Below are 53,938 nucleotides of genomic sequence, written 5' to 3' on the forward strand. Positions count from 1 at the left end.
AAACAAAACAACAAAACCCGCCCTTTTTTTAACCGTGAGTGGATTTGGGATTGAGGTTATCGGTTAGGTTCAATACGGGGGAAGGGCGGGTTTTGTATGACATTTATTAATTTGCCCGTCAATTGAGTTCCTCAACCCGCCTGCAAGAAGGGAGGGCGGGTTTTGTATGACATTTATTGATTTACCCATCAATTGAGTTCCTAAACCCGCCTGCAAGAAGGAAGGGCGGGTTTTGTATGACATTTATTGATTTGCCCGTCAATTGAGTTCCTAAACCCGCCCCTACTTACGTTCCAATCAGGTCTAGCTGACAACATTGGATTTTCTCTACCGTTAGAGAGTTGCTGCTATGAGCGAATTGGCATATTATAGGAATGCTGTAATACAAGTAATACGCTAGTATAACACAATAATGGCTTTGAGCGAGAGAGGCAAAAGGATTGAATTTGTCAGTTCTGTCTAGTACCGCTACCTTAAAGCTACAGAGGCGACTAGGTTCTGTACAAAAGTCAAAAGTGCTGAACTATCAAGCTTTCCGGTGAATGCGACAGGTGGGAAACGTTCGCCGTGAAGGTTGAGTGAATGCTGTTCAGACGTTTGGCAAAACCATACTTATTCAATAAAAACACCTTTTGTAAGTTTTACCCTCAAACTATTTCAATCGTTTATGGATTGAATCTATTGGGTGCATCGCTAATTGGGGTTGAACGGCATAAAAAAAGGATTAACTTCTGCTTTAAAAATGTAGGGTTTATGTCCTTAACTTTAGCGATCTCCAAGGGACTCTCATGTCAATGCGATCTCTCAAGCGCCTAATTGACAAAAATTTAACGAATGTGCCTCTACGAACAGTATTCGTAGTTCCCTTTCTGGTGCAAATTTTTGCCACAGTCGGCGTAATTGGCTGGTTATCCTTTCGCCACGGAAAGCGGGCGGTGAATGAGGTAGCGACTCAATTACAAGATGAAATTACAGTTCATATTAAGGATCGTTTGGAGCGATATTTAGCGATTCCCCATCAGATTAATCAGAGTAATCAAGATGCGATTCGCTTAGGAAACTTGACGCTAGACAACTTGCAACCCTGGGAACAGCATTTGTGGCGACAAGTGCAACGATTTGATGCTGTGAGTTATATTGGTGTGGCGAATGAACAGCGAGGACTGATTGCGGCGGGGCGACGAAATCGGGATCAATTGGTGATTATCCAAGCGAATCCTGGGACAGATTTTGATTTCTATACTTATAGCACCCACAGTGAAGGCGATCGCAAAACCCTGATCGAGAGTACCACAAATTACGACCCCCGCCTGCGCCCTTGGTATAAAGCCGCCTTGCAAGCGGGTCAACCCACCTGGAGTGATATTTTCCCCCTTTTTGGCGAAGGCGATCGCACGTTGCTAATCAGCGCTATTCAACCTGTCTACGACAGCAATCAGCAGGTTCAGGGCGTCTTAAACACAACCCTACGTCTCTCCACGATTAGTGATTTCCTGCAAACGCTAAAAATCGGTAAATCGGGACGCCTGTTTATTATGGAACGTTCAGGTTTATTAGTCGCCACATCCACCCCAGAACCGCCCTTTCAACATAACCAAAATCAAATTACTCGGTTAAAAGCCAGCCAAAGTCGTGATCCGTTAATTCAAGCCAGCGCCAACTATTTAACGCAACAGTTTGGCGACTTCAATGGGATTCAAGCGTCCCAACACCTAGACTTTAAACGTCAGGGACAGCGGCAATTTTTACAAGTCATGCCCTTACGAGATAGCCACGGCTTAGACTGGTTAATTGTCGTGGTTGTCCCTGAAGCTGACTTCATGCACCACATTCATGATAATACGCAAGTCACAATCCTACTCTGTTTAGTTGCCCTGATCATCGCCACGGGAGTTGGTATTAGTACCGCCCACTGGATCATTCAACCCATCCAGCGCTTAAATCAAGCCGCCAACGCCATTGCCAATGGGGAATGGGAGCAAAAAATTGAGGTTCATCGTAACGCTGAACTAGGTAGTCTCAGCGCCGCCTTTAATCAAATGGCGGATCAATTAAACCAATCCTTTGCCACTCTCAAAGACCAGAATCATCAGATGAACCGCTTAAATGAGGCATTGGCGAAAAGTGAGAAACAGTTAGCTCAAATTTTAGAAACCGTACCTGTTGGTATCGTGGTGGTTGATGCTCAGGGAAAATTTTATTATACCAACGATAAGGCACAACGGTTTATGGGACAAACCTTCAGCCCCGACGCGATCGCGGATAATTTTTGTGCCGTTCATCACTGGTATATCGCCGGAACTGATCAATTTTATCCGACTGAAAACTTACCGATTGTTCGCGCTTTGCAGGGACAACGGTCTATTGTCCATGATATTGAAATTCACCAAGACGACCAGATTATTCCGATTGAGACGTGGAGCAAACCTATCCTGGATGAACAGGGTGAAATTATCTATGCCATTGCCGTTCTCAACGACATCACAGAGCGCAAAAAAGCCGAAGCCGAACGGATGCGTTTTACCCAAGAACTGGAAGTCAAAGAGTATCAAAATGCCGCTTGGCAGCGCCTAGACAAGCTCAAAGATGAATTTCTGGCAAATACATCCCACCAACTTCGTACTCCTCTCCATGGCATTGTCGGCATTGCTGAATCCTTAATCGATGGTGCTACCGGAGAGTTACCCTTACAAACTCGGATCAATTTAGGTACAATTATCGCCACGGGGCGACGTTTATCCAACTTAGTTAATGACATTCTCGATTTTGCCAGACTCAGACACCAAGACATTCAACTCCAGCAACAGCCCGTGGGGGTACGAGAAATAGCGGAGGTGGTTCTCCGACTTAGTTATCCGCTGATTGGTGGTCAAGAGTTACAACTAATTAATGCCATTTCTCCGGACTTACCTATCGCTTATGCCGATGAAAATCGGGTGCAGCAGATTTTGCAAAACCTAGTGGATAATGCGATTAAGTTTACTGATAGAGGAACGGTCAAAATTTCGGCTCAATTGGTGAGTTCAAGGCAGATGTTAGAGGGTAGAGGTGCCCAGGTGCAGTGGGGCAATGGCAACATGGAGACGTTAACTCAAAACTATGTCCTGGAACGAAGGGAAGGCTCAGTCAGCATGGTTTTGGAACCAACGTTATCGTCAACCCCTGGCGCGAATTCCCTAAACCCGCCTCTACCAAATCGTTTCCCGATAAGCGAAGTGAAGGGTCAAAACCATGCCATCGAGGGTTGCGAAGGGTCAACATTCAAAATGCTAGCCATTACCGTATCTGACACAGGAATTGGCATCCCCAAGTCTCAAGTCAACCGTATTTTTGAATCCTTTGAACAAGGCGAGGCTTCTCTCGGGCGTAAGTATGGCGGCACCGGGTTAGGGTTAGCCCTGACGAAAAAGCTGGTGGAGTTGCATGGGGGAACCATTGAGGTGCAATCAACCTTAGGCGTCGGCTCTCAGTTTACGTTTACGTTGCCAATTTTTGACGGACAAATTCCAGACATTAAGCCCGATCCGGTTGAGTCAATCGTGGCAATGTCTAAGACAGTTTACAGTGCCAATTACTCTGTAATTCAACCTCCTAGTGTCGGTGATTATTGTCCCCTGTTGCTGACAGTTTCTCAACCCGCCTTAACGCTAAAACAACACCACAATCTCCAGGATGACGAACCCTTAATCAACCCGTTCAAAATTTTAATCGTCGATGATGATACAGTGAATCGTCAGATACTCGTCAACTATTTATCCTTAGAAAATTATCAACTTGCCCAAGCCTCCCATGGTCAGGAAGCTTTAGATATCCTTAAAGAGGGTTTTCAGCCTGACCTGGTTTTACTCGATGCGATGATGCCACGCATGACGGGGTATGATGTTTGTAAAAAACTGCGTGAATCCTATCCCCCTACTGAACTGCCCGTGTTGATGTTGACGGCAAACGAGCAAGTGAATGACTTAGTGGCAGGATTTAGTGTGGGCGTGAATGATTATTTGACCAAACCGATTGCCAAACACAAACTTTTGGTCAGGATTAAAACTCATCTGCGTTTATCCACAATTGCCAAAGAAAATGCTCAACTTTACGCAGTGGTGCGTGAAAGTGAGCGGAGATTGATGCAATTTTTAGACGCCGTACCTGTGGGGATTTTTATCCTCGATGCCCACGGCAAACCCTACTATGCTAATGAAGCGGCTAAACAGATTTTGGGCAAAGGCATTGTAGACGCTGTTACCGTTGAAGAATTAGCTGAGGCGTATCAAGCTTATCGCACAGGAACGGATCAACTCTATCCCACCCAGCAAATGCCTATTTTTCTGGCGTTGCAGGGAAAAACTTCCACCGTTGATGATGTGGAAATTCACCGAGGGGATCAGGTTATCCCGATTGAGGTGTGGGGGACTCCCATCTATGAGGAACAGGGAAAGGTAGCTTATGGGATGGTTGCCTTTCAAGATATCCGCGATCGCAAAAAAGCGGAAGCACAACGGGAAGCCTTTACCCGTGACCTGTTTCAACTCAATCAAGCCTATCAACGGTTTGTTCCTAGTCAATTTCTCCAGTTTTTGCAGAAAAAAAGTATTGTGGATGTGCAACTGGGGGATCACGTTCAACAGGAAATGTCTGTTCTCTTTGCCGATATTCGTAACTTTACGGCGCTGTCGGAACAGATGAGTCCCCGTGAAAATTTTAATTTTATCAATGCCTTCTTAAGTCGCATGGAACCAGCCATTCGGGAAAATAATGGCTTTGTCGATAAATATATTGGCGATGAAATTATGGCATTGTTTAGTGGCAATGCGGATCAAGCAGTGCAGGCGGGAATTGCCATGTTTGAGCGGCTAGCTTTATATAACCAACATCGGGCTAATTATGACTATGCAGCCATCGAGATTGGTATAGGAATCAATACCGGGGAATTAATGCTGGGAACCGTGGGGGGATTTTCCCGTATGGATAGCACGGTGATTAGTGATGCGGTGAATTTAGCTGCCCGCCTGGAAGAATTAACGAAAATCTATCAAGTACGGCTATTAATCTCGCACCATACATTCTTGAAGTTGTCGAATCCCGGTGACTATGGGATGCGTCTCGTGGATAAGGTGAATGTGAAAGGGAAAGCCAAAAAAGTAACTGTCTATGAAGTCTTTGACGCTGATCCGCCCCAGATGCGAAAAGCAAAGCTGGTAACGAAAACGGCATTCGAGGAAGGGTTACTCTTATATTATCGCGATCGCCTCTCAGACGCGGCTCAACGGTTTAGTGAATGTTTGCAGGTTCATCCAGGGGATAAGGTAGCGCAACATTACCTCAAACGCTGTCAACATCGGATGCGATGATGATATGGGTCTTCCGTAGTTAGTTTGCTAAATTATTAGTTTGATTTGCCGCAATATTGGACAGCAATAGCTTTAAACATTTTTACCCGGATTTCAAGAGAGTTTTAAGACGGTGAAAAGCTACAGCTCCTGTGTGGTAAGCTTCTTGGCTCATTAAAACTGATAGTTTAGCACACTAAGTCCGGAAGACCCGATTTAATCGGATAATTTAGCCTCGTTTCCTCCCATTTGTGGGCTTGAGGTATGATCAAGCCCGATTAACTTCAAACCTTAATTCAGTTGCATCATGCATAAAATAGCTTTTTTGTCAAATTTACCGGGGAATGGGTCGAGAAAATTAGCGCGTGCAATATAGTTGTATTATTTCAATTTTGCCGAGGTGAAGGAGGAAAAAATAACGTAGTATCAAGGCATTTAAGGATTATTGGTTTAAAATTGCCTACAAATAATACACAATACAGTATTACGATAACATCATACTACAACCTCAAACCCAGGTCAAATCAGGATTTACCCATGAGTTTTTCTGCCCGTCCTCAATCCGACTATGTTTAGACTATTAAAACTTAAACATCAAATTGAAAAGTTTTCTTTATCTAACTGGGCTTGATCAGCAAGAAGCTTGTCCTTTGTTATTTGATATCACCTGAATCAGCAATATCTCTAACCACCTGCAAAAAGTTTTGCTGAGTTGGATGGAAATGATTTTGTCGCCACGCGATCGCTAACCCAATCATCGCCGCCGAGGGTTAGACTGGGCGATAGACGACCCCCTCGCGATGAAAACGTCGGATGGAACGGGGCAATAGGGCAACTCCCATCCCTGTCTTGTTATTGGTCATAAAAGTGGGCTAAAAACTCGGCGACTTGTGCAGGATATTGTCCAATGGCGATTTCATCAGAAAGCACAATTCCATCAAATCCAGCCTGTTGAATATCGTATAAATGCACAACTTCACTCCGGGTAGGTTGGGGAAAATGGGTCATATATTCTAAGACTTGACCCGCGAGAAACTTAGGGCTGGATAATTGAGGAAACTGGGCAATAAACGCGGCTTGTAATTGTCCTAACGCCTTTAATCCCGCCTGCGCCCCCAAATCCCCGCGACAGAACCACAATTCATCAAACCCTTGATCCAGTTGGCTGAGATGGTGCATGGCTTCAGGGCGTTCAATTTTGGCGATTAAATAGCGATCGCCTATTTGCTGGCGAATCGCTGAAACTTCCTTACCGTCTAAGACAAAGGAACAGGCAAATTGAACAAAGGGATAGGTTAACCCCAACTCAACCGCCTTCTGATCGTGTTGGTTTAATTGGCTAAAAGGGATAGGATGATTCACCCGATTAATCCCTTTGTAGGCACTTAACCCGCCATTGGTTAAAACTTTAGCCGTTGCACTCTTATCCTGAATCGCGATAACTTCGAGTTGAATTCGGGCATCATTGAGCGAAAGAATATCACCAACTTTTAATTCCTTGAATACGTTTTTGTCGGGAATCGGCACTTGTGTGATATCATCAGAGGATTGACCGAAAAATAATCTGACTTTTTCAGGAAGATAGTCACAACTGGGATAGCTGCCAACTCGCATTTTCGCGCCTTGTAAATCTAAAACCAGGGGTAAGGTTTTACCTTGTTCGGTGAAGATTTCGGTTAAGCGTTCTAACCAGGTTTTTAAGCCGTCTGCTGTAATATGGGCTACATTCAGCCGAAAGCGATCGGCGGTTTGGGACAACTGAGTAATCAGGCGTTTGTTTTCACTAGCGGGTCCTAACGTAAATACTGTTTTCATCTATACTCTATGTAGTTCTGAAATATTGATTAAATAATCTATTTCCCCGTTAACATCGGTGGGTTACGGCGGATACGGCATTAAATGGTTATCGCTTCGATTTAAATTCCGCCTAACCCACCCTACTGGCTGTTCATTGTTCATTGCTATGAACGAGCTATCGGTGTGGAGGGCGGGTTTTGTTGTTCATTGATTGGTGACAAGTTGTTTGAGTGGCTAAACCCGCCCCTACATTTATTGATTTTTCCATCATTAGACTATTAGACATCGGCAAAAAATTGGTTGATTGATACCTCAATGGTGGGAAATGCTAAGGGGAAAATAGTGCCTTGAGTGATCACGAATGTTTCCAAGTATTCCCCTTGCTGAGGATGTCGAAAGACGTGGATCTGATTTGCCTTGAGATTCACCACCCAGTATTCTGGAATATCTGCCAAGGCATAGGTTGTCTTTTTCTCATTGAGATCATAGTCCAAAGTAGACTGAGAGATTTCAATCAGCAAAAAAATGTCCTGAGGATAGGGATGATGCTGGAGATATCGTTGTCGCGATGGTTGGACAATGGCGACATCAGGTTGGGGTTCGGAATCAGCCAGGGTAATTGGATGAGCTTCTCGCACCACCGCCAATCCCCTTAACAGTGAACGTAGATAGTGAACACCCCCTTCGGTTGCATAGCTATGAATCGGTTCTTCTGGAGGCATTTCTACGACTTCTCCTTGCAAAAGTTCAACCCGACGGTGGTTGAGAATACCAGTCTCAATGAGGCGATGATAGTCGGCGACTGTCCATTTGACTAGAGTTGTCATGAGTTGTGTCAATTCAGTAACAATAGACCCTTCCGCTTCCATAGTACGATCGCCGAATCATGGGGATGCGGTACGATAGGGCATTGGCTTGTTAAAATTTTTGTTAATTCTCGTTTTTAGAGTGTCATGGCTGATACCGTTCTCGACGTTCGCAACCTGCAAGTCAAATTTAAAACCGATGAAAAGGAAGTCCTCGCTGTTGATGGGATTAGTTTTCAAGTGAAACGGGGGCAAACCCTGGGTATTGTGGGTGAGTCGGGTTCGGGAAAGTCAGTCACCTCACTGGCGGTGATGGGGTTAGTGCCAATGCCCGGTAAGATTACCCAGGGGGAGATATATTTTAAACCTCAAGCCGATCGCGCTCAACCTATTGAGTTGTTGACGCTGAGTGAGGAACGAAAACGCTTGTTTCGGGGGGGTCAAATTTCGATGATCTTCCAGGAACCAATGAGTTCTCTCAACCCCGTCTACACGATTGGGTTTCAGCTTATCGAGGCGATTTTACAGCATCAGGACATATCCCAAGGCGAAGCACGGCGTCAGGCGATCGCACGGCTGCAAGAAGTGCGGCTGATTCCCAGTGATCAGGAACTTAAGCTGGAGTATGAGCAAGAAAATCCTGACGACGCCGCCACAGATCGCGTGATCAGTCAGTACCTGAATCAGCGCAAACAGGAAATGCTCAAACGCTATCCCCATGAACTATCCGGGGGTCAATTGCAACGGGTGATGATTGCCATGGCAATTGCCTGTGATCCGGAGATTCTGATTGCGGATGAACCCAGCACCGCCCTTGATGTTACCGTACAGGCGGCAATTCTGGACTTGCTGCGGGAGTTGCGGGATCAGCGAGGAATGTCGATGATTTTCATCACCCATGACTTAGGCGTGATTGCCGAAATTGCCGACAGTGTAGCGGTGATGTATCGGGGAAATATTGTTGAAAGTAGCGATGTCTGGCAGATTTTCTCTCATCCCCAGCATCCTTATACCAAAGGATTATTAGCCTGTCGTCCGACATTAGAAAAACAGTTAAAATACTTACCCACTGTGGCTGACTTCATGGAGGAGGTGACAACAGAGGAAGGTAAGGTAGAAATTCGCGAAAAATCTCCGACGATTGATCAGGCAAATGGGGCAAAGGTGCAGCGAGATAATCTTGCCGTTGCTGACGCCTCAGCCTCTCCCCTACTTGCCGTTAAAAATCTGCGGGTGGGGTTTCCTGTATCCAACGTATTTGGCAAAACCAAACGCTATATTATGGCGGTTAATGATGTGTCCTTTGAGGTGTACAAAGGCGAAACAGTGGGACTCGTGGGGGAATCCGGCTGCGGTAAATCCACCCTTGCCCGAACGTTATTGCGTTTAATTGAACCGATGGAGGGTAAGGTAACATTTGACAATGAAAATATCACCCATTTTAAAGGCAAGCGCTTGCGGCAAATTCGACAAGACATGCAAATTATTTTCCAGAATCCCTTTAGTTCTCTTGATCCTCGGATGAAGATTGGGGATGCGGTGATGGAACCATTGGTGATTCATAAATGGGGAGATAATGCCAAAGCGCGTCGCGATCACGCCGCTTATTTGTTGGAACGGGTGGGGTTAAACCCAGATTCGATGAACCGCTATCCCCACGAGTTTTCGGGGGGACAACGCCAACGGGTTTGTATTGCTAGGGCGCTAGCACTTGAACCTAAGTTTATTATCTGCGATGAATCAGTTTCTGCCTTAGATGTGTCGGTACAGGCGCAGGTGCTGAATCTGCTTAAAGAGTTACAGAGTGACTTTGATCTCACCTATATCTTTATCTCCCATGACTTGAGTGTGGTCAAATTTATGAGCGATCGCATAATGGTGATGAATAAGGGCAAAATCGAGGAAATCGATGCGGCGGAGAGTATCTATCGGGAACCCCAAACCGAGTACACGCGCCAGCTTATTGAATCGATTCCCACGGGAAGCTTGGATCGGATTCAGCAACAACAAGCAGGGCGAGGATTGATTCCTTGGTCTGATATTAGCGACTTGTCGGATGGAAACAAACCCTCTGCGACACTCCAGTATCAGCTTTTTGGCATGGTTCAGGGAGATTGGCAAGTGGCGAAGCGATTATTGAATCAGGTGAAAAGCAATAATCCGGGACATTCCGAGGATTGGTATTGGCAAAAAGTTATCCGTGATTTGGAACGCGATCGGCAATAGATTCGGGGTGGGTTTCATACAGTTGATCACGCGATCAGGGCGGGTTTAGTTACATTGGGGTCAAACCCAAAGGATAGTTGTAAAACCCGCCCCTACAGGTGGTTAGAATTGGTTTTGAATCAAGGTGATTATCATGGCAACTGCTGAATTTCATTTTCTGGCAGAATTGAATTATTTTTTGCCTCCAAACAAGCGTCATGTTCGTTTTCCTCATGAGTTTAAAGGGCGAACCTCGATTAAGGATATGATCGAATCCTTGGGAGTACCTCACCCGGAAGTAGATGCGATTTTGGTGAATGGAGACTCGGTTGATTTTTCCTATATTGTCCACGATCGCGATCGCGTCACGGTTTGTCCAATTTCAGTGTTAGATGAAATCAATCCTAGCATTCGCGTGAGTCCCCCGGAACCCCAAGAGTATCGATTTGTTCTAGATATTCATTTAGGTAAATTAGCGAATGCGTTGCGGTTGTTGGGGTTTGATACGCTGTATCGCAATGACTACGCTGATCCAGAGTTAGCCCAAGTTTCTGCGGATGAGCAACGGATTCTGTTAACTCGCGATACCCGATTACTGATGCGTTCTATCGTGAGGTATGGGTATTATGTGCGCTCCAAAAACCCCGATCAACAAATCGTTGAAGTTTTGCGCCGCTTCAATTTATTTGATGCTATTTTACCCTTTCATCGGTGTATCCGCTGTAATGGGATATTAGTACCTGTTGAAAAAGACGCGATCGCAGATCAGTTACCGGAGCAAACGCGACAATCCATTGATGAATTTCATCGCTGTCAAACCTGTGATCAGATTTATTGGCAAGGGTCACATTTTGAGCGGATGCAACAGTTTATTGAACAGGTTATGGTGGCAAAAGAGTAAGGAAGCCTGATCAATTAGGAATCAGCAACAATCTCTTGAACGATCAGTCAAAAGCCAGTAATCTCGATACAGATTAATTTCCACAGTTTGCCGTTAACAGGGGAGCCGATCCATTTAACGTGACGAATCATGAAGGGAGCGAAAATCCGGATAATCACGAACTGAGCCAGGTGATTACCACCCCAAAAGGGCAAAGACTAACAACCCATGCGCGAGAGAGTCTTCTCCGTCACGGTTTTAGCCAACCCTTCGACTTAGTAGACGATATCATTGAAAACTATACTCGCAAGACTACCCAAAAAGACGGAGCGACAGTGTATATCCAGCGAACTCGCTCAAGACGAAGACTGTACAATGTAGTAATTGTAGGAGACGCAGGAATTGTTACGGGTTTGCGGAATATTAGACCCCAAGAACTAGAAAGACTTGGACTAAGGTACGGTTTTAACCCCCATCCCGCTAACTGATGTTTCATCCATCCCCGAAAACAAGCGTATACAACAGACAAAAAATGAGCAACCAATCTCTTCTTAAAACTGATGGATATCAAGTTCTATTCAATCTCACACATCTAGAGCATACTAAAGACTATCTTGATGCCATTTTTGAATTTAGGCTAGATCCCCAACTGGCTAACGTTTCTGTTAAATCTCCTCAAACTTTTATCAGTATCAAGGATTTACAGGAATTAATTGCCTATTTTGAAAATCACATTACCCGTTTACAAAATAATCCCGATAGCCAATCAGAACCCTTCGTTACCTGGGAACTTGGTTTTCAAGTACAAGCATTATCCGGAGAAATTCGTTCACCACAGGATGGTGAGTTTGACATTCTATTTATGGTAAATGTAGGTCAGGGTAATGGGGAGGTGGGTTCAACCTATGTTGGCGGTGAATCAGCCGTTACGCTTGAGAATATTCAACGCTTTATTTCATCAGTGCGGACAGCACTAGATTGGGGAAGGGAACGCCTTGAAAAGTAACCCCCTTTTGCCACGGCGATTAAAATCGCTGCTACACAAACGAAGTCCGCCTACGCGGACTGGGTTATAACGGGGGTAGCTAACCCGGATTTGGTATGACGTGTTTTGTATAGCTCAAACCAGGTGCGTTACGCTTCGCTAACGCACCCTACGTGGGTTGAAAAATTGAATGACGCCCCATTGTCCATTGGTTAACCATTGTGGATCATCTTGATTGAGTCTATCAATTTGATCCGGTTGTAATCCGGCGGCGAGTTCAGCTTTAAAGGTGCGTAGGGCGGCTAATGGTGCAGGAAAATAGCAGACAATATCCTGCCATGGCGTCGTATAATCCCATTGGCGATCGCCCAGTAAACGGCGATAATTGGCATCCCCTTTAATCATCACGAATTGGGATTGATTTAATTCACTGCGCCATGATTCTGGCATATCCCAAAAGGCGAGGGGGGCTGTCCAATAGGAATCCTCACAGCAGATTATGTTACCGTTGTCAATATAATTCTGGAGGCGTTTTCCTAAAGATTGGACATCCTGATGGCTATGGTGACAGAGAACCTTAATGGTGTGGTCAACATCCTTAATCATGGCATCAGACACCAATACCGGGTGAGGCTTCAGATGTAAGTAAACAGGTTGAGCAATTCCACTGTTGACGAAAAAGTCAGCTACACATAAATCACAGAACAACTCAAACCCAGCATTATCCACAATTAAATCAATGCGAACTCCCTTAAGGTGAGCAATGTGATCAGCAATTTGGGGTGTATGATCAACTAAAAGATTTGCCTGTTCACGATAGGCTTCAATATTCATCCGCTGACTCTCTCCCGCGTCAGTGGGAAATAAGCTTAAGTCAATGCGATTCCCCCAAAGGGCAAAATAAAAGAGGGCGATTAAATCGATGTGCTTCCATTGTCCTTGGGAATCGACAAAGGTGTTAATTTTCCCACTCATTGTCTCAATCGCGGACATTACCTTTGCCAAACTGCTGTGTTTTTGCGGTTCAAAGGGATCGACTCGGTGCCATTTTCCCGGTTGAAAGTAGTGGGTGGCTTCTAAGATGCGACGATAGAGGTAAACTTCTGCGGGATACCAGGGGATATCAATCCAGCGTTTTCCCTGGTAGGGTGACATATAGGTATTCCACGCCTCTAAATCCGGTTGGGTTTCACAGTTGAGCGATCGCACGATTCCGTAAGGCAATTCCTGACGTAGATTCTCCAGATTCTGGGTAATCGAGGCGGGATAGTTGTTGGAGGCGATCGCCCGTTGGATAATTGTGGGCCACCGTTGCGTCAGTGTCTGGTGGGCAAATGAACCCTCCTCTGACATCATCAGAGGTGGTGGGATGGGGATACAGGGTTTAGTGGGGGACATGATTCTGCGATCGCGCGTCTTTGTCACGGATGAAGAAAACTAGATTGGGCAACTAATAATTTTCGAGTAAACCCAAAAGGAACCGATTCTCGATTATATAGCGGTTCTTATTTGAAAGCACTACACCCCACACCCCACACCCTGTCTCTACCAAGATGTATTGTACCCAATCGAGAAGTGCGATAAACCCTAGCAATGCACCCTCCACCATCTCAGCCGCCGCCTGTGACGCTTGCGTCACTCCTATCCCTGAATCCAGCTAAGGCTTTGGTATTCTCTGTGCTTGGAGTAGTTCTTTTCTTGTCCGGAAACCTTTACTATAGAATTCAATCCATTATCTCCCGTGGGATATATCTGTATGAGTCAAGCCAATTATCCCCCTGATAATACCCAGCCAGAACAGGTTGAATTACTCCAGCGTCTTTTAATGGAGTATCAACGAACGGGAGAATATGCCACGGGAGAAAATCTTGAACAGTACACAACGATTTTAGAACAGCTTGGTGTCGCGTATTTGCATCAGGGAAAACCGGAAGCCGCCAGGGAGTATTTAGAGCAAGCACTGAAATTGAAGCCGGATGATTTAGCCTTTCATGTCAAGGTGCTTAAGCATTTAGGTCAGACGTATCAGCAGCAACGCCAATTTGATGCGGTAATTCAGTGTTATGAGCAATCTTTAACCTTTTCCCAGACATTGGCGGATCGGCAGAGTGAAGCGACGGTATTATTTGATTTGGGTACGATTTACCTGAAATTGAGACAATTTCAACAGGCAGAAGCATTTTATCAGCAATGCTTAGAGATTGCTCAACAGATTGATGATCGCGACAATCAAGCATCCACCTATCACCAGTTAGGAAACATTGCTGTCAAGTTACGGGAGTATGAGCAGGCAAAGCGCTACTATCAGCAGGCTTTGGATATTTACAATGAATTTAGCGCTCACTACAATCAAGCATCTACCTATCACCAGTTAGGAAACATTGCTGTCAAGTTATGGGAATATGAGCAGGCAAAGCGCTACTATCAGCAGGCTCTAGATATTTACCTGGAATTTAGCGATCGCGACAATCAAGTATCCACCTATCATCAGTTAGGAAACGTTACGGTAAAGTTACGGGAGTATGAGCAGGCAAAGCGCTATTATCAGCAGGCTTTGGATATTTACAATGAATTTAGCGATCGCTACTCTCAAGCTAGCATTTATCACAACTTAGGAAACGTTACAGTAAAGTTACGGGAGTATGAGCAGGCAAAGCGCTATTATCAGCAGGCTTTGGATATTTACAATGAATTTAGCGATCGCTACTCTCAAGCTAGCACCTATCATAACTTAGGAAACGTTGCTGTAAGGTTACGGGAATATGAGCAGGCAAAGCGCTATTATCAGCAGGCTTTGGATATTTACAATGAATTTAGCGATCGCTACTCTCAAGCTAGCACCTATCATAACTTAGGAGTGGTTGCCGAAGAGTTACGGGAGTATGAGCGGGCAAAGCGCTATTATCAGCAGGCTGTTGATATTCAGATAGGATTTAGCGATCGCTACAATCAAGCTAGCATTTATCACAACTTAGGAAACGTTGCTGTAAGGTTACGGGAGTATGACCAGGCAAAGTGCTATTATCAGTCGGCTTTGAATATTTACCTGGCATTTAGCGATCGCGACAATCAAGCTAGCATTTATCACAACTTAGGAAACGTTGCTGTAAAGTTACGGGAGTATAACTGGGCAAAGCACTACTATCAGCAGGCTTTGGATATTTACAATGAATTTAGCGATTGCTACTCTCAAGCTAGCACCTATCATAACTTAGGAGTGGTTGTTGAAGAGTTGGGGGAGTATAACTGGGCAAAGCGCTACTATCAGCAGGCTTTGGATATTTACAATGAATTTAGCGATCGCTACAATCAAGCATCCACCTATCATCAGTTAGGAAACGTGGCTGTAAAGTTAGGGGAGTATGACCGGGCAAAACGCTACTATCAGCAGGCTTTGGATATTCAGAATGAATTTAGTGATCGCTACTCTCAAGCTAGCACCTATCACAACTTAGGAGTGGTTGCTGAAGAGTTGCGGGAATATGAGCAGGCAAAGTCCTACTATCAGCAGGCTCTGGATATTCAGAATGAATTTAGCGATCGCTACAATCAAGCTAGCACCTATCACCAGTTAGGAAACATTGCTGTAAAGTTACGGGAGTATGACCAGGCAAAACGCTACTATCAGCAAGCTTTGGATATTAAGATTGAATTTAGCGATCGCTATTCTCAAGCTAGCACCTATCACAACTTAGGATTATTGGCACAAGCACAGGAAAACTACACCGAGGCTAGGGTTAATTTACAGACAGCCTTAGAGATATTTTCCGAATTACGAACACATCTAGACTGGATTTAGAAGTCGGGGTACGTCTCTACATGTGGTGAACAGCGCAACGGTGAGTCGGCGCTAAAGCGCAACTACAAGCTGAAAGCGCAACGACAAACCTGATTTTGAGGTAAGGTTAGAAATCAGATGGCAACGGGAGAGCAATAGGCAAAGGACGTTCTGATGAAGCGCATACATTCGGTAACTTTGGCATTCCTATCGTTAAGTACGGTCGTCTTTTCGGCTATCCTATTGTCTGTTGGCGTTATCCAGCCTCAATCCATCGCCCAAGATGCGCTAGTATCTCAAGCGCTTTCTGATTCTGAGGAAGAAGAGTTGGAACAGTTGCGGGAGGAACAGCGTATCCAAGAACAGGTGCAGGCGGAAGCTAATCGCGCCTTTAGTCGCACCACCACCCTGTTTAATGTCCTCTTGGCGGTTTTGGCGCTGCTGTTAATTGCGGCGATTGTTGGCTTATTCCTGTTGCGACGGGCGGTAATTCGTGAGGTGGCGGATTTGGTGCGGGCGCATCTGAATGAATTAACTGACTTGGAAGGGAAGATTAATCAGGCGAATCAACAGGTACAAGCGATTCTGGAACGTACCGAAGATTTAGCTAATGATTTGAATCGAGAAGCCGATGACTTCTATGAAGATATTGGCATGAAGCAGAAGGAGTCATCCCAGCTTCTGAGTGAACTCTCGGACTCTCAACAACAAGCCCTGCGGGACTTAAATACCCATATTAAAGATGCCCAAAAAGCCCTTGCCCAAGTTGATAACGAGTTTTCTGATCATTTATCCCAACTGCGTTCTCAGGTGGAATCGGAACAAACAGATACTCTGGAGAACCTGAAACAATTAAGCGCCCAGTTTACGCCGGAACTGGCAAAATTGCAACAGGATACCCACGCCGAAAAAGATCGGGTGGTGGAAAACCTGAAAAATTCAGAAACCGCGTTTAGTAATCAACTGGCGGAACTGTTTAACCAAGCCCAAAGCCAACGGGATGCAATTCTCCAAAGTTTAGAACAACTGAGTCGCGAATTTGCCCCAGAACTCTCGAAACTGAAACAGGCGGCTGAAACGGAAAAAGCCGCAATTATCCAGCGCTTGCAAAAAACAGAAACCCAGTTTGGCAAGCAACTAACCCAACTGCAAAACGAGGCACAAAAACAACGGGATAGGATTCTCCAGAACTTAGAAAAACTCCAGACGGAGTTTACCCCCCAGCTTGACCAAGTGAAAGGGTCACTGGACGACCAAAAAGCGGCGATTTTACAGAATTTGCAACAGGCGGAAACCGAGTTTAAACAGCAATTAACCCAACTGCAAACCACCACGAAACAAGAACGGGAGAGCATTCTAGAGAATCTGCAACGCCTCGCCTCAGAGTTCTCACCCCAATTGACGGAGATTAAAACTGAAGCCGAACAACAGGCGCAACAACAGCAAGCGACAGCCTTTGAGGATGTGGAACGGTTACGCCAAGAGGTGACACGCCAACTGGAACAATCGCAATCACAAATTCAAGGAGAAATTGATCAAACCTTGGGCAATTTGAAGAAATTGGAACAGGAGGTAACCAATCAGCTTTCAACGACGCAATCAGGGGTACAAGAAAACCGCGACCAAACCCTGCAACGTTTGAGTCAAATCCAAACCGAGTTTACCAGCCAATTTTCCCAATTCCAGTCAGCCATTCAAGAACGCAAAGATCAGGCATTCCAAAGCCTGGAAAAATTGGAATCTATGTTAACCGAGGAGTTGACAGATATCCAATCTGATGCTAAACAGCAAAAAGAGGAAATCCTGCAAAAATTGGCAGAGATTACGCCAACAGAAATTGCCGAATCCGCCTTATCTGATGTCCTGCAACAAATCCAACCCCTGACGGAACAATTGGAACGATTGAATGAGAATCATCCAGAGTTTTTCTTGAATGTTAAGGATTATATTAATCAGGGGGATAATTTATTTGCCCAAGGTGACTATGAAGAGGCGATCGCACGATATGATCAAGCCCTAGAACTACAACCCGATAACTCGAATCTCTGGCATCAGCGCGGTGTCGCCTTGTGGGAATTACAACGCTATCAAGACGCGATCGCATCCTTGGATCGGGGACTAGAATTCGCCCCAGAAGCACCGGATAGCTGGTATTATCGCGGATTAGCTTTGCGAGAATTACAGCGCTATGAAGGGGCGTTAGTGGCGTTTAATAAAGTGATTCAAATCCAGCCAGAGGATTATAAAGCCTGGTTGAATCGGGGAATGATGCTAGGGCGATTGAAACGCCGGGATGATGCGATCGCCTCCTTTGATCGGGCGTTGGAACTCAACCCAGAGTACCATGAAGCCTGGGTGAATCGGGGTGTGGTACTCGGCGCACTGCAACAACACGAACAAGCCTATAATTCCTTTGACAAAGCCGTACAAGTGCAACCCGATGATGGCGTCGCCTGGTTTAATCGCGGCTTAGCCTTGGCGGTATTGGAACGGTATGAGGAAGCGGTAACCTCGTTTGAGAAGGCGATCGAATTGAAGCCCGATTCCCATAAAGCTTGGACATACAAGGGAAATATGCTACTGAAGTTAAAACGTAATCAGGAAGCGTTAGACAGTTATACTCAGGCGTTAGCCATTCAACCCGATTATTCCCCCGCCTATTACCAGAAAGCCATCGGCTATGCTCAACAACGTCAGGTAAGCTCAAGTATCGACAACTTAGAAAAAGCGATCGCCCTGAATCCCGCCTATCGAGAGGAAGCCAGAACGGATTTGGATTTTGACGCGATCGCAGAAGATGATCGCTTCTGGAGATTGATTGAACAATGAAACGCATAGCGGTAGGAGGGGGTTTAGCCATAATTATAGGGGCGGGTTTAGGGAATCTGTAGGGGCGGGTTTAGGGAATCTGTAGGGGCGGGTTTAGGGAATCTGTAGGGGCGGGTTTAGGGACTAAAGTCAGCTATTCACCGATAAATGAACAACAAAACCCGCCCTACCCACCGATAAATGAACAACAAAACCCGCCCTACCCACCGATAAATGAACAACAAAACCCGCCCTACCCACTGATAAATGAACAACAAAACCCGCCCTACCTCACCGAGCACTGCTCAACAAAACCCGCCCTGATTCATCAATCTAACAAATGACATAAGACAAATGACGAATGACTAAGGACAAAACTATGACACCCGAACAAAAACAAGAAATCACCGAATTACGCGATCGCAACTTAACACCGAAACAAATTGCTCGCAAATTAGGATTACGGGCGGCTGAAGTCACCGCCTATATCAAAGAACAGGCGGAAGAAAAAACACTTGCTCGTGTCGCATCGGGAGAACTAGATCCCGTTGTCGAATGCTTTGTCAATGCCAACTGTGCGGACTATTATCTCCACGAAAACCCTGATCCAATGGAAGAAACCGAGGCAAATATTGACCGAGGGTTAGCCTTAGTCTGTATTACGCGCAAAGCCAAGTATGACCGATTCACCGTTTGTACTTACCTACTAGATGTATGGTGTCTCGGCGTCAAAGATACCATGGGTCCGCGTCAACTGAATTCAGTTGAATATAAACAGATGCTAGACTATGCCTATCAAGGCTTTCCCGAAGGTCCTCAAAAAATTACCCTTGAACAAGCCCAAGCCCTCGTGTATAGTGCCGTAGACTATGCCGAACAATTAGGATTTAAACCCCATCAAGATTTTCATCAATCGCGATTTCATTTAGGCAAGTGGAGTGGCCAACCCAAACTTCAAATGGGTCGCAACGGTAAACCCTGTTACATTAGTGGTCCCTACGATAACCCAGAAACGATTATCAACATCTTGCGGAAAAATGTCGGTGAGGGGAACTTTGATTACGTGACTCAGCTATTTGATGATTCGGATGAATCGGGTTCATTCACTGACTCGTTGTTAACTGAATCCTTGTTAAGGGAGATTTTATAAGCTAAAAATCAACCCAACACTCGACAAGTTCTGGAAGTGCCGTTAATCCTCCTAATCACCTTTATTTATCAAGGTTTGGACTTTGTGCAGCAGCCCCTACTTATGACATAAGACTTAGCTTGCTTCTCGCTTGCGCGAGTATGACAAATGACATAAGACAAATGACACTCCCCGCCATTAACTTTTATTGTCCCCACCTGCATAAAACGTGAACCACTACTTTGCCACAGTCGCCCGTGGATTAGAACCCATTGCGGCGCAAGAACTTGAACACCTGGGGGCGCAGGAGGTGCATCCCGATTTTACGGGAGTGCATTTTCAGGGCGATACAGCGTTAATGTATCGAGTCAACCTCTGGGCGAGAACGATTTTCCGGGTACTCGTCGTTTTAGCCGAATTTCCTTGTGCAAATGCGAAACAACTTTATCAGGGAGTACAAACTATCCCCTGGGCGCAATATCTGAAACCGCAGCACACCTTAGCCGTAAATGCAACCGGAAAGACTAAACAGCTTAATCATAGCCACTTTACCGCCCTGCAAGTAAAAAACGCGATCGTCGATCAACAACGCAGCCAATTTGGTAAACGGTCGAATGTCAATATAGAAAAACCTGACTTGTTAGTCAATGTTCACATTCATCAAAACCGTTGTATTCTCAGTTTAGATAGTTCAGGAACCAGTCTACATCGACGCGGATATCGCTCCGCCATGGGACTTGCTCCCCTGAAAGAAACCTTAGCCGCCGCACTCTTAGAATTGGCAGAATGGCAGCCGAATTTGCCATTATTAGACCCAATGTGTGGTTCCGGAACATTACCCTTAGAAGCCAGTTTAATCAGCTTAAATATTGCCCCTGGATTGTTTCGAGAACAGTTTGGATTTGAGCGTTGGTTAGACTTTAATCCCACCCTTTGGCAACAAGTCCTCAACCAGGCAAAAGCCTGTCAGTACCAGGAATTAGCCGCACCGATTACAGGGTGCGATCGCGAGGCGGATATCCTCAACCAAGCCCGGAGTAATGCCCAGCATTGTGGCATTTTAGATCAGATCACCTTTATTCAACAAGACCTTTCCCAACTAGAACCACCAGGCGATCGCGGGATAATTATCTGCAATCCTCCTTACGGAGAACGATTGGGAAATGCTCAGGAATTGGGAGATTTATATAAATTACTCGGCGATATCTTTAAACAACGGTTTAAAGGCTGGACAGCATTTATTTTAACCGGGAATAAACAGTTGGCAAAGCGAGTCGGATTAAAAGCATCGCGGCGGATTCCGGTGTATAACGGTTCTATTCCTTGCACCTTTTTACAATATGAACTGTATTAAATTGGATTATTTATAATCCTGCATACTAAAACGAATCGCATTAACTCCCAAAGCAATCGTTCGGAAATCTCCTGGCGGCTGAATAGCACCTTCTCGTACATGAAATCGGAGTTTATTTTCTCCTTCCTTTACCTGGATATTAATCTTATAAAATTGAGGTTTAGAGTCAATCTTAATAGTTTTAACAATTCGATTATTCAGATAAACATCAACGGTAGTCTTTGGCAAAATCGGCACAAATTTAATTTTTGAGGCTAATCCAACAGGTCTATTTTCTTCATTTTCGAGTTTTATTGTGGCATCTTGCTTCATCCAACGGAAACTTTTGGAATCCGACGCATTCCCCCACCACTCTTCTAAAAACCACCAGTTTTCTAACAGACGAATTCTAACATTTGTATTGTCTACTTTACCCGCTGGACGTATTAATGAATAAACCTTATTTGTCCAAAGGAGTTTATCGGTGTTCATGAAATCATCATGCCAATTCCGCGTCAGGACTAAACCTCCTTCTTCCACTGTTGAAAATACTGGCATGGGACTCATATCAGAGTAAAGATATCCTTGCTGATAATATTCATTCGGGTACATAAATACAGAACGAGTTTTTCCTAAGAAGTAACTCATCCACATCTGTTCCCAGTAAGCCGATTCTTCTATATATACTGTTCTAGAACCCGCTACTTTAGCGGCTTCAGATAACTCAACCAAGTCCGAGTTTACACTTAAATGGCTAGCTGACATTGTATTAAAAAGAGGGACTATAGCTGTAGTACTGATCAACCCAATCATGAGAATGACTATACTTTGACAAGTATATAGAGTCAATTGATGAAAAATTTTAGTAATTTTTTTTAGGGATTCAGATAAGCCTATTGAAACAGCAATAATTAGAGCAAAACTCGTAAACCCTACAGCTTTGTAATATCCATAAGAATAGTCACGTCCCCACTTCAACCAGAGTAAAATCCCAAAGCTGAATGTTAGAATTGAAAGCCACAATTTTTTATTCTTTAAATGACTGACACCCAGAACAATTAAAATTAGGATAGGCAGGCTAGTCCCTATCAGTAAGTATTGGGGATAGATTTGATTAGCATGAATACTTAAAAAACCAACCATATCCACAGGAAATGCCCATCTTGGCATTGACCAACCCGATTGCAGTCCAGAGGCTAGAAAAGCGTATCGTAGACCATGCCATAAATTTAAAGGGTTGATCACAACAACGACAATTATTAATAAACAAAGGTTTCTTAGAAAGACTAGCCGACGCGATCGTTTCGCCAATTTAAGCAGACTATAAAGGGACAAGAACCCAATCAAGAACAGGCTGATTTCCGGATAAAGTATAAACAAAGAAGATATAGTTAATCCCAGAGGAAGCAGATAATAACGATATAAAGCAGAATTTTTTTCTGCCAATTCAAATAATATTAAAGCAACAATTAAACAGCCATGACCAAAAGTTTGAGCAGCATATCCATGATAGTTAAAAAACAAAAAATTTACATTAAATACAGTGATTACCAGCGCCGTGATAGCGGCAAATTTATCTTGACTCAGTATGAGAGTAAAAATAGCAATGAGTGGTGGAGTTAAGGCAAAAAATACGCCAATCGTTATGGTAAAAATTTGGTACGTTGGCAAATGGAGTAATGAAGCTAGCAGCCCAAAGACTAACCGACTTCCCAAGCGAAAACCCGGTGCAAGTCGCCAAGGGATAAAAAAACTGGATGGGTCTTCGGGCTGAATTGGCGGAGGTTGGTTAACACTATGAGTTTTGAAGAAATCTCCTAAAACAACGTAAATATGAGGGTCATTATTTCCTAATGATATTGTTGTTGGGACTCCCTCTCTTATCATTGGGTACAAGGCTAAAAAAAGTGCCACAACTGACCCAATTGCTAAAACAGCATCAAACCGTTTTAAGGGAATAATTAGCGGTATTTTTCGGTACTTGCACAAGAGTAATAAGCCAACTCCTAAAATAGACACAACATAAATAATTTGATTAGTGTTGAATCCTACTTGACTCAAAGATAAGCTGAATAAGCTTGCAATTATCAATCCCATCCAAGGCGCTAACCAAAGTTGATAAGGACGAATACTCGTGGGTAAAGTGAGACGGGTTATGCCCCAACCTGTAACCAGAAAAAATAAATAAATGGCAATGGTTATGGCAATAATGAGTAACACAATTCGAGTAATACTAGTGAGGGATAAAAATTAAGACGTACTCATTTTACCTCTATGAGGGATTTATTGATAATTTCGTTCAAGCCAAACCATTCAACTCTAAATCCTGCGCCAATTGCTGTACAATAAACAACCCCGCTTGAGAATTCCCCATCTCATCTAACGCCGGAGAATAACAGGCGATCGCACCCTGAGACGGTACGATAGACAACATCGCTCCACTCACCCCAGACTTAGTTGGCAATCCCACCTCTACCGCAAAGCGACTAGAGGCTTGATACAATCCACAAGTAATCAGAATGTCGTTAACTGTGCAACGGTGTTGAGATGATATCATGCTATTATCCTGCACCAGCAGCATCCCCAGATAGGCTAAATCCGTCACCGTTCCCGATAAACAACAGATGTGATTGTAGGTATCCAGGGCAATTTCGGGATGATCCAGATAGCCAGAGGTGGCTAATAAATCCGCGATCGCCTGATTCCGTTGATTGGGAAGAGAACGCACCGACTGCAACATCGCCTCATCTAAAACTAACTGAGACTGCGATCGCAGATTTAGCCACTGGCGCAGGCTTTCACAGCGAGACGCCCCATCCTTACCCGGTAAACGCCCAGCGAGTGCGATCGCGCCACTATTAATCATTGGGTTGCGCGGCTTTCCCCGATCTGCTTGCAGTTGCGCTAAGGAATTGAATGGCTGATCAGACGGTTCCATCCCCACCTGAGAAAATACCGCCTCTGTCCCCCATTGTTCTAACAAAAATAACAGGACAAATGGCTTAATCACACTCATCAACGGAAAAGAACAACGAATATCACCCGCTTCTACTCTCTCACCCTGAATCCTCTGTACCTGTACCGCCACCCAGCTTGGATTTGCCTGCGCTAGTAAGGGGATATAAGTTGGCAATTGTCCCCCTTGACATTGTACTTTTGCCTGAGCGATTAAGGTATTGAGTTGATCCTGAGTCAGTGCGGATAGTCCCAGAGAAGATTGATGATGATTCGGCTTATCCCTGTCACTGATAGGGTACGACGTCTCAATTTTTTCAGCCATGCTACCCCCGATTCAAATAGATTGATTAAAGTGTAGATTTAAACCCTGAGCAATAAAACCGAATCATCCACTGATAAGTAGGTTGGTGGAAATAAACTCAACCATATTAAGCTATGTAAACAAGCCTCAAACCATTACAAATGACAAATGACAAATGACGATCTGCGCCGTTAACTGTTCTTGTCCCTACCTACTTAATCCTTAACTATTCTTATTGATAGATGTTCAAACTCCTAGCTTTAATCGATAATAATTAGATCAATCATCAAAGTATAAGAGGAGTTTAACAGAATATGGGTTGGTTACAACGACTATTTGGCATGGACAAGCCAAAAGAGGCAAAAGTAAACCCTCCAACACAGCAACAGCCTTCATCCGCAGCCAGTCGCCCAACAACAGATGAAGCCCCAGCCACGACGAAACTGTCCACCATTCCTCCAGAACGTCTTGGTTTACATGGAGAATATGACCAAAGTGGTTTAGCGAAGCGGGTGGCGTTAGCATTTGATGAAGATCCGGATTTAGATGACATCAATACGCTTTATGTCGCCCAAACGAGTACCACTGTGGTGTTGAAAGGTAAGGTTCCGAATCAGGCTATTTTAGACAAGATGGTGAAGGTTGCTAGAGGTGTCAATGGTGCCAAGGATGTTGATACGACTCAAGTGACAGTAGGTTAACCTGTTAGCTTTATTAGCTATCAACCAATAAGGCATTAGGTGTTTATCTAATGCCTATTTCAATTATTTAAGTGTTTCACCGTAGGGGCGCACCGACGTGCGCCCGATTCAATGGTAAAATCTATTCCACAATTTTAGCTGTGTCAGTCCGCCATCGTGCGTTAGCGAAGTGTAACGCACCATTGCTCAAAGCTACTCAATGATACTGCCGCTTTTGACTATTTGTACAACAGTGGGGATGAGCAGGATGAAAATGATGTTATCGTGATTCACCCCATCAATCCCCTTGCTGAATCGACGTTGCCCTCTAATTGAATGAGCCGACAAAATTACTCTTCAATCTTCACCGAAAGAATTTTATCCCCTTTCTGAATCGCATTAACCACATCCATATCTTCGGTTTTACCAAAAACAGTATGGACACCATCTAAATGGGGTTGAGGCGAATGGCAAATAAAAAATTGACTTCCGCCAGTATTACGTCCCGCATGTGCCATCGATAATGACCCAGCTAAATGCTTATTGGGGTTAATTTCACAGTTAATCGTATAGCCAGGACCTCCCCTGCCCGTTCCCAGAGGACAGCCGCCTTGAATCATAAAATTGGGAATAACGCGATGAAATGTCAATCCATCGTAGAATCCTTTTTCACTGAGATCGACAAAATTTTTCACTGTATTCGGAGCATCTTCCTCGAATAAGTCTAGATGAATTGTCCCTTTTTCCGTTTCCATAATGGCGCGAGTCATAGTTTTTTCCTTGCGTGTGATCTGATGTTAGAGTGTATTGAACTTGGGGAATAGGTTCCATTATTCGGCACGATCCGTTCCAGCATTAAACGCCATTTGCCAAAACGCTGCTTCTAATTGAGCGACTTGCAAAAAGGCAGACTCGGCTTGCTGTTGAATGGATGCTGACGCCTCTGGCAATACCTGATTTGCTTGGTTTTCCAACAACGTGACATACTCAGTAAATCCTGGATTTCCCCAGCGTTGTGCAAATTCATTGTAAGACCCACTCATCTGACCTGGCAATTGCCAGCCTTGATTATAGGCTAATTCAATCGCCCAAAACGCCGTGGCTTGGACGGGATAAGGCATATCCCAAAGTGTTTGCATGAAGTGACAGTATTGGTTACAGGCGGGTTGTTTCTGGGTATTCAGATTTAGCGATCGCTCTGTCGCTTTTTCCCGAAACCACGCCAGTTCATCTTTGATCGCACTTGCCCCACTCAGGAGCGTATCAAAATGGGCGACAGGGGCGGCGGCTAAGACTCGTCCAATCAGGCGGGTAAATTCTAGCACAAATAAATAATCTTGCACCAGCCAGGTGTTAAATTGTTCGGGTTTAATTGTACCTAATTTACACTGTTCTAGAAATGGATGTATGGTGGCTTTATGCCATACATGATTGTGCTTGTGCAGAAGCTGTTGACACGTTAAACTCATAACCTTATTCTCCCACTTAGTCGGGGCGGGTTTAGTCGCATCTGGGTTACTAATAAACGATAGTAGTAAAACCCGCCCCTACAACCGATAAATTATTCCACTGGGATGGGGCGGGTTTAGTCGCATCTGGATCAACAATAAACGATAATAGTCAAACCCGCCCCTACAATCGGCAAAACTTAAAACTCCCTTGCCTACAAAACAGACTGTTGCCAATATTGATAGACCGAATAAGCCAGCGTTACCACACCGGTAATAATCGCCGATTCATTCACTTCAAATTGGGGATGATGTAAGGGATAATTAGGCTTATCCTTAAACCCGACGCCGAGGCGGAACATTGTACCCGGAGCATGTTCTAAATACATGGAAAAATCTTCTGCTCCCATTGAGGATTCGGGTAAAATTTGCACTCGATCATTTCCCCAGGCTTCCTTGGCACACCCTTCTAAGATTTGAGTCAGAACTAAGTCATTTTGCACCGAAGGCACACCCCGGCGATAACTCACCTCATAGCGAGCGCCATACATCTGGCAGACATTTGCCACAATTGACTCAATCCATTCTGGCAGATTCGCGTGAGTTTCGGGGTGGAGCGATCGCACGGTTCCGGCTAAGTGGACTTGATCGGCGATCACATTCGGGGCGCGTCCACCATTAATCTGCCCAATTGTCAAGACCATCGGACGTAAAGGATTCTGAGTGCGGCTAATCGCTTGCTGTAGAGTGGTAATCACCTGAGCCGCAATCCAAATCGCATCCACGGCTTCATGGGGACGGGCACCATGACCGGATTCTCCGGTAATAAAGATTTCCAAATCATCCGCCGCCGCCGTCAGTGCGCCATACCGGACACCAATGGAACCCCCTGGAATCGAGGGGAACACATGAACCCCAAAAATGGCACTGACATCATTCATCGCCCCATCTTGCACCATCCAGTTTGCGCCTTGGGCGATTTCCTCAGCGGGTTGAAACAAGAAACGCACATTTCCTGGCAATTGTTCGCCCAATCCGGACAACACCATCGCCGTGCCTAAACCAACCGTGGTGTGAACATCATGACCACAGGCGTGCATTATCCCCATCTTCCGGGAGGCAAATTCCAGAGGGGCGGCTTCAGTAATCGGTAAGGCATCCATATCCGTGCGAATCGCCACTAAGCGTTCATCAGTCCCCCCGACTAACTCACCAATCACCCCAGTTTTGGCAATTCCTTCTTGGACAACGATGCCACAGGAGGAAAGTACCCCCGCCACATACGCCGCCGTTTGGTATTCCTGACCGCTCAATTCCGGATGACCATGGATATGGCGGCGAATTTCAATCAGACGCGGTGCGAGGTCTTGGGCGAGGTCTTTGATTCGGCTAAGCATAAACTCAATTCAAGAGGTCTTACTATACAAGCTGTTCTATTCCATCATCCAAACATCTGAAAAATAATGCAGCTATCGGTCGTTAGACATTACCTTACCTAAGACATTAATCCCAATCACAATGGGAGTGGTAGGGTGGGCAATGCCCACCTACAGATGGAAACTGGTAAATCCTGATTACCTTAACTAAGGGGTTAATCCCGATAACAATGGGAGATGTGGAGAATGAGCAAAAAACCATGAAAACCTATGATTGGATTGTTGTTGGTGGGGGTATTACTGGGGCGGCACTCGCCTATGAACTTGCCCGGGCAGAGTTAACGGTTCTCTTGGTCGATTCGGACACAGCCATTCAAAGTGCGACTCGGTACAGCTATGGCGGTTTAGCCTATTGGTCAGGGAAATCCGACCTGACGAGGGTGCTGTGCGCTGAGGGAATTGAACGCCACAGGCATTTATCAGCAGAATTAGACCAGGATACCCAGTTCCGGGAATTGGATTTAGTTCTGACCATTTCTGCTGACCAAGACCCAGAAAAAATGGCAGCGGCTTATGCTGATTGTGCCATGCCACCCCAATTACTTTCAGTCGAGGACGCTTGTGAATTAGAACCCCTACTCAATCCTAATGCGATCGCAGGCGTTCTTACGGTTCGTCATGGTCACATCCATCCGGAACACCTCACCCAAGCCTATCGCCAAGCCTTTTGTCGTGCGGGGGGCGAACAGCAGATGGCTCAAGTGGTGGAACTCCTGCGCCAGGGGGATAGAGTTCAGGGAGTGAAAACCTCGGGTCATCAAACCTATCAGGCTGCCAATACAGTAATTTGTGCCGGGGGACTCAGCCGCGCCTTACTCAACGCCGCCGGGATTCAGGTGCGCGTCTACTTCACCCACGCCGAAATGATTGAAACGCCAACCGTTGACCTGAAACTGCGAACATTAGTCATGCCCGCCTATACACAACGCTTTCCACTGGAAGCTCAAGCTAGCAGCGCGGAGGTAGAACCCTGGTGGGATCAACCGGGTTATGAACCTGTGCCACCGATTCTAGACGCCGGGGCGATTCAGTTTCTAGATGGAAGCATGCGGATGGGTCAGATTAGTCGTGTTCTCACCGAACCCTTTGCAGAGGTCAACTCAGCCGCGAGTGAGTCTGCGATTCGCACGCAGGTGGGGCATATTCTACCAGCTTTAGCTAGCCTACCGGGAACTTGGCATCACTGTTTAGTGGCGTTTGGTGGTAATAATTTACCTGTGGTGGGAGCCATTCAGGGCGTAGAGGGTGTCTATATTTTCTCTGGATTTACCAACCCTCTGGTATATGTGCCACCGTTAGCCCAACGCTTTGCCCAATGGGTTATGGGGAAGGAGGATCAGATTATTGCTCAATTGGCACAGAATTTGTAGGGAACGGGGAATACGGGAATGTAGAGACGCGCCATGGCGCGTCTCTACGTCAGGGCTTTTGCCGTCATGCACTAGCGGCTCCAGCTTTTTCTTGAGGTTTGGCTGAGCCTTGAGTCCCCAATTGTATTAGCTCAATCTTATAGCCAGTCGGATCTTGGACAAAAGCGATGACCGTGGAACCATGTTTCATTGGACCGGGTTCCCGCACAACTTTACCACCCCGCTCCTTGATTTGCTCGCAGGTGCCGTAAATATCATCCACACCAATCGCAATGTGACCATAGGCATCACCCAACTCGTATTGGTCAACACCCCAGTTGTAGGTCAGTTCTAACACGGTATGGTCAGACTCATCGCCATAGCCGACAAATGCTAAGGTAAATTTCCCACCGGGATAGTCCTTTTGCCGCAATAACTTCATTCCCAGCACGTCACAGTAAAATTTGAGTGACTCATCCAGGTCACCGACGCGCAGCATTGTATGTAGCATTCGCATAGCTGATTACAGACTCCTTACGTTTGTTCATATTTCTTTGCTTTTCATTCTATCGAGGCGGTGAGATAGTAAGCACCTTATGTTATACGGTAGTTAAAAAATCCTTGTCCACTACGGCGTGGGACTTAGTGTTTCCCAAACCCTAGCGAAGAGTGAACTGCTATGCCATCTCAAACCCTAAAATACGCTTACTTTCCCGGTTGTGTCGCCCAAGGCGCTTGCCGAGAGTTGTACCAATCAACCGCCGCCCTGACTCAAGCCTTGGGCATTGAACTGATTGAACTGAAAAAAGCTTCCTGTTGCGGTTCTGGCACGTTTAAAGAAGATTCCCGATTGCTGGAAGATACGGTCAATGCTCGTAATATTGCCTTGGCGGAGGAACTTAATCTCCCCCTATTGACCCATTGCAGTACCTGTCAGGGGGTCATTGGTCATGTTGATGAACGCTTGAAGGACTTTCAACAGAGTGATCCGGGTTATGTGGATCAAATTAATGGCTTGCTGCGAAAAGAGGGCTGTTCTCCTTATCAGGGGAACAGCGAAGTCAAGCACCTGCTGTGGGCATTAGTTACCGATTATGGACTAGACGCCTTACAAGAACGGGTTACGCGGAAGTTAAGCGGGTTAAAATGTGCCGCCTTCTACGGCTGTTACCTGCTCAGAGGACAGACCACAATCCCGTATGACAACCCGTTTCACCCCGAATCGATGGAAAATGTATTTCGATCCGTTGGGGCAACTCCGGTCTATTATCGCGGACGAACCCAGTGTTGTGGTTGGCCCATTGCCAGTTATGCGACTGAGCAATCGTTCCAAATGGCGGGAAAACATATCCAAGAAGCTATTGACGCCGGGGCGGATTGTCTGGTAACACCTTGTCCGTTGTGCCACCTTAATCTTGACTCTCGTCAACCGGAGGTGGAAAAGGTGATGGAGCGCAAGCTGGGATTACCGGTGCTACATTTACCGCAATTGGTCGCCTTGGCGCTAGGGATTCCACCAAAGGAATTGGGATTGAGTAAGCATATTGTGTCCACACAACCTGTTTTAGAGAAATTGGGCTTGTAATCCATTACGGCTGATTCGGTGAACTAATCATCCCCCGTGATTCATCCGGGGGAGCGTCAATCAACCTCCTGTCTGGCGATCGCGGCTCAACTGCTGCACCACCTCAAGACTAAGCCCCGTTGTTTGACTAACCGTTTCTGCATCTAACACATCTAGTACAAGAAGGCAGAAGTCCGAAGGCAGAGGGCAGAAGGCTATAAGCCTTATGGTAGCTGCTTTTAAGGAGCTTGTTAACTGATTAGTTATTTCTGCCGCGCTGCACTAGTAGTCGCCGCGCAATTTCTACTTGTTTTTGCTTAACCGCCTTGATAATCGCATTTCGCTGATCATGTATCCAGATTTCCCGCTTTTGCAAATCTTCTAACTCTTCCCGACTCAGATTCGCTTGATTCGCGACCGCAAACGCTTGCTTCATCTCCGGGACTTCCTCCATTGTTTCTGGTACACTATCCAAACTCCTGGCATTCTTTATAAAATAAATCCATTTATCGGTCAGCGTCTCTAACTCCTCTAATTTCTTATTGAATTTAGGTAATTCCACAAAGACCAACTCGATATCATAACTTAAATAATCAACCAGAAACTCTTTTTCCTTCAAAACAAACCGCGAAATCGCTGACTCCAGACTATCAAACATCTCAAAATCCGTAATCGTCAAAGCAATGACTGGCTCTAAAAGCTTGTAATCCTCTCCACTATCCAATTGAATTGAATAAGCCTTGGTAGCATTGTACAAAATCCGCTTCTCAAATCCCTCCACATTTAACACCTGCATCTCAATAATCACAGTTGTGCCGTCTTGGAGCTTGGCTTTGACATCTAGGTAAGTATCTTTGACACCGCGTATTCTGGGTGCTAGATAAGGATTGAGGATTTGTAAATCTTCAATGACAGGACGCGCTTCATAGAGGAGAGCATTTAAAAAGCTAATTAAAATATCTTTACTTTGCTCAGAACCAAATATTTTTTTAAAGGCAAAATCGGTCTTAGGATTAATGAAAATCATGGCATTGTTCCCCACCTATAAAATAGTTTTGTTGGGTCAGATTTAGATAAAACTATAATAAGTCGAAACAATCTACCCTAATCCTATTTGTTTTATCTTGACAAAAATAACGATTAATGAATCTACCTCACACCTTCAACAAAACACCATACCAGCACCAGCGACCAAGATGCCTGTAACCAGCGAGCAAGATGCTCGCACTAAGTAGTCGGACAAAAGAAAACAGCACCATACTAAGTTTTGTGAACAAACCTCAAACCCTTACTGTTCCCTGTTCCCTGTTAAGAGTTCCCTAATCTCAACCGTTCACGTTAATTGTGTCCACCTACTTACAGGGGCTTCCTCATCGCTGTCTGGTGAATTGGCATAAGGTATCGTAGAAACAAGCGTCCCTGTTCGCCACTCTCAACCATCAACTTTAATGAAAGTCCGACTACTTATATGGATATTTTAATCGTTGAAGACGAAGCGGAAATCGCTAAACTCATCCAACTCACCCTAGAACGGGAAGGATTTACCTGCTACTCCTGTCGCGATGGACTAGCCGCCCTGCAAGCCTTCCAAACCCAGCAACCCGATGTGATTATTCTGGACTTAATGCTACCCGGATTGGATGGACTGGAAGTGTGCGCCCGAATTCGCCAAAAACCGGGACCCAAAGACCCCTATATTTTAATGTTGACGGCGAAGGGAGAGGAAATTGACCGGGTGGTTGGTTTATCCACCGGTGCCGATGATTACCTGGTTAAACCCTTTAGCCCGACTGAACTGGTGGCGAGAGTCCGGGCGCTATTGCGGCGTAGTTTGCGTCACGGTGGACAGTCCCTCGTCTACCGTACCCAACATTTTATAGTAGATGTGGATCAGCATACGGCTAGTCGCCAACTGGATTCTGGAGAATCCGAACCCCTAGATTTAACCACGTTAGAATTTAATCTGTTGGCAACCTTTACCAGTCAACCCGGTCGAGTTTGGAATCGGACTCAACTGATTGATAAGCTTTGGGGGAATGATTTCTTTGGTGATGAACGGGTGGTTGATACCCATGTCGCCCGATTGCGGAAAAAAATAGAACCTGACCCCAGTAATCCAACATTTGTGAAGACCGTTATCGGTGTTGGTTATAAATTTGAAGATAGCCCGCAGTAGGGGTTTGGTTCCCAAACCCCTTATATAGCACTGAAACTCGTTAAACATGAGTAAAACTGGTTTACGTCGCCGCAAATCCTTACCCTTAGTCTCCCGCCTATTTCTCTCCCATTTATTGGTGATGATGGTCGGCGTAGGGTCTTTATTAATTATCAGTAAAGTGTCTTCGCCGCGCTTCTTTATTTTGCATCTGCAACAATTAGAAGGCAAAGGCGTCATCTTTCGCGTTGCCCGAACCTCCCTATTACAAGGATTTCAAACCGCCTGGAATCGCGGCACGTTTTGGTCGGTTATCGTTGGCACGACGGCGGCGGGGGGACTCAGTTACTGGTTGTCTCGTCGCATCGTCAAACCCCTGACCCAAATCGAAGACATTACGCAACAATTTGCAGCAGGTAAGCTGGATGAACGACTTCCGCCCAGTGAAATTCCTGAAATTAATCAACTCGCCACCAGTTTTAATCAGATGGCAGTGAGTTTAGAAGATGTGGAACAGCGGCGGCGAGATTTAGTCAGTGATTTGACCCATGAACTGCGAACACCACTGACGGTACTCCGGGGTTATTTAGAAGAACTTGCTACCCAACGGATGGACGCAACGCCTGCAATGTATCAGCAGTTGGCAAAAGAAACGCGACGGTTGGAACGGTTAATTAATGATTTACAGGAACTCTCGAAAGCCGAAGCGGGTTATCTGCCGATTAAAGTGGAACCCGTAAATGTGCGTCCCCTGGTAGAATCGCTGGTGCAAAACTTTGCGGATCAGGTGTTGGAAGACGGTCCGGTATTGCAGTTAGATTGTCCGGAAAAATTGCCGCGAGTATTGGCGGATAGTGACCGATTGGAACAGGTTATGGTGAATCTTTTAGGCAATGCCATTCGCCATACTCAAACGGGTGCGATTACGGTGCGGGTGTGGGTAGAACGGGATGGGAGAAAAGGTATTATTCCTCGGTTATGGATTGCAGTCACGGATACAGGTATGGGTATTGCCCCAGCGGATCTCCCTCATGTGTTTGAACGGTTCTGGCGGGCGGAAAAGTCGCGCAATCCTCACACTGGAGGAACAGGGATAGGCTTGGCTATCTCGAAGCGGTTGGTGGAATTGCAAGGGGGTGAGATTGAGGTGGATAGTCAGTTAGGGGTGGGCAGTACGTTTCAGTTTTATCTGCCATTGGCGTGACTCGTCAATGAGTGGGTGGACAAAAATTTTCAGATCCCCGAGTGAACGGCTGAAACGGCGAAGTATCAATTAATCAACCTTCTGCCTCCTGCCTTCTGCCTTCTGCTATAGCAGTCGCCAAGGCGATTAGGACAAAGGAAGGTGCTGAAACCTTGACCAGTCAATCTTTTCCCTTGCAGCCCTCTGCCTTTTGCTATAAAAGCATTTAGCGACAAAACCCAGAACTGTGCATTTTTTGTCTTGACAGAGAACATCGGTCTGTTCTATATGTATTTCTATACAAAGTTATACTTTGTGTGATTTAAATATAACCCTTGTGACCCAACCCTAATCCAAGTCTAGAGATGTCCAGCCACCAATCCCCACCCAACCTGGGTCAACGCCGCACTCTGCATAAATCGGGCGGTGAATACCTTACTCCCTTTCAGCGCAAACGACTGCAAAAAAGTCTGCAAGAGGACTTACCGCCAAAATATCGCCAGCGCCTGCAAATTATGCTGTTAGCCGACGAGGGTAAAACCCAAGCCCAAATTTGTCAGGCGTTGAACTGTTCCCCCATCACCGCCCGACATTGGATGCTGATTGCCCGTAGTGGCGAGGCGCATCATTGGCAATCCCATCCGATTGGACGTCCTAAAGCCGTGAATGACGAGTATCTGCAACGCTTACAAGAATTAGTCACGCAGAGTCCCCGCGACATAGGCTATTCCTTTCGCAACTGGACCGCCCAGAAGTTAAGCAAACACCTGGCTACAGAATTTGGCATAGAAGTTAGCGATCGCCATATTAATCGATTATTGAAAAAAATGGGACTCTCGACTCGCCCCAAACCCCCTCAACCCGACACTCCGGCTGATGCAGCGGAGGATTCAGATAAGCGGATTGTGATTAGCAACCTCACCCCCAACCATACCCCGAAAACCCAGGATGTGTGGCAATTTAATCCGATTAACATGAGTTGAGGTGCAAACCCATTATGGTACAAACTCCACCCCGAATTTCCCGTCAACACCTTAGTGATAGTCTCGGACATGATTTTAGCGAATCGCAATTCAGTTGGTGTCTGAAACAGATCAAAATCCTTGAACCCAAACTCGGTCAATTTTGGCAATCGGATCAATCGGAAGCCGGACTTTATCTGATTATTACAGGTAAAGTTAGACTCATTGACGCCAACGGTGAACTGATTACCACGCTGAAACCTGGAGACACATTTGGCGAAGTCACCTTTTTTCCCGATGAACCCTTTCAACCGTACTCCGCTAGGGCATCCCGTCATCTCCAATTATCCTACATTCCCCCAACCCTCCTCTTTTCCCTCGTCCAAAACCATCCTCCTATTCGGGATCATTTGTATCATCGGGCAACGGTGAGGAATTCCCAGTTTAGTTCCGGGGATAATTTAGCCGTAACTCCAGTGATTCCCGAGGACACGGACACCCCAGAACCCTTAACAAACGGGCAGCAAACCATCAGCAAAGCCGACTTTCCCAATCCTACCCAGAAAGTCGGTCATCTCTGGCAGCGGATCACCCGCCGCTATCCCTTTTATGCCCAACAAAGTGCCTCAGATTGTGGGGCGGCTTGTTTGGTGATGGTGGGTCGGTATTGGGGGAAAAAATTAAGTGTCAACCGCCTCAGAGATATCGCCAATGTTAACCGCAACGGTGCATCTCTACGGGGACTAGCCGCCGCCGCTGAAAGTATTGGCTTTTCCACGCGACCCGTAAAAGCTAGTTTAGACCAACTCGCCCAACAACCGCTGCCAGCAATTGTTCACTGGGACGGAAATCATTATATCGTGGTCTATGAAATTACGGCAACTCAGGTGATTGTTGGCGACCCAGCCATTGGTCAACGCGGTCTTACTCCGGAGGAGTTTAACGCCAGTTGGACTAATTATTCCCTCCTGTTGCAACCCACCGCCTTATTACAGGAAACTGAGTCAGCGACGACTCCCTTCTGGCAATTCTTTGAATTAGTTAAACCCCACGGATTTGTCCTTCTGGAAGTCTTTATTGCGTCCCTGCTGATTCAAATCTTTGGATTAATTACCCCCCTATTTACCCAACTCCTCTTAGACCGAGTCGTTGTCCAAGGAAGCAACCTCACCTTAACCGCTGTCGGTTTAGGGATGCTAATTTTTGGTCTATTCCGCGTCGCCATGACTGGATTGCGGCAATATTTATTAGACCATACCGCGAATAAGGTGAACTTAGCCCTAATTGTCGGCTTTATTCGCCATACCTTCCGCCTCCCCCTTTCCTTCTTTGAGTCTCGTTATGTGGGGGATATTATGTCACGGGTGCAAGAAAACCAGAAAATTCAGCGTTTTCTCACCGGGGAAGCCCTCTCCATTTTACTCGACTTACTCACGGTCTTTGTGTATGTGGGGTTAATGTTCTGGTATAGCTGGAAAATGGCGCTATTGGCATTAGTCATCGTCCCGCCCTTTGTCCTCCTTGCCCTAATTGCCACTCCGTTCCTGCGCCGAATTTCCAGAGAAATATTTAATGCCTTTGCGGTGGAAAATAGTTATCTAATTGAATCCCTTACCGGGGTTCGCACGGTCAAATCTATGGCGGTGGAACAAACCGTGCGTTGGCGCTGGGAGGAACATCTGCTGCAATCGGTGAAAAAGATGTTTTCTGGGCAGATTATTAGTAACCGCCTGCAAATTTTTAGCTCAACTCTAGAAACCGTGGTGACAACGGGGTTACTCTGGTTTGGCGCCTGGTTAGTGATTCAAAACGAACTGACGATTGGACAATTAGTGGCATTTAATATGTTAATCGGCAACGTAATTACGCCCTTTGAACGATTAACCGTACTCTGGAATCAGTTACAGGAAGTGATTATTGCGGTTGAGCGAATTAATGATGTCATTGATACCGAACCCGAAGAAAATTTACAGGCATCGGTGCGCCAAGGTTTACCGGAGTTAAAAGGAGAGATTCAGTTTGATCAGGTGACGTTCCGGTATCACCCCGAAAGCGATATTAATGTCCTAGAAAACTTGAGTTTTACCGTCCAACCCGGTCAAACCGTCGCCCTAGTGGGACGCAGTGGTTCCGGGAAAACCACGATATCCAAGTTAATTTTAGGACTGTATCCGGCGACGGATGGCAAGGTGTTAATTGATGGGCAAGATATCACCAGTTTGTCCCTACAATCCCTGCGCCAACAAATCGGCGTTGTAGACCAAGATACCTTCCTCTTTGGTAGCACAATTCGGGAGAATATTAGCATTGGTCATCCCTCAGCCACCCTAGACGAAATCATCACCGCCGCCCAACAAGCCGGGGCGGATGAGTTCATCAAAAAGCTACCCATGGGGTATGAAACCCAGATCGGGGAAGGGGGCGGAATGTTATCAGGAGGACAGAGACAACGACTCGCGATCGCGCGGGCGTTATTAGGCAATCCCCGCTTACTTATTTTAGATGAAGCCACGTCTCATTTAGATGCTGAATCGGAACGGATTATTCAGACCAATTTCAACACAATTCTCCAAGGACGAACCACATTAATTATTGCCCACCGCCTGTCCACAGTTCGCAAAGCGGATTTAATTCTCGTGTTGGATAAAGGAGTTTTAGTCGAAAATGGCACTCATCACCAATTAATGGCAAAACGCGGTCATTATTATTACCTAAACCAGCAACAAATGGATCGGACAGAATGATTGTCATTCGTCAAAACACTGATTTCACGGATTTATTGGATAAATTTGAATGGGGAGGCAATGGCTTATTAACACTGATTTCACGGAGAATTTGGTTCCTTACTTTTCAAAAGTTATTTGTTATTTGTCATTTATCAAACGCTTCAAAAGCACATCTCCACATTATGAACTCCAACCACACTCCCACCCCTCTGCGAACCTCTGCGCGAACCTCTGCGAACCTCTGCGTTTCAAAAAATCCCCCCTCTGACTGGTCCTATGCAACCAAAGAACTGCTAGATACCTTACCCCAGGTTTGGACGCGAGGACTGTTATATTTCTTAATTTTGTTTGCCGCGATCGCACTTCCTTGGGCAATGTTAACTGAAGTTGAAGAAACCGGAAGTGCTAGAGGGCGATTAGAACCCAAAGAACCCACCGTCAAACTGGAATCCTCTGTCGGCGGTACAATTATCAACCTCCCCGTTGCTGAAGGAAACCGCGTCAAAACTGGACAAACATTACTCACCCTCGAATCCGATATTGTACGTTCCGAAATTGAGCAACTTCGCAGCCAATTAGACGGTCAAAAAAATCGCCTAAATCAGTTAGCCGTTCTCAAAAATCAGTTAGACATTGCCCTCCATACCCAGCAGCGGCAGAACCAATCCCAAGAACTAGAAAAACAGTCTCAAATTGAACAAGCTAGGCAAAACTTAAACGCCCTAGCGAGTACCTACACCCTGGAAAAAGCGGAAAAACTGGCTCAAGTGAACCAAGCAAAACAAGCCATTGCCTCCAGTCAAGCTGCTTACAATCAAGCCCAAGTTAATTTAATTGAGGCAAAAGATAAAGTGCAACGCTACCGTAAAGCCTTTGAAGCCGGCGCCATTTCCACCGACCGCTTTACTGAATCACAAAACCTAGTCAAAGTCAACACCGAACGCTTAGTTCAAGCCGAATCCGACATCTCCCAATCCCGGTTACGGCTCAAAGAACAACAAGGCAGTTATGACCGAATTCTCCATCAAACCCAAGCCGAAATTGAGCAGGCAAAACTACGCTTACAGGAGCAACAAAAAAGCTATGATACCCTGGTTCATTCCGGCAAACTAGCGGTTCTGAAAATACAGGAACAACTCAAGAACATAGACACTCAGATTACCACACTCCAAACTGAAATCAAGCAAAGCAAAAGCCAAATTGCCGCCAAAGATATTGAACTCCAGCAACGAGTCTTCAAAGCACCAGAAAGCGGCACCGTGTTTGGTTTACCGGATAAAGGAGTCGGGGCGGTGGTACAACCGGGAGAATTAATTGCCGAGATTGCACCCCAGGGTTCAACTTTAATTCTCAAAGCCCAAATGCCCACGGCTGAAAGTGGGGCGTTACAGGAAGGAATGGAAGTTAAGCTCAAATTTGATGCCTATCCCTTCCAGGATTATGGTGTGGTGGAAGGCAAACTAATTCGCAAATCGCCCACCTCTAAAGTCAGCGAAACCGCCCAGGGTCAAGTCACCAATTTTGAGTTAGAAATTGAGCTAAATCAGACCTGTATTCCCACCAAAAATCAATGTTTAGACTTAAAACCAGGGGATACAGCCACGGCTGAAGTTATCGTGCGGCGGCGGAAGATAATTGACTTTATTCTTGACCCATTTAAGAAGTTACAAAAAGGAGGCTTAGAACTGTGACGCTCGTTTGTAGTAGGCACTTTAGTGCCATAAAACCTAACCCCCCAGTCCCCTTGAGATCCCCCTTCCGTCCCCCTATTAGATCCCCCTTCCGTCCCCCTTCAAAAGGGGGAGACCAGAGGATGCTTCGCTTTTTGTTCCATAGGGGAGACCAGAGGATGCTTCGCTTTTTGTTCCATAGGGGAGACCAGAGGATGCTTCGCTTTTGTTGCACGGGGGAAGCCATCGGATGCTTCGCTTTTTGTTCCATAGGAAAGACCAAAAAATGCTTCGCTTTTATCGTACAGGAGAAACACAATGATACTTTGCTTGTTGTCAGGCGTCGGAATAGTAAGCCCCCCTTTTGAAGGGGGGTTTGGGGGGATCTCCGGATGTTCAATACAGGCTTCCAAGCCGTATTAACTTCCCAGCCATTTACATCCAGACAACTCTAATTACTTAGGAGAAAAATCATGTCACAAGCCATCACCATTACCAACCAAGACATCCTGCATCACCTCAAACTCGCCTGTCAGATTCCCACAATTATCGAAGGAATCATCACCCGCAAAATTATTAACTCAGCGGCGACTGAAGCCAGTATCCAGGTTGAAATCGCCGAATTACAACAAGCAGCCGATCAAATGCGGTTCATGAATAAACTGCTCAATGCAGATGACACTTGGGCGTGGCTGCAAAAATTTGCCCTTTCTCTGGATGATTTTGAAGAGATGGTTTACATCAATGTCCTTTCCGGAAAATTAGCCCAGCATTTATTTGGTGATAAAGTAGAACCCTGGTTTTATGAACATCAGTTAGACTATGCAGCGGCGGTAATGTATGAAGTGGTGTTAGATGATGAAGATTTAGCCCTAGAGTTGTTTTATGAACTTCAGGAAGCAGAAACCAGTTTTGCACAGATGGCTCAAGAGTATATTCAGGAGCAAGAATTACGGCGCAAGGGAGGATATTTAGGATTGGTTAAACGCCAGCAGATGAAACCAGAGATTTCGGCGAAAGTGTTTGCGGCGACGCCAGGGGAAGTGTTGAAGCCAATTGTCACGTCTAAGGGGGTGCATTTGATTAAAGTGGAGGAGATTATTCAGCCAGAGTTGGATGACAAGCTGCGTTATCAGATTCTTTCAGAGTTGTTTGAAGGGTGGTTAAAGCGACAGGTTGAGGAGGTGGAGGTGGTGACAGCTATGGGCGAATCTTAGGCGTTTGTATTTGGGTGTAATCGGTGTAATGTAGGGGCACGACACTGTCGTGCCCTGATTTCATAGGAAGAATGTCAGAAGTTAAAAATTACATCTTGCATCAGTCTCACCAACCGCCTTGGGTTAAAACCCAAGGAACCAATAGCGAAAGTCGTCTAAAGACGACTGCATCTCTAGTTTTAGTCCATTTTAATGGACTTTAGCTTTTAGCCAAGCACTTGAGGATACTGTTGGCGAATTAACTGAGGGGTCAGACCCCTCACCCAGGAGAAGCAAAAAGGCGCACTCACACAAAGCGTTCGGGAGGTAACAAAAGCGGATAAACTAAGGACAGAAGTTGAAATCGTGTAGTTGTCATCACCTCCCATGACTCTTCATCTGATAGAACAATGGCAAATCCCCGCAGAAACCATCAAAGTAGCACGAGCTGCCTTCCCCAAGGGTAATGTCTATATGAAAATGTATGAGCAATTAGGGCAAATCTATGTTGATAGTGACTTTGCTAGCTTATATCCAGCTCGTTGTGGACAATTAGCCCTATCTCCAAGCCGATTAGCCCTAATTACAGTGATGCAGTTTGCTGAAGGCTTGAGTGATAGACAGGCAGCCGAGGCAGTGAGATCAAGAATAGATTGGAAATATGCCTTGGGACTAGAGTTAACTGACTCAGGTTTTGACCATAGCGTATTACCAGAATGGAGAGAGCGACTAATTGTCCGAGACGCCCAAAGGCAATTGCTCGATAAAATGCTGGCTCAATTAAAAGAGCAAAGACTCCTAAAAAGCCGGGGGAAGCAACGAACAGACTCAACTCATATTTTAGCAGCTATCCGCCAAGTTAATCGTTTGGAGTTGGTCGGAGAAACATTGCGTTATGCGCTCAACGAATTGGCAACTGTTGCACCTCAATGGTTAAAAGCTAAAGTGACTCAAGATTGGTTTGACCGATATGGAGCTAGATTTGAACAATACCGCTTACCCCCAGAAAAAGCGGCAAAAAAAGAACTGGCACTGACTATCGGTGCTGATGGACACCAAATTTTGTCGGCGATTTATGAACAAGCAAGTAACCAACAGTTGCGACAACTGAATAGTGTAGAAATATTGAGACAGGTGTGGGTGCAACAATACGCTTTTGTCGAAGGGGAATTGATATGGCGAGAGCCGTCTACTACAGGTTGTCCCCCAAACAAAATTTCGATTGAATCTCCCTATGACCCAGAAGCTCGCAACCGAACCAAACGCCATACGAATTGGACGGGATATACGGTGCATCTGACAGAAACTTGTGACGAAAATAGCCCGAATCTGATTACTAATGTGGAAACGACACAGGCAACAGCTCCCGACGGATCTATGACACAAACCATTCATGAAAGTCTGTCAAAAAAAGACCTTCTGCCTGAACAACATCTATTGGATATGGCTTATGTCGATGCCGAGCATCTGGTAACTTCTCGCCATGAGTACGAGGTTGAATTGCCAAGAAAAGTCCCAGGCGACTCTTCTTGGCAAGCTAGAACTGGAGGATTTGACTTGTCTGATTTTGCCCTTGACTGGGACAACAGCCGGGTGAAATGTCCCACAGGTCAGTTAAGTAACTCTTGGCGGTCTAAAACTGACAATTATGGTCATAATGTTATTGAAGTGCGTTTTGACCGTAATCGGTGTGCCGCTTGCTTCTCTAGAAGCTTATGTACAACAGCCAAAAAAAATCCTCGTCTACTCAAATTCCGACATCGAGAGCAATATGAAGCCTTGCAAGCCGCAAGAGTTCGTCAAACGACTACTGAGTTTAAACGCGACTATGGATTAAGAGCTGGAGTCGAAGGTACTATTTCCCAAGGGACTCGGGCTTTTGATTTACGTCGTACTCGCTATGTCGGTTTAGCTAAAACTCACTTGCAGCACGTTGCCTGCGCGGCAGCAATGAATTTGAGCCGCTTGATGGCTTGGTGGCAAAAAGTTCCTCAACAAAAAACACGAATTTCAGCTTTTGCTACTCTTGGTTCCACTGCTTAATATGTTGTGCCACTATCTTGGTCACTGCCCATTCTCAATTCAAATGGAGGATATACAGTCCCGATAATCACTTACAATAAACACGGAAGTTGCTCCCGCTAACCCATGCCAAATTCTGCTCCAACAGCAAGATTTGATATCATGTCTGGTCGCTCACTTGCGATATAGGTTTACTCCAGTAAATATTGGTGCGTTGATTTTATCGTAACTGTTTAGGTGGACGCGATCGCTTCCCCTATTTATTGTCTTGCTCCATAATCACCGCCCGACACAGTTTTGGCTTATCCTCGACTGGACGTGATCGCTTCCCCTGTTTATTGCCTTGCTCCATAATCACCGCCGACAAAACTAGACACCAATGGCTGCAAGTCATTCCTTTCCCATTTTGGCATTGGCTATCGCGAGCAACTTCTGTGTTGATCGTAGAAGAGATCGGTTGAAACCCACGCTACATCAAGGTTGAGCGCGATTGTACCCATGTAGGGCGGCTAAAAAATCGCGCCAAGCCGCACAGTGAGGCAGTTTCATTTTTTTGGCTGGGGGAACTTCAGTTTAATCAAAGGCGATGACAACTGTTTGATTTCGACTTAATCCTTGGTTTATTCGTTTTTGTTACCTCCCGAACGCTTTGTGTGAGTGCGCCTTTTTGGGTTACGGTTTCTGGGTGAGGGGTCTGACCCCTTAGTTAATTCGCCAACAGTATCCTTGAGTGCTTGGCGGATGTTGGGGCTTACTGACAAAGGTGTAAGCTATCAGTTAAAACTATAACAACGCTACCTTTATGGATTTTCTAGCCGTCATTGATGCTTTAGGGATTCAGTTGCAATCAGGTAGGTTTTGTGCATCATTAGATGAGTTTTACCAAGAGCGTTTGGCTGTCGCTAGACAGTCTGATAATTTCGGCGATCAAATTCCTACCTCTTCATAATAATTGCATCTGATTTGATAAACCTCTTTTCCTTTACCATTGTAGAGACGTAGCATGCTACGTCTCTACAAATTTGGGCGTGTTGATTACCACAAACCTAACTTAAGAGCCGGGAAATAAATTCCCGGCTCAAATTTAAAACCTGTTAAAGTAGGTTAAACTCTTTATCCTCTAAGAGTGTACGGATTTTACCAGACACAAAATAAAGTCCATGCAATTATGACGCCGCCTCCTAATACATTTTCAATTTCATTCTCGTTTAGCTCATTCAGAAAGCTTTCGGAATCTTGGAACAAAGCTGTACCAGTGGGACGCAAGTCAGAGATTGCAATACTAGCCATTTTCAATTTCTCCTAATGTTGATTAAGTGGATAAGGAATTAAACTTTCTATTGCTTAACTCCATTACTATAATCACGCATTTAAACTCTAAGATCAAGCTATAATCGCTCTTTAAAAAGACTTTATTATAAATATTTTTGTGATTTATTTTGTTAGTTATAATAATTTTTGGCAAAACTAGACATATTGAACCGCATATTTCAGGAAAATATTTTCAAAATTGTGTCTATAATTGTTGTCAGTAAACCAGAGAAAACAATTTTATCTTTTCGTCTTCGTTTGTATAGCAACACAACCTTGTATAGACGTAACACGCTACGTTTATACAAAGGGCAAGACAATTATTAGAGCGGAGGCAAAGACTACACAAAAAAAATAGCCCAAGAGTTAGCCTGGGCTGAAGTCGAACTATTACGGCTGAATTTATTATCCCATTCAGGAGATGGAGAATATTAATGATATGAATTTAACGGTATGTAGATGTCTTCTGAGTTGGCATTGAGATAGGCATACTGCCAGTCAATCCCCAAGCGGGAAAAGTGTTCAATGACACCGTTCATCCGAGCCTCTGGAGAGTCATCTCCGTTTTGCCAAGCTTGTACTAAGCTATTAGCCACAATTTGACAGCGGTTCATGCCAAAGCTTTCTCGATCAGTAAATTTGCAGTTTGGTTCTTCAGCTATACCTAGTCCCCATGCCAGTGGTTTAGTAAATAACGGGATTTCCGGCTGAAAATGCGCTTGGTTTTCGGAATAAACAGCCTGAAGTGTCAACCGAATCGCTTCATAGTTTTTTTTCTCAAAGTAAAGCACCCCTGAGTCGTAGGAGCCATAGTCACCTGGATTATACAAAACCTTGAAGCTGAACGGAATAGAGATTTCATTCAGCAGCCGCGTGAGAGCCGCCATGATGGCAACTGAACCTTCTGGAGTTATATTGAAGTAAATTCGCACAATAGCCGGATGACTATCTGAATGGTTGAGACTATATTGCCCCCCATTGCCAATAGCCATATAAAAGCCATTTTGCAGCAAATTTTTAGGCAGGCGGATAGCGACTGAATCACCAACAATAGCATTCTGCTGAGAGGGTTGAAGATGAGCTTCTCGCTCAACGTGCAACTTTAAACCATTCTTGTTCACAACCAATCTATCATCATTTTCCTCTCTTAAAACATACCAATCCATGTCAAAATAGCCGATGCCATTATTGCTTTCGTGCAAGCGATTGTAAAAAACTCTATCTACTCCCAGGAAGGTATTATTCTCTAAATCCAGTTGCCGAAAATTTGAATCTGTATCCGCTGCCAAGGTAGTTCGCATAGAACCATTATAATAAATTCCGTAAAGAAAACTCCGCAGTTGCAGACTCCGATATCGATTCTGGAATTCTAAAGGCATTTGTTCAAGGCGAGTGACTATCTCAGCCGACAATTCAAACGGTTTATAATCTGGATGGCGGATGCAGAAATTAGACTGAATTTTAACCTGGCTCACAATGTCTTGCAGAGTATCCCAAAGGTGCTGCTTTGCTCTAGCGGATTGTTGCGTTATCGGAGAATTAAGTAATTGCATAATTTTTTGTGACTAAATATCTTAGGCGGCAGACATACTTAACCGGGTGAGTTCAGCAGCATTAGTGCCAAAAATTGTCAGCATAGATTGATCGGGGCGGCATAACAAACTTTTAGCAACTTGCAGCACACAAATCCCTGTATTGCCCAAGGAAGCTTGGTTTTGGAGGATTGCCATAACTTGCCGAATCAAGCCAAAACCAGCGCACTGAACAACTCGCCGCAAAAAATCAGGGCAATGATCTAAAACGTCTTGAAAGTTATCTAAGTAAGCCTGAGTCAAGACAACAATAGAAGGCTGAATTTGTTCGAGGGTAATCACAGCTAGGCGCAGAGATTCTTCGATACTGACTGTGTTATTAATTAGCAAGCTGTTCAGCCAGATTTGCAGGTAGTTGGCGATTAGTGTTCCTACATCGAAAGCTGGGTGTCCGAAAGCTGATCGCTCCCAATCAATTAGCCGCACAATACTATCACTCGACTTGTGCCAATCATTGTGCAGGAGGATGTTATTTAGCTTTAAATCATTGTGTGTCACACAACAAGGTGCAAGAGTATTGCCTAGTTCTGTCATAGCTTGCCCAAGGCTATCATACCGTTGATAGAGGGCAATGAATTTGAGAACGTCTGGAGGAACCTGACCAAAAATTTCCGGTTCCACTCGTTCCAATTTATGAACCAGATATTGAACCTGATTAATCGGTGCATCTTTACGATTTTGCCAGAAAAAGTGCCGATAGTCCTCCCGGTTAAACGTGGCGCGATGAATAGCCGCCAGGGTGGTGCCAATAGACGCCGCGATCGCACTCGGAAAAATTGTCTCTTCGGTGTAGAATTCCATTACGTCCCGGTACTCGTCTAAGTAGCGGAATATGATGATTGATTCCCCCAGATCAAAATGCAGTACCTGGGGTAGATAGGGGTGAAGGGTAGCGAGTTCCCGAAAGTGCTGTACAAACTCCTGAATGCGCCATTCTTGTCCAAATTCTCCGGCTGTTTTCCCGTCCTGATTATACCGTTCTTGCTTAACGAGGAGTTTTTTACCGTCGGGTAAGGTGACTAAGAGGTTAAAATTTTTCGCCGCAACGGGTTTAATAATGAGCTGATTTTGGTTTTCTGGGGGACATAGCCCCAGGCGGATTAAATAGTTGGGGAGGTTAATTGAACTTAATTGCATCGTTGAATCAGTCTGACTTCATGAGTTCAGGGGTTGTCTTAGGTTTCATTTTATTTTCAATTCCGGGTTTGTGAAGGGTTGGCGGATGAATTAATTGGCGTAAATTTATAAAATTTTGTCTTTTGCCAGAATCCAGAGATATCGCCACAAATCCATAAACAGCGCCGGAATGCCAGCCGATGAAGGGGGTGACAGAGTTGCCTTTGGAGACGCTATCTGTTCTTTAATTTAAAAAATTATGTCTGATTAACTGCTGCGTTATCGGCAATCGAATTAGCACTTGACTTTTGCTGGGATTTTAGGTAATTTTATACAATGGGAAAATGTGCCGTCCTATAGACCCAGATCAACCTTAACCCGTAGGGTGGGTTAGGCAGTAATCAATTCAGGAAACAAACCCTTTAATTAAATATCTGCCGTAACCCACCGAGTTATCCTTTGCAACAGGTGAACCAACGATGAAGGTTTCTCAACACAAGTAATGGATTTCCCCTGAACGATAGGGGGGCGAGTCGATAAAATTAATGGATTTCCCCGTAACGATAGCGAGGGCGCAAGCATTGCGCCCCTACAAACAGGACACAGGACATAATAAAATAAATATCAGGTTGGGAATTACCTAAATCTCACATCTAGAGGGTGCTATGTTGACCATCAATCAAGGCTTACAGCGTCTAGGCTATTGGGACGCGATCGCAACATTCCTCATCATCTCTTGTCACCCGATTCTTGCCCAGATTCTGCCCGATTCGACATGAAGTTCTGAATGTTCCTCAATCCTACCGAGGTTCCGGTTGGGTTTGCAGATCACAGGAGTAATTGCGGCTCAAAAAAAATCGGATTAGGGGTTGATTTTGGGGGAGAGTTTTGGTAATTTTATATCATGGGAAAATATGCCGTCCTATAACCCCCAATTCACCGGAATCCGTAGGGTGGGTTAGGCAGTAATCAAATCAGGAAACAAACTATTTAATAAACTATCTGCCGTAACCCACCAAGTTATCCTTTCCCACAGGTGAACCAAAGAGGAGGGCGAGTCGATAACATTAGTGGATTTCCCGGTAACGATAGCGAGGGCGCAAGGATGGTGCCCCTACAAACAGGACACAGAACATAATCAAATAAATATCAGGTTAGGAATCACCTAAATCTCACATCTAGAGGGTGCTATGATGACCATCAATCAAAGCTTACAGCGTCTGATATATGGAAGCGCGATCGCCTCATTCTTCTTCATCCCCTGTTACCCTGTCCTCGCCCAGATTACACCCGATTCCACATTAGGCGCTGAAGGTTCCTCAATCCTACCCAATGGGGTGGTTATCGATGGAGTAACCGCCGATTTAATTCAGGATGGTGCTAGCCGAGGTTCCGCCTTATTTCATAGTTTTTTAGAATTTAATATTAACGAAGGACAACGGGTTTATTTTGCCAACCCTGACGGAATCGAAGCCATTTTTAGTCGGGTGACGGGAACTGATCCCTCGGACATTTTAGGGACATTAGGCGTCAACGGTGCAGCGGATTTAATCTTCATCAATCCCAATGGAATTCTCTTTGGCGAAAATGCTCAACTCGATATCCGGGGTTCCTTTGTCGGAAGTACAGCCAATGGGGTGGTATTTGAGAATGGCACTATCTTTAGTGCGACAAATCCCGAAGCGCCGCCATTGCTAACTATTAATGTGCCTTTGGGGTTGCAATATGGAAATCAGAATCCAGCCGCGATTACCAATTCTGGAAGTCTAGAAGTTGGGGAAGATTTAACTTTAGTTGGTGGAACAATTACCAGTACCGGACAATTAGCCGCCCCCGCCGGACATTTGGAGATAGCCGCCGTGAATGGAGATGCAACGGTGCAGGATGGGTTAGCGCAGTCAGCTATTTTATTGGCGAATAATAATTTAATTTTAGAGGAAAGTCAGTTAGTCACGGCTGGGGATTTAATCCTGTGGGCGGGGGATACGGTGCGGGTGCGGGATAGTGTAGAAACTCCGTTTATTGCCCATGCGGGTGGGAATCTTTATATTCAAGGAAATCAAGGCATTGATATTCTGGCATTGAATCATCCAGGAACGCCGTTTCAGAGTGGTGGGGATTTGAGTTTAGTGAGTGATGGGGTTATTTCTGGAGATGCTCATTTTGCCAGTGGGGGTCAGTTTGCGATTTTGAATTTAGCGGGAGAACCGGGGGAGTTTTGGAGTTACTATGACCCGATTATTAGTTCAGAAGGGGATGTGGTTTTGGGGGATTATACAGGGGTTTCGTTGAAGGTTGAGGCGAGGGGAAGTATTACCACAGGAAATATTCGGATTACGGGTGAAGATACGACATTAACACAGGGAGATGATCCGGATATTAAGATATTGAGAGAAAATCCTGCTTTAATTTTACGAGCGGGGGTAGACGAGTTAAAACATCCGCCAACGACATTGATTCCTGTTTATAGTGATGATTTTGAAGGAGACATTCCTGATGTATGGTCAAATACATCAACGGATATCACACCGAAAGGAAACCGTAGATTTTTGGGACGATTTAGCGGCAACGATGCTGCGACTTTGACACTCGATAATCTGCCACCACACAGCCAAGCCACAGTGTCTTTCGATCTATTTCTTATCCAATCATGGGATGGTAACGCCGAAGTTTGTTGTAATGGTTTGATAATTGGACCGGACATTTGGGAGTTAAGTATTACTGGTGGTCAAACACTATTACACACAACATTTAGCAATCCAGACTCCAACTGGTCTCCTAATCAAGCCTTTCCCAATGGATTTCCTGGTGGTGATAATCCTGGTCATACAGACGCTTCTGAGAAGAATTCACTCGGATATAAGTTCGGAGATGTTCTTAGCGATTCAGTCTACCAATTAAGCTTTACTTTTGACGACTTAGATAGTTCCCTTCAGCTTAACTTTTCTTCGGCTCTTCCAGGATACACAGGTATTCAGGATGAGAGTTGGGGACTAGACAATGTAAGAGTGTCAGTGGAGCCAATAGTTACCCATTCTACAGAAGTATCACCTGGAACCATTATCACTGGAAATCTTTCTACTCTAGGCGGACCCATCATTTTAGATGCAACCAGTGATGTTACTCTCAACGGCTCAATTAAAACAAATGGTGGAGATATTACTCTGGAAAGTGGTGGCATGATTGACACTAGAGCAGGTGAACTCACTTCCTATTCTAGAAACAATGGTGGAGCAATTACACTAACTGCCAACGGTGATATCAAAGCAGGTAGTATTACCTCTTCTGGTGACGTACTAGGCGGCAAGATTAATCTAATAAGCGATACAGGGATAATCTCAGTTGAAGGTCGCAGAACTATCCGCAGCTATACCTTTGGCACAAGCCAAGGCGGTGACATTAATATCACAGCACGGTCGATTTCTTTAACCAATGGTGCGCGAGTGCTAACGGGTTCATTTGAAGATGGAGTCGGGGGAAATCTCACAGTGAAAGCTTCCGAATCTGTTGAATTGAGCGGAACTTCACCCGATGGTCAAATTCTCACTGTCCTATCCACCTCAACGGGAGGAAGTCAATCTGCCGGAGATTTGACAATTGATACAAAACGATTAATTGTTCGAGATGGCGCGGTTGTGGGTGCTTCCACTTCTGGTGCGGGTCAAGGCGGAAATGTAACCGTCAATGCTTCTGAGTTGGTTGAACTGATTGGTACTTCGCTAGATGGGTTTCCCAGTGGTTTATTCACAGATACCACTGGTACAGGAAATGCCGGAAACTTGACCATTAATACCAGACGCTTGGTTGCTCGCGATGGGGCGGGGGTATCTGCTTCAACGTATAGTACAGGCAAAGGAGGAAATTTAACGGTAAACGCCTCTGAATCTATCGAACTTAGTGGTACATCACGAGATGGATTTGCCAGTGGTTTGTATGCTCAAGCATTTGGAGATGGGGATGCTGGTAACTTGACAGTTAATCACACCCAAAATTTAAATATCCGAGATGGGGCAAAAATTACCGTTGCAACTGGTACAGCCGCAGATGCTAGGGTTCCTAATGTTCCCTCATTTGACCTTGGTGATGATATCGTTCTCCCCCCCTTTTCACCTGATGCAACAGGCAAAGCGGGTAACACAGAAATTACGGCTGATTTTATCCGTTTGAATAACCAAGCTGCAATTATTGCTGAAACGGATTCCAGTGAAGGTGGTAATATTACCCTCAACGCCAACGATATACTACTCCTACGCCATAACAGTTCAATTTCCACCACCGCCGGAACTGCCCAAGCTGGCGGAAATGGGGGTAATATCCGGATTAATTCACCCTTTGTTGTCGGGCTTCCCTGGGAAAATAGCGATATTACCGCCAACGCCTTCTTTGGGAATGGCGGAAGAGTTGATATCACCGCCAACAAGATTTATGGACTCGAATTTCGTCCTCGCCTGACGCCCCTGTCTGATATCACCGCCAGTTCAGAATTTGGCGAACAAGGAGTTGTGGAAATCAGCACCTTAGAAATTGACCCCAATACCGGATTACTGCAACTCCCTCCCCCAGCTTCCCCACCCGAATTTGTCAATTTCTGTCAAGGGCGTTCTGACCAAACTCCCAGTCATTTTATCATTAGTGGACGCGGTGGAGTTCCGCCCACAATTTCCCAAGTAACGGGAACATATAATGTGTGGGAAGATTTACGTCCATTGACTCCCAGTAGTGATAACTCTCCGGCAAAAATTGAACCCGTAAGCCAGAGGAGTTCAAGGACAATAATTGAAGCCCAAGGCTGGATAAAGTTACCCGATGGCACAATCGTTCTCACCGCCGAAGCGCCCAATGTTACGCCGAATACGGGTTGGCAAAATCCGCTACATTGTCAGAGTGGTGTTAAGTGATGATTAACCCGTAGTGGCGTGGCACACCTTATTTGATGAATTAAGCATTAGCCCCGAAACTGTAGGGGCGCAAAGACTTGCGCCCGATTCAATCATCACATCTAATCCATCATTTTAGCTGTGTTAGCTGTAGGGTGGGTTAGGCGGTAATCAATTAAGAAAATAAACCATTTAATTAGTTATCCGCCGTAACCCACCAAGTTATCCTTTTTAATTAGTCGATCACGAAAAAGGAATGAAAATAATCTGATCTTCGTATTCTCCTGGCTGACTGCACAAAATAAAGAGTTCCAAATCATCAAGGATTTGTCCAATGGGAGCCGTGGCAATAACCTCGACAACTCCAGGCATTGGTAAACCCTGATTGATGCGATCGCCTGCATACATGATAATAGTGGCAACGTCATGGGTAAGCAAGATGCGCTCCTCGTTGGCAGCCCATTCCAGAATGGTAAGCTGTCATGCATTTAAATTGGGAATGGGTAGCGAGCAAGATGCTCGCACTACAAGGATTTCGCCATTATTGATATTAAGGTTTAAATGCCGAACAGCTTAGCATCATCAGTGTGCATCAGCCCGACATCCTGTACACGGACTACATCCAGCTCAGGCAAACGTCTGATTAGCCCACGCAATATGGCTCCGTTGAAGTTTTCGTCAGTCACAAGACGCATTTGATATCAACTTACTTGGGATTGATGACGAGCCAAGAGACGTTCTCGGAGATTAACCAAGTTATTGTCTTGAGTCAATTTTTGTCTGTACTGTTGAGCATTTTGGCGACGCTGCTCCAAGTAGTTATCAATCTGCTGGCGATGGGTGAGGTAGTAAGCGATAGTTGCATAAATCTCTGACAGACTAAGCACATCGTATTGGAGAGCAATTTCTTCGGGAGTAGAACCAGTGTGATAGGCAGCAAGTAGGCTGTCAAGGGTTACTCGGCTCTGACCGATACGGATACCCCCAGCTTCGTCCCATCGCAAGGGTGGAGCGGTAGCTTGAAATTCAACTTGAATGCTCATGGGATGGTCTTATCACAGAATTTGCTTCTTTGCTTTAGCTTACTTGAGTGCGACGCTTTTGCGTAGATAGGCTCCTCCCCCCAGTCTATAACCTCGATAAACTTGATTTTCTTGAGATCCCTTTTTTTAAGACAAAGGGGTTTTTATTTTACATATAATGTTATAACATTATTACAAGTAACTAAGACATTGAACATTAAAGGAGAACAACACCATGACACATCTACCCGCTGAAACCACTATCCAGCAAGCCTTAGCGGAATTGGGCATTACCCAACTCCTCGGGTTGATCAAGCACTACAGTGACATTGACTTCGATGCATCCCAAATGCACCTAACGGATGCTGAAGTCCAGGCGATCGCGCGGCTATTGATCCAGCAGTTGACCGCAAGCCTCAACGGTAAACTCATTGCTGGTACTTTAAATACTCTGCGTCATAGTGAAGAAATGGAGGAATTAACCGAACAATCAGGGCGGGTTTTGCAACCAGATTGGGTACAACAATTTGTGTTTGTCCCTAAACCCGCCCCTACACAATCAACACGCAACGATTTTCCCGGTGAAGATGATGACAACCCATACCGTTATCCCACCGATTCTGATCATGAACGAGAACCTCTATCAGTGCATAGCCCAACTGGACGCTATCATCCCCAAGGGCGACACAATCCCCGCCCAATTACCCAGCGTGAACAATACATCATTGACCTTTATTGTTACTGTGAATTAGGGATGACGCCAAGGCAGTTTTATTCCAAATGGGATGTCACCTATGAGCAACTTTCTCACATCTGTTCCCGTTCTCTGGGAATGGTTCAATGTTGGTTCAACCGAGGCAAAGGGTATTACCGCCCTCAACCCGTTGACTTGCGCCATTTGGCAATCCTGGATTTTTTGTTAGAGCATTTTGAAGAATTACCCCCATCCCTAATTGATCTACTCTGTTCTTCTTGACACTGAATCGGGGAGTCTAGAAACCTGATTCGGGGCGGGTGTAGGGTGCGTTAGCGAAGCGTAACGCACCTTTACATCTGGATACAACCACGAAGATAGTTGTGAAACCCGCTTAAGTCAGCCCTCTTACTCCCCTCTCCCGTGCAAAAAAAGCGAAGCATCCTCTGTCATCCCTCCTTGCAGGGGGGAACGAGGGGGGTTGGGAGAGCTCATAAGGGTAGGTTTTTTAAGATTGGGGTGGAGGTAAGACAAGGGAGACAGGTAGACCAGTAGACAAGGAAGAGTGAGAACGAAAAATCGGGCGTTTCGGCTTTTAGAAGTGAGTTTGACCGAACCTAATTTTGTACGG

The 53,938-nt window shown here is 45.3% G+C and carries 40 protein-coding genes; 23 read left to right on the forward strand and 17 right to left on the reverse strand.

Annotated elements, in window-relative coordinates; all coding sequences use genetic code 11:
- Positions 1-788 precede the first annotated feature (788 nt).
- Positions 789-5,345 carry a response regulator gene (locus tag RIE73_RS18715; protein ID WP_446402615.1) on the forward strand — a complete coding sequence of 1,519 codons (4,557 nt, stop codon included), beginning with the start codon at positions 789-791 and terminating at the stop codon, positions 5,343-5,345.
- 831 nt (positions 5,346-6,176) lie between these two features.
- Here the strand turns inward: RIE73_RS18715 and RIE73_RS18720 are convergent.
- Positions 6,177-7,139: a pyruvate kinase gene (locus tag RIE73_RS18720; RefSeq protein WP_446402616.1), complete on the reverse strand. Its 963-nt coding sequence runs from the start codon at positions 7,137-7,139 to the stop codon at positions 6,177-6,179.
- A gap of 260 nt (positions 7,140-7,399) precedes the next feature.
- Positions 7,400-7,948, reverse strand: coding sequence for a Uma2 family endonuclease (locus tag RIE73_RS18725; protein WP_446402617.1), 549 nt, complete (start codon positions 7,946-7,948; stop codon positions 7,400-7,402).
- A gap of 126 nt (positions 7,949-8,074) precedes the next feature.
- Between RIE73_RS18725 and RIE73_RS18730 the strand changes: the two genes are divergently transcribed.
- The 4 genes from RIE73_RS18730 (at position 8,075) to RIE73_RS18745 (ending at position 12,018) form a co-directional block, all read left to right on the forward strand.
- Entirely contained in the window at positions 8,075-10,153 is a 2,079-nt protein-coding gene (locus RIE73_RS18730; RefSeq protein ID WP_446402618.1) for an ABC transporter ATP-binding protein, read from the forward strand.
- Between the two features lie 133 nt (positions 10,154-10,286).
- Positions 10,287-11,033, forward strand: a complete 747-nt coding sequence (locus RIE73_RS18735) for a Mut7-C RNAse domain-containing protein (RefSeq protein ID WP_446402619.1) — start codon at positions 10,287-10,289, stop codon at positions 11,031-11,033.
- 119 nt (positions 11,034-11,152) lie between these two features.
- Positions 11,153-11,500, forward strand: a complete 348-nt coding sequence (locus RIE73_RS18740) for a hypothetical protein (protein WP_446402620.1) — start codon at positions 11,153-11,155, stop codon at positions 11,498-11,500.
- Positions 11,501-11,544: 44 nt separating this feature from the next.
- Positions 11,545-12,018 carry a hypothetical protein gene (locus RIE73_RS18745; RefSeq protein ID WP_446402621.1) on the forward strand — a complete coding sequence of 158 codons (474 nt, stop codon included), beginning with the start codon at positions 11,545-11,547 and terminating at the stop codon, positions 12,016-12,018.
- 138 nt (positions 12,019-12,156) lie between these two features.
- Here RIE73_RS18745 and RIE73_RS18750 read toward each other — a convergent pair whose 3' ends face one another.
- Together RIE73_RS18750 and RIE73_RS18755 are read right to left on the reverse strand one after the other, a co-directional pair.
- Positions 12,157-13,395: a damage-control phosphatase ARMT1 family protein gene (locus tag RIE73_RS18750; protein ID WP_446402622.1), complete on the reverse strand. Its 1,239-nt coding sequence runs from the start codon at positions 13,393-13,395 to the stop codon at positions 12,157-12,159.
- 52 nt (positions 13,396-13,447) lie between these two features.
- The gene (locus RIE73_RS18755; protein WP_446396055.1) at positions 13,448-13,636 is read right to left on the reverse strand and encodes a hypothetical protein; all 189 of its coding nucleotides are present in this window, start codon (positions 13,634-13,636) and stop codon (positions 13,448-13,450) included.
- Positions 13,637-13,753: 117 nt separating this feature from the next.
- Between RIE73_RS18755 and RIE73_RS18760 the strand changes: the two genes are divergently transcribed.
- The 4 genes from RIE73_RS18760 to RIE73_RS18775 all read left to right on the forward strand — a co-directional run bounded on the left by RIE73_RS18760 (position 13,754) and on the right by RIE73_RS18775 (position 21,066).
- Positions 13,754-15,796: a tetratricopeptide repeat protein gene (locus tag RIE73_RS18760; RefSeq protein ID WP_446402623.1), complete on the forward strand. Its 2,043-nt coding sequence runs from the start codon at positions 13,754-13,756 to the stop codon at positions 15,794-15,796.
- A 153-nt stretch (positions 15,797-15,949) separates the two neighbouring features.
- Positions 15,950-18,604: a tetratricopeptide repeat protein gene (locus tag RIE73_RS18765; protein WP_446402624.1), complete on the forward strand. Its 2,655-nt coding sequence runs from the start codon at positions 15,950-15,952 to the stop codon at positions 18,602-18,604.
- Positions 18,605-18,944: 340 nt separating this feature from the next.
- Entirely contained in the window at positions 18,945-19,733 is a 789-nt protein-coding gene (locus RIE73_RS18770) for a DNA-binding response regulator (protein ID WP_446402625.1), read from the forward strand.
- 208 nt (positions 19,734-19,941) lie between these two features.
- On the forward strand, positions 19,942-21,066 hold the full coding sequence (locus RIE73_RS18775; RefSeq protein ID WP_446402626.1) for a THUMP domain-containing class I SAM-dependent RNA methyltransferase: 1,125 nt from the start codon (positions 19,942-19,944) through the stop codon (positions 21,064-21,066).
- Positions 21,067-21,072: 6 nt separating this feature from the next.
- Here the strand turns inward: RIE73_RS18775 and RIE73_RS18780 are convergent, their stop codons facing one another.
- Both RIE73_RS18780 and RIE73_RS18785 read right to left on the reverse strand, forming a co-directional pair.
- Positions 21,073-23,265, reverse strand: a complete 2,193-nt coding sequence (locus tag RIE73_RS18780) for a hypothetical protein (protein ID WP_446402627.1) — start codon at positions 23,263-23,265, stop codon at positions 21,073-21,075.
- Between the two features lie 79 nt (positions 23,266-23,344).
- Positions 23,345-24,325, reverse strand: a complete 981-nt coding sequence (locus tag RIE73_RS18785) for a glutaminase (RefSeq protein ID WP_446402628.1) — start codon at positions 24,323-24,325, stop codon at positions 23,345-23,347.
- Positions 24,326-24,618: 293 nt separating this feature from the next.
- Here RIE73_RS18785 and RIE73_RS18790 point away from each other — a divergent pair, with 293 nt between their 5' ends.
- Positions 24,619-25,005, forward strand: coding sequence for a BON domain-containing protein (locus tag RIE73_RS18790; protein WP_446402629.1), 387 nt, complete (start codon positions 24,619-24,621; stop codon positions 25,003-25,005).
- Positions 25,006-25,334: 329 nt separating this feature from the next.
- Here the strand turns inward: RIE73_RS18790 and RIE73_RS18795 are convergent, their stop codons facing one another.
- The 3 genes from RIE73_RS18795 to RIE73_RS18805 all read right to left on the reverse strand — a co-directional run bounded on the left by RIE73_RS18795 (position 25,335) and on the right by RIE73_RS18805 (position 27,829).
- Positions 25,335-25,754, reverse strand: coding sequence for a peptidylprolyl isomerase (locus RIE73_RS18795; protein WP_446402630.1), 420 nt, complete (start codon positions 25,752-25,754; stop codon positions 25,335-25,337).
- A gap of 60 nt (positions 25,755-25,814) precedes the next feature.
- On the reverse strand, positions 25,815-26,453 hold the full coding sequence (locus RIE73_RS18800) for a TenA family transcriptional regulator (protein ID WP_446402631.1): 639 nt from the start codon (positions 26,451-26,453) through the stop codon (positions 25,815-25,817).
- Between the two features lie 194 nt (positions 26,454-26,647).
- A complete protein-coding gene (locus tag RIE73_RS18805) occupies positions 26,648-27,829 on the reverse strand; it encodes a M20 family metallopeptidase (protein ID WP_446402632.1) in 1,182 nt (393 codons plus the stop codon).
- Between the two features lie 239 nt (positions 27,830-28,068).
- On the opposite strand from RIE73_RS18805, the gene RIE73_RS18810 reads away from it, so the two are divergent.
- Positions 28,069-29,238, forward strand: coding sequence for an NAD(P)/FAD-dependent oxidoreductase (locus RIE73_RS18810; RefSeq protein WP_446402633.1), 1,170 nt, complete (start codon positions 28,069-28,071; stop codon positions 29,236-29,238).
- Between the two features lie 64 nt (positions 29,239-29,302).
- Here the strand turns inward: RIE73_RS18810 and gloA are convergent, their stop codons facing one another.
- The gene (gene gloA / locus RIE73_RS18815) at positions 29,303-29,734 is read right to left on the reverse strand and encodes a lactoylglutathione lyase (RefSeq protein ID WP_446402634.1); all 432 of its coding nucleotides are present in this window, start codon (positions 29,732-29,734) and stop codon (positions 29,303-29,305) included.
- 162 nt (positions 29,735-29,896) lie between these two features.
- Between gloA and RIE73_RS18820 the strand changes: the two genes are divergently transcribed.
- The gene (locus RIE73_RS18820) at positions 29,897-30,802 is read left to right on the forward strand and encodes a CoB--CoM heterodisulfide reductase iron-sulfur subunit B family protein (RefSeq protein WP_446402635.1); all 906 of its coding nucleotides are present in this window, start codon (positions 29,897-29,899) and stop codon (positions 30,800-30,802) included.
- 238 nt (positions 30,803-31,040) lie between these two features.
- Here RIE73_RS18820 and RIE73_RS18825 read toward each other — a convergent pair whose 3' ends face one another.
- On the reverse strand, positions 31,041-31,808 hold the full coding sequence (locus tag RIE73_RS18825) for an Rpn family recombination-promoting nuclease/putative transposase (protein WP_446402636.1): 768 nt from the start codon (positions 31,806-31,808) through the stop codon (positions 31,041-31,043).
- Between the two features lie 441 nt (positions 31,809-32,249).
- Here RIE73_RS18825 and RIE73_RS18830 point away from each other — a divergent pair, with 441 nt between their 5' ends.
- From RIE73_RS18830 to RIE73_RS18850, 5 genes are all read left to right on the forward strand, one after another.
- On the forward strand, positions 32,250-32,957 hold the full coding sequence (locus RIE73_RS18830) for a response regulator (RefSeq protein ID WP_446402637.1): 708 nt from the start codon (positions 32,250-32,252) through the stop codon (positions 32,955-32,957).
- Between the two features lie 46 nt (positions 32,958-33,003).
- Complete coding sequence (locus RIE73_RS18835) at positions 33,004-34,140, forward strand: sensor histidine kinase (protein WP_446402638.1); 1,137 nt, start codon at positions 33,004-33,006, stop codon at positions 34,138-34,140.
- Between the two features lie 344 nt (positions 34,141-34,484).
- Positions 34,485-35,102, forward strand: coding sequence for a helix-turn-helix domain-containing protein (locus RIE73_RS18840; protein WP_446402639.1), 618 nt, complete (start codon positions 34,485-34,487; stop codon positions 35,100-35,102).
- Between the two features lie 14 nt (positions 35,103-35,116).
- Complete coding sequence (locus tag RIE73_RS18845; protein WP_446402640.1) at positions 35,117-37,825, forward strand: ABC transporter transmembrane domain-containing protein; 2,709 nt, start codon at positions 35,117-35,119, stop codon at positions 37,823-37,825.
- Between the two features lie 164 nt (positions 37,826-37,989).
- Positions 37,990-39,498, forward strand: coding sequence for an HlyD family efflux transporter periplasmic adaptor subunit (locus RIE73_RS18850; protein WP_446402641.1), 1,509 nt, complete (start codon positions 37,990-37,992; stop codon positions 39,496-39,498).
- Positions 39,499-39,599: 101 nt separating this feature from the next.
- Here the strand turns inward: RIE73_RS18850 and RIE73_RS18855 are convergent, their stop codons facing one another.
- Complete coding sequence (locus RIE73_RS18855; RefSeq protein WP_446402642.1) at positions 39,600-39,890, reverse strand: hypothetical protein; 291 nt, start codon at positions 39,888-39,890, stop codon at positions 39,600-39,602.
- Between the two features lie 60 nt (positions 39,891-39,950).
- Here RIE73_RS18855 and RIE73_RS18860 point away from each other — a divergent pair, with 60 nt between their 5' ends.
- The 3 genes from RIE73_RS18860 to RIE73_RS18870 all read left to right on the forward strand — a co-directional run bounded on the left by RIE73_RS18860 (position 39,951) and on the right by RIE73_RS18870 (position 42,716).
- Positions 39,951-40,694, forward strand: a complete 744-nt coding sequence (locus RIE73_RS18860) for a peptidylprolyl isomerase (RefSeq protein WP_446402643.1) — start codon at positions 39,951-39,953, stop codon at positions 40,692-40,694.
- 71 nt (positions 40,695-40,765) lie between these two features.
- Complete coding sequence (locus RIE73_RS18865; protein ID WP_446402644.1) at positions 40,766-40,897, forward strand: hypothetical protein; 132 nt, start codon at positions 40,766-40,768, stop codon at positions 40,895-40,897.
- A gap of 163 nt (positions 40,898-41,060) precedes the next feature.
- Positions 41,061-42,716, forward strand: a complete 1,656-nt coding sequence (locus RIE73_RS18870) for an IS1182 family transposase (protein WP_446402645.1) — start codon at positions 41,061-41,063, stop codon at positions 42,714-42,716.
- 235 nt (positions 42,717-42,951) lie between these two features.
- Here RIE73_RS18870 and RIE73_RS18875 read toward each other — a convergent pair whose 3' ends face one another.
- Positions 42,952-43,089 carry a hypothetical protein gene (locus tag RIE73_RS18875; protein WP_446402646.1) on the reverse strand — a complete coding sequence of 46 codons (138 nt, stop codon included), beginning with the start codon at positions 43,087-43,089 and terminating at the stop codon, positions 42,952-42,954.
- A 408-nt stretch (positions 43,090-43,497) separates the two neighbouring features.
- On the opposite strand from RIE73_RS18875, the gene RIE73_RS18880 reads away from it, so the two are divergent.
- Positions 43,498-43,644 (forward strand): hypothetical protein, encoded by a 147-nt coding sequence (locus RIE73_RS18880; RefSeq protein ID WP_446402647.1) that lies wholly within the window; start codon positions 43,498-43,500, stop codon positions 43,642-43,644.
- 793 nt (positions 43,645-44,437) lie between these two features.
- On the opposite strand, the gene RIE73_RS18885 is transcribed toward RIE73_RS18880, so the two are convergent.
- Both RIE73_RS18885 and RIE73_RS18890 read right to left on the reverse strand, forming a co-directional pair.
- Positions 44,438-45,559 (reverse strand): T3SS effector HopA1 family protein, encoded by a 1,122-nt coding sequence (locus tag RIE73_RS18885; RefSeq protein ID WP_446402648.1) that lies wholly within the window; start codon positions 45,557-45,559, stop codon positions 44,438-44,440.
- Between the two features lie 21 nt (positions 45,560-45,580).
- Positions 45,581-46,735 (reverse strand): aminoglycoside phosphotransferase family protein, encoded by a 1,155-nt coding sequence (locus RIE73_RS18890; protein ID WP_446402649.1) that lies wholly within the window; start codon positions 46,733-46,735, stop codon positions 45,581-45,583.
- A gap of 1,169 nt (positions 46,736-47,904) precedes the next feature.
- Here RIE73_RS18890 and RIE73_RS18895 point away from each other — a divergent pair.
- The gene (locus RIE73_RS18895; protein WP_446402650.1) at positions 47,905-51,612 is read left to right on the forward strand and encodes a two-partner secretion domain-containing protein; all 3,708 of its coding nucleotides are present in this window, start codon (positions 47,905-47,907) and stop codon (positions 51,610-51,612) included.
- 222 nt (positions 51,613-51,834) lie between these two features.
- On the opposite strand, the gene RIE73_RS18900 is transcribed toward RIE73_RS18895, so the two are convergent.
- Positions 51,835-52,029: a hypothetical protein gene (locus tag RIE73_RS18900; RefSeq protein WP_446402651.1), complete on the reverse strand. Its 195-nt coding sequence runs from the start codon at positions 52,027-52,029 to the stop codon at positions 51,835-51,837.
- Positions 52,030-52,292: 263 nt separating this feature from the next.
- On the reverse strand, positions 52,293-52,634 hold the full coding sequence (locus RIE73_RS18905; RefSeq protein ID WP_446402652.1) for a DUF433 domain-containing protein: 342 nt from the start codon (positions 52,632-52,634) through the stop codon (positions 52,293-52,295).
- 214 nt (positions 52,635-52,848) lie between these two features.
- Between RIE73_RS18905 and RIE73_RS18910 the strand changes: the two genes are divergently transcribed.
- On the forward strand, positions 52,849-53,589 hold the full coding sequence (locus RIE73_RS18910) for a hypothetical protein (protein ID WP_446402653.1): 741 nt from the start codon (positions 52,849-52,851) through the stop codon (positions 53,587-53,589).
- The last annotated feature ends 349 nt before the right edge of the window (positions 53,590-53,938 follow it).

It is taken from the genome of Coleofasciculus sp. C1-SOL-03 (genome assembly GCF_040220555.1).
GTDB lineage: Bacteria > Cyanobacteriota > Cyanobacteriia > Cyanobacteriales > Coleofasciculaceae > Coleofasciculus.

Bases quoted from the DNA above. Each gene is read 5' to 3' on its own strand.
- RIE73_RS18715 (WP_446402615.1), top strand. From the start codon at position 789: ATGTCAATGCGATCTCTCAAGCGCCTAATTGACAAAAATTTAACGAAT.
- RIE73_RS18720 (WP_446402616.1), bottom strand. From the start codon at position 7,139: ATGAAAACAGTATTTACGTTAGGACCCGCTAGTGAAAACAAACGCCTG.
- RIE73_RS18725 (WP_446402617.1), bottom strand. From the start codon at position 7,948: ATGACAACTCTAGTCAAATGGACAGTCGCCGACTATCATCGCCTCATT.
- RIE73_RS18730 (WP_446402618.1), top strand. From the start codon at position 8,075: ATGGCTGATACCGTTCTCGACGTTCGCAACCTGCAAGTCAAATTTAAA.
- RIE73_RS18735 (WP_446402619.1), top strand. From the start codon at position 10,287: ATGGCAACTGCTGAATTTCATTTTCTGGCAGAATTGAATTATTTTTTG.
- RIE73_RS18745 (WP_446402621.1), top strand. From the start codon at position 11,545: ATGAGCAACCAATCTCTTCTTAAAACTGATGGATATCAAGTTCTATTC.
- RIE73_RS18750 (WP_446402622.1), bottom strand. From the start codon at position 13,395: ATGTCCCCCACTAAACCCTGTATCCCCATCCCACCACCTCTGATGATG.
- RIE73_RS18760 (WP_446402623.1), top strand. From the start codon at position 13,754: ATGAGTCAAGCCAATTATCCCCCTGATAATACCCAGCCAGAACAGGTT.
- RIE73_RS18765 (WP_446402624.1), top strand. From the start codon at position 15,950: ATGAAGCGCATACATTCGGTAACTTTGGCATTCCTATCGTTAAGTACG.
- RIE73_RS18770 (WP_446402625.1), top strand. From the start codon at position 18,945: ATGACTAAGGACAAAACTATGACACCCGAACAAAAACAAGAAATCACC.
- RIE73_RS18785 (WP_446402628.1), bottom strand. From the start codon at position 24,325: ATGGCTGAAAAAATTGAGACGTCGTACCCTATCAGTGACAGGGATAAG.
- RIE73_RS18790 (WP_446402629.1), top strand. From the start codon at position 24,619: ATGGGTTGGTTACAACGACTATTTGGCATGGACAAGCCAAAAGAGGCA.
- RIE73_RS18795 (WP_446402630.1), bottom strand. From the start codon at position 25,754: ATGACTCGCGCCATTATGGAAACGGAAAAAGGGACAATTCATCTAGAC.
- RIE73_RS18800 (WP_446402631.1), bottom strand. From the start codon at position 26,453: ATGAGTTTAACGTGTCAACAGCTTCTGCACAAGCACAATCATGTATGG.
- RIE73_RS18805 (WP_446402632.1), bottom strand. From the start codon at position 27,829: ATGCTTAGCCGAATCAAAGACCTCGCCCAAGACCTCGCACCGCGTCTG.
- RIE73_RS18810 (WP_446402633.1), top strand. From the start codon at position 28,069: ATGAAAACCTATGATTGGATTGTTGTTGGTGGGGGTATTACTGGGGCG.
- gloA (WP_446402634.1), bottom strand. From the start codon at position 29,734: ATGCGAATGCTACATACAATGCTGCGCGTCGGTGACCTGGATGAGTCA.
- RIE73_RS18820 (WP_446402635.1), top strand. From the start codon at position 29,897: ATGCCATCTCAAACCCTAAAATACGCTTACTTTCCCGGTTGTGTCGCC.
- RIE73_RS18825 (WP_446402636.1), bottom strand. From the start codon at position 31,808: ATGATTTTCATTAATCCTAAGACCGATTTTGCCTTTAAAAAAATATTT.
- RIE73_RS18830 (WP_446402637.1), top strand. From the start codon at position 32,250: ATGGATATTTTAATCGTTGAAGACGAAGCGGAAATCGCTAAACTCATC.
- RIE73_RS18835 (WP_446402638.1), top strand. From the start codon at position 33,004: ATGAGTAAAACTGGTTTACGTCGCCGCAAATCCTTACCCTTAGTCTCC.
- RIE73_RS18840 (WP_446402639.1), top strand. From the start codon at position 34,485: ATGTCCAGCCACCAATCCCCACCCAACCTGGGTCAACGCCGCACTCTG.
- RIE73_RS18845 (WP_446402640.1), top strand. From the start codon at position 35,117: ATGGTACAAACTCCACCCCGAATTTCCCGTCAACACCTTAGTGATAGT.
- RIE73_RS18850 (WP_446402641.1), top strand. From the start codon at position 37,990: ATGAACTCCAACCACACTCCCACCCCTCTGCGAACCTCTGCGCGAACC.
- RIE73_RS18860 (WP_446402643.1), top strand. From the start codon at position 39,951: ATGTCACAAGCCATCACCATTACCAACCAAGACATCCTGCATCACCTC.
- RIE73_RS18865 (WP_446402644.1), top strand. From the start codon at position 40,766: ATGTCAGAAGTTAAAAATTACATCTTGCATCAGTCTCACCAACCGCCT.
- RIE73_RS18870 (WP_446402645.1), top strand. From the start codon at position 41,061: ATGACTCTTCATCTGATAGAACAATGGCAAATCCCCGCAGAAACCATC.
- RIE73_RS18875 (WP_446402646.1), bottom strand. From the start codon at position 43,089: ATGACTTGCAGCCATTGGTGTCTAGTTTTGTCGGCGGTGATTATGGAG.
- RIE73_RS18880 (WP_446402647.1), top strand. From the start codon at position 43,498: ATGGATTTTCTAGCCGTCATTGATGCTTTAGGGATTCAGTTGCAATCA.
- RIE73_RS18885 (WP_446402648.1), bottom strand. From the start codon at position 45,559: ATGCAATTACTTAATTCTCCGATAACGCAACAATCCGCTAGAGCAAAG.
- RIE73_RS18890 (WP_446402649.1), bottom strand. From the start codon at position 46,735: ATGCAATTAAGTTCAATTAACCTCCCCAACTATTTAATCCGCCTGGGG.
- RIE73_RS18895 (WP_446402650.1), top strand. From the start codon at position 47,905: ATGATGACCATCAATCAAAGCTTACAGCGTCTGATATATGGAAGCGCG.
- RIE73_RS18905 (WP_446402652.1), bottom strand. From the start codon at position 52,634: ATGAGCATTCAAGTTGAATTTCAAGCTACCGCTCCACCCTTGCGATGG.
- RIE73_RS18910 (WP_446402653.1), top strand. From the start codon at position 52,849: ATGACACATCTACCCGCTGAAACCACTATCCAGCAAGCCTTAGCGGAA.